47 protein-coding genes and 2 pseudogenes (1 of these 49 only partly in view) are annotated in these 57,671 nt (G+C 45.9%); 29 read left to right on the forward strand and 20 right to left on the reverse strand.

Going from position 1 to position 57,671, the window contains the following annotated elements; all coding sequences use genetic code 11:
- From DYH27_RS10935 to DYH27_RS10945, 3 genes are all read right to left on the reverse strand, one after another.
- Window positions 1-84, reverse strand: partial view of a ligand-binding sensor domain-containing protein gene (locus tag DYH27_RS10935; protein ID WP_036860773.1) — the 5' end (the start) only. 3,171 nt of this gene lie to the left of the window's left edge; 84 of the gene's 3,255 nt are visible here — the first part of the coding sequence; its start codon is at window positions 82-84; its stop codon lies off the left edge, out of view.
- A gap of 667 nt (window positions 85-751) precedes the next feature.
- Window positions 752-1,339, reverse strand: a complete 588-nt coding sequence (locus DYH27_RS10940; protein ID WP_025067920.1) for a DUF417 family protein — start codon at window positions 1,337-1,339, stop codon at window positions 752-754.
- Between the two features lie 295 nt (window positions 1,340-1,634).
- Window positions 1,635-3,209 carry an NAD(P)/FAD-dependent oxidoreductase gene (locus tag DYH27_RS10945; protein ID WP_029216662.1) on the reverse strand — a complete coding sequence of 525 codons (1,575 nt, stop codon included), beginning with the start codon at window positions 3,207-3,209 and terminating at the stop codon, window positions 1,635-1,637.
- A gap of 153 nt (window positions 3,210-3,362) precedes the next feature.
- On the opposite strand from DYH27_RS10945, the gene thrA reads away from it, so the two are divergent.
- Complete coding sequence (gene thrA, locus DYH27_RS10950; protein WP_029216663.1) at window positions 3,363-5,798, forward strand: bifunctional aspartate kinase/homoserine dehydrogenase I; 2,436 nt, start codon at window positions 3,363-3,365, stop codon at window positions 5,796-5,798.
- A 404-nt stretch (window positions 5,799-6,202) separates the two neighbouring features.
- Here the strand turns inward: thrA and DYH27_RS10955 are convergent, their stop codons facing one another.
- From DYH27_RS10955 to mazG, 3 genes are all read right to left on the reverse strand, one after another.
- Window positions 6,203-7,129 (reverse strand): ribonuclease Z, encoded by a 927-nt coding sequence (locus DYH27_RS10955; RefSeq protein ID WP_025067921.1) that lies wholly within the window; start codon window positions 7,127-7,129, stop codon window positions 6,203-6,205.
- Between the two features lie 147 nt (window positions 7,130-7,276).
- Window positions 7,277-7,834, reverse strand: coding sequence for a lipocalin-like domain-containing protein (locus DYH27_RS10960; RefSeq protein ID WP_013672189.1), 558 nt, complete (start codon window positions 7,832-7,834; stop codon window positions 7,277-7,279).
- 51 nt (window positions 7,835-7,885) lie between these two features.
- On the reverse strand, window positions 7,886-8,767 hold the full coding sequence (gene mazG / locus DYH27_RS10965) for a nucleoside triphosphate pyrophosphohydrolase (protein WP_013672188.1): 882 nt from the start codon (window positions 8,765-8,767) through the stop codon (window positions 7,886-7,888).
- A gap of 146 nt (window positions 8,768-8,913) precedes the next feature.
- Here mazG and DYH27_RS10970 point away from each other — a divergent pair, with 146 nt between their 5' ends.
- A complete protein-coding gene (locus DYH27_RS10970; protein ID WP_025067922.1) occupies window positions 8,914-11,607 on the forward strand; it encodes a valine--tRNA ligase in 2,694 nt (897 codons plus the stop codon).
- 98 nt (window positions 11,608-11,705) lie between these two features.
- Here DYH27_RS10970 and DYH27_RS10975 read toward each other — a convergent pair whose 3' ends face one another.
- The 5 genes and pseudogenes from DYH27_RS10975 to DYH27_RS13615 all read right to left on the reverse strand — a co-directional run.
- Complete coding sequence (locus tag DYH27_RS10975; protein WP_025067923.1) at window positions 11,706-12,416, reverse strand: DUF2461 domain-containing protein; 711 nt, start codon at window positions 12,414-12,416, stop codon at window positions 11,706-11,708.
- Window positions 12,417-12,446: 30 nt separating this feature from the next.
- Window positions 12,447-13,094: an endonuclease III gene (nth, locus tag DYH27_RS10980; RefSeq protein WP_013672185.1), complete on the reverse strand. Its 648-nt coding sequence runs from the start codon at window positions 13,092-13,094 to the stop codon at window positions 12,447-12,449.
- Between the two features lie 55 nt (window positions 13,095-13,149).
- Window positions 13,150-13,698 (reverse strand): annotated as a pseudogene (locus tag DYH27_RS10985) (Type 1 glutamine amidotransferase-like domain-containing protein); the annotation flags it as partial.
- Between the two features lie 9 nt (window positions 13,699-13,707).
- Complete coding sequence (locus DYH27_RS10990) at window positions 13,708-14,688, reverse strand: IS982 family transposase (RefSeq protein WP_036876464.1); 981 nt, start codon at window positions 14,686-14,688, stop codon at window positions 13,708-13,710.
- Window positions 14,689-14,705: 17 nt separating this feature from the next.
- A pseudogene (locus DYH27_RS13615) lies at window positions 14,706-14,921 on the reverse strand (Type 1 glutamine amidotransferase-like domain-containing protein); the annotation flags it as partial.
- A 104-nt stretch (window positions 14,922-15,025) separates the two neighbouring features.
- Here DYH27_RS13615 and DYH27_RS11000 point away from each other — a divergent pair.
- The 5 genes from DYH27_RS11000 to DYH27_RS11025 all read left to right on the forward strand — a co-directional run bounded on the left by DYH27_RS11000 (window position 15,026) and on the right by DYH27_RS11025 (window position 21,511).
- A complete protein-coding gene (locus DYH27_RS11000; RefSeq protein WP_004354311.1) occupies window positions 15,026-15,247 on the forward strand; it encodes a hypothetical protein in 222 nt (73 codons plus the stop codon).
- A gap of 438 nt (window positions 15,248-15,685) precedes the next feature.
- Window positions 15,686-17,791: a GDSL-type esterase/lipase family protein gene (locus tag DYH27_RS11005; protein WP_025068225.1), complete on the forward strand. Its 2,106-nt coding sequence runs from the start codon at window positions 15,686-15,688 to the stop codon at window positions 17,789-17,791.
- A 338-nt stretch (window positions 17,792-18,129) separates the two neighbouring features.
- On the forward strand, window positions 18,130-19,206 hold the full coding sequence (locus DYH27_RS11015; RefSeq protein ID WP_025068226.1) for a cyclically-permuted mutarotase family protein: 1,077 nt from the start codon (window positions 18,130-18,132) through the stop codon (window positions 19,204-19,206).
- 88 nt (window positions 19,207-19,294) lie between these two features.
- The gene (locus tag DYH27_RS11020; protein WP_029216633.1) at window positions 19,295-20,521 is read left to right on the forward strand and encodes an MFS transporter; all 1,227 of its coding nucleotides are present in this window, start codon (window positions 19,295-19,297) and stop codon (window positions 20,519-20,521) included.
- A 72-nt stretch (window positions 20,522-20,593) separates the two neighbouring features.
- Window positions 20,594-21,511, forward strand: coding sequence for a dihydrodipicolinate synthase family protein (locus tag DYH27_RS11025; RefSeq protein ID WP_004354298.1), 918 nt, complete (start codon window positions 20,594-20,596; stop codon window positions 21,509-21,511).
- A 211-nt stretch (window positions 21,512-21,722) separates the two neighbouring features.
- On the opposite strand, the gene DYH27_RS11030 is transcribed toward DYH27_RS11025, so the two are convergent.
- Entirely contained in the window at window positions 21,723-22,763 is a 1,041-nt protein-coding gene (locus DYH27_RS11030; RefSeq protein ID WP_025068227.1) for an asparaginase, read from the reverse strand.
- Between the two features lie 1,558 nt (window positions 22,764-24,321).
- On the opposite strand from DYH27_RS11030, the gene DYH27_RS11035 reads away from it, so the two are divergent.
- From DYH27_RS11035 to DYH27_RS11120, 20 genes are all read left to right on the forward strand, one after another.
- Entirely contained in the window at window positions 24,322-25,212 is an 891-nt protein-coding gene (locus DYH27_RS11035; RefSeq protein ID WP_100070028.1) for an ATP-binding protein, read from the forward strand.
- Between the two features lie 9 nt (window positions 25,213-25,221).
- Window positions 25,222-25,389 (forward strand): hypothetical protein, encoded by a 168-nt coding sequence (locus DYH27_RS13440; protein ID WP_004354285.1) that lies wholly within the window; start codon window positions 25,222-25,224, stop codon window positions 25,387-25,389.
- A gap of 34 nt (window positions 25,390-25,423) precedes the next feature.
- Entirely contained in the window at window positions 25,424-27,013 is a 1,590-nt protein-coding gene (locus tag DYH27_RS11040) for an MATE family efflux transporter (protein WP_244595177.1), read from the forward strand.
- A gap of 153 nt (window positions 27,014-27,166) precedes the next feature.
- Window positions 27,167-28,351, forward strand: coding sequence for a glycosyltransferase (locus DYH27_RS11045; protein ID WP_025068229.1), 1,185 nt, complete (start codon window positions 27,167-27,169; stop codon window positions 28,349-28,351).
- A 193-nt stretch (window positions 28,352-28,544) separates the two neighbouring features.
- A complete protein-coding gene (locus tag DYH27_RS11050) occupies window positions 28,545-29,522 on the forward strand; it encodes a glycosyltransferase (RefSeq protein ID WP_025068230.1) in 978 nt (325 codons plus the stop codon).
- Complete coding sequence (locus DYH27_RS11055; protein ID WP_004352495.1) at window positions 29,519-30,262, forward strand: glycosyltransferase family 32 protein; 744 nt, start codon at window positions 29,519-29,521, stop codon at window positions 30,260-30,262. Before DYH27_RS11050 ends, DYH27_RS11055 begins: the two co-directional genes overlap by 4 nt.
- Entirely contained in the window at window positions 30,259-31,332 is a 1,074-nt protein-coding gene (locus DYH27_RS11060; RefSeq protein ID WP_081640802.1) for an EpsG family protein, read from the forward strand. The genes DYH27_RS11055 and DYH27_RS11060 overlap by 4 nt, the downstream gene beginning before the upstream one ends.
- Entirely contained in the window at window positions 31,329-32,312 is a 984-nt protein-coding gene (locus DYH27_RS11065; protein ID WP_025068233.1) for a glycosyltransferase family 2 protein, read from the forward strand. Before DYH27_RS11060 ends, DYH27_RS11065 begins: the two co-directional genes overlap by 4 nt.
- Window positions 32,313-32,349: 37 nt before the next feature.
- The gene (locus DYH27_RS13685; RefSeq protein ID WP_262510592.1) at window positions 32,350-32,934 is read left to right on the forward strand and encodes an acyltransferase; all 585 of its coding nucleotides are present in this window, start codon (window positions 32,350-32,352) and stop codon (window positions 32,932-32,934) included.
- A 25-nt stretch (window positions 32,935-32,959) separates the two neighbouring features.
- The gene (locus DYH27_RS13690; RefSeq protein WP_262510593.1) at window positions 32,960-33,436 is read left to right on the forward strand and encodes an acyltransferase family protein; all 477 of its coding nucleotides are present in this window, start codon (window positions 32,960-32,962) and stop codon (window positions 33,434-33,436) included.
- A 9-nt stretch (window positions 33,437-33,445) separates the two neighbouring features.
- Window positions 33,446-34,405, forward strand: a complete 960-nt coding sequence (locus DYH27_RS11075; protein WP_025068234.1) for a capsular polysaccharide synthesis protein — start codon at window positions 33,446-33,448, stop codon at window positions 34,403-34,405.
- 13 nt (window positions 34,406-34,418) lie between these two features.
- The gene (locus DYH27_RS11080; RefSeq protein WP_025068235.1) at window positions 34,419-35,765 is read left to right on the forward strand and encodes a Gfo/Idh/MocA family oxidoreductase; all 1,347 of its coding nucleotides are present in this window, start codon (window positions 34,419-34,421) and stop codon (window positions 35,763-35,765) included.
- Window positions 35,762-36,499 carry an SDR family NAD(P)-dependent oxidoreductase gene (locus DYH27_RS11085; RefSeq protein ID WP_004354490.1) on the forward strand — a complete coding sequence of 246 codons (738 nt, stop codon included), beginning with the start codon at window positions 35,762-35,764 and terminating at the stop codon, window positions 36,497-36,499. Before DYH27_RS11080 ends, DYH27_RS11085 begins: the two co-directional genes overlap by 4 nt.
- A 1-nt stretch (window position 36,500) precedes the next feature.
- Window positions 36,501-37,337, forward strand: coding sequence for a LicD family protein (locus DYH27_RS11090; RefSeq protein ID WP_029216631.1), 837 nt, complete (start codon window positions 36,501-36,503; stop codon window positions 37,335-37,337).
- A 19-nt stretch (window positions 37,338-37,356) separates the two neighbouring features.
- Window positions 37,357-38,526 (forward strand): DUF1972 domain-containing protein, encoded by a 1,170-nt coding sequence (locus tag DYH27_RS11095; RefSeq protein WP_004354496.1) that lies wholly within the window; start codon window positions 37,357-37,359, stop codon window positions 38,524-38,526.
- A 91-nt stretch (window positions 38,527-38,617) separates the two neighbouring features.
- Window positions 38,618-40,789, forward strand: coding sequence for a GH92 family glycosyl hydrolase (locus DYH27_RS11100; protein ID WP_244595178.1), 2,172 nt, complete (start codon window positions 38,618-38,620; stop codon window positions 40,787-40,789).
- Between the two features lie 196 nt (window positions 40,790-40,985).
- The gene (locus DYH27_RS11105) at window positions 40,986-41,861 is read left to right on the forward strand and encodes a hypothetical protein (protein ID WP_025068237.1); all 876 of its coding nucleotides are present in this window, start codon (window positions 40,986-40,988) and stop codon (window positions 41,859-41,861) included.
- Between the two features lie 286 nt (window positions 41,862-42,147).
- Complete coding sequence (locus DYH27_RS11110) at window positions 42,148-43,911, forward strand: DUF262 domain-containing protein (protein WP_025068238.1); 1,764 nt, start codon at window positions 42,148-42,150, stop codon at window positions 43,909-43,911.
- Window positions 43,912-44,131: 220 nt separating this feature from the next.
- A complete protein-coding gene (locus tag DYH27_RS11115) occupies window positions 44,132-45,103 on the forward strand; it encodes a transporter (protein WP_025068239.1) in 972 nt (323 codons plus the stop codon).
- 6 nt (window positions 45,104-45,109) lie between these two features.
- Complete coding sequence (locus DYH27_RS11120; protein WP_025068240.1) at window positions 45,110-45,928, forward strand: SGNH/GDSL hydrolase family protein; 819 nt, start codon at window positions 45,110-45,112, stop codon at window positions 45,926-45,928.
- 576 nt (window positions 45,929-46,504) lie between these two features.
- Here DYH27_RS11120 and DYH27_RS11125 read toward each other — a convergent pair.
- The 3 genes from DYH27_RS11125 to aspS all read right to left on the reverse strand — a co-directional run bounded on the left by DYH27_RS11125 (window position 46,505) and on the right by aspS (window position 49,112).
- On the reverse strand, window positions 46,505-46,828 hold the full coding sequence (locus DYH27_RS11125; protein ID WP_025068241.1) for a hypothetical protein: 324 nt from the start codon (window positions 46,826-46,828) through the stop codon (window positions 46,505-46,507).
- Window positions 46,829-46,891: 63 nt separating this feature from the next.
- Window positions 46,892-47,179 (reverse strand): winged helix-turn-helix domain-containing protein, encoded by a 288-nt coding sequence (locus tag DYH27_RS11130; RefSeq protein WP_004354493.1) that lies wholly within the window; start codon window positions 47,177-47,179, stop codon window positions 46,892-46,894.
- Between the two features lie 175 nt (window positions 47,180-47,354).
- Window positions 47,355-49,112: an aspartate--tRNA ligase gene (gene aspS / locus DYH27_RS11135; RefSeq protein WP_025068242.1), complete on the reverse strand. Its 1,758-nt coding sequence runs from the start codon at window positions 49,110-49,112 to the stop codon at window positions 47,355-47,357.
- 373 nt (window positions 49,113-49,485) lie between these two features.
- Here aspS and DYH27_RS11140 point away from each other — a divergent pair, with 373 nt between their 5' ends.
- The gene (locus DYH27_RS11140; RefSeq protein ID WP_004354482.1) at window positions 49,486-49,872 is read left to right on the forward strand and encodes a DUF1573 domain-containing protein; all 387 of its coding nucleotides are present in this window, start codon (window positions 49,486-49,488) and stop codon (window positions 49,870-49,872) included.
- A gap of 158 nt (window positions 49,873-50,030) precedes the next feature.
- Here the strand turns inward: DYH27_RS11140 and DYH27_RS11145 are convergent, their stop codons facing one another.
- Entirely contained in the window at window positions 50,031-50,381 is a 351-nt protein-coding gene (locus tag DYH27_RS11145) for a DUF4491 family protein (protein ID WP_025068243.1), read from the reverse strand.
- Window positions 50,382-50,568: 187 nt separating this feature from the next.
- On the opposite strand from DYH27_RS11145, the gene DYH27_RS11150 reads away from it, so the two are divergent.
- A complete protein-coding gene (locus DYH27_RS11150) occupies window positions 50,569-52,314 on the forward strand; it encodes a phospho-sugar mutase (protein ID WP_025068244.1) in 1,746 nt (581 codons plus the stop codon).
- Window positions 52,315-52,470: 156 nt separating this feature from the next.
- On the opposite strand, the gene DYH27_RS11155 is transcribed toward DYH27_RS11150, so the two are convergent.
- The 4 genes from DYH27_RS11155 to DYH27_RS11170 all read right to left on the reverse strand — a co-directional run bounded on the left by DYH27_RS11155 (window position 52,471) and on the right by DYH27_RS11170 (window position 57,648).
- Window positions 52,471-55,044 (reverse strand): ATP-dependent Clp protease ATP-binding subunit, encoded by a 2,574-nt coding sequence (locus DYH27_RS11155; protein ID WP_025068245.1) that lies wholly within the window; start codon window positions 55,042-55,044, stop codon window positions 52,471-52,473.
- 142 nt (window positions 55,045-55,186) lie between these two features.
- Complete coding sequence (locus DYH27_RS11160) at window positions 55,187-55,318, reverse strand: hypothetical protein (RefSeq protein ID WP_004354722.1); 132 nt, start codon at window positions 55,316-55,318, stop codon at window positions 55,187-55,189.
- Entirely contained in the window at window positions 55,308-56,753 is a 1,446-nt protein-coding gene (locus tag DYH27_RS11165; RefSeq protein WP_025068246.1) for a DUF4270 domain-containing protein, read from the reverse strand. The genes DYH27_RS11160 and DYH27_RS11165 overlap by 11 nt, the downstream gene beginning before the upstream one ends.
- 85 nt (window positions 56,754-56,838) lie before the next feature.
- Window positions 56,839-57,648, reverse strand: a complete 810-nt coding sequence (locus DYH27_RS11170; protein ID WP_025068247.1) for a glycogen/starch synthase — start codon at window positions 57,646-57,648, stop codon at window positions 56,839-56,841.
- Window positions 57,649-57,671: the final 23 nt, after the last annotated feature.

A 57,671-nucleotide genomic window follows, 5' to 3' on the forward strand; every position in this document is an offset into this window, starting at 1 on the left:
TGGCATCTCACTTTGTCTGCAAAGATAGCTATTTCCTTGATTATATCTTCTAAACTTCTGGAGATACTTTACTTTGAGCAACATTCTCTCTTGTGTTGTCAGGCATTGCCTGAACCGTTCTTTGATGTGTCCGCAAGGTTCCTCTAAAGAAGGAGTACAGTGTCCCTTTTGTCAAGATGATTTACTATCCTCTTCGGTATGGAGCATTCCGGTTGTCTGCACTCCCTGCGGATTTCGGAAAGGCGGGCTACAGGCAAAGTCGTGAAAGATTTGAGGAACTGTAAGTCGCTTATAGGCAGGTATATGGAAAACTGTATGCAAAAGGTGCTTAGTTGCGTCTCTGTTAGGCATCAGTAAGCGCGCAAGTAAGCGTTACTTGGGACGCAGACAGGCCTCTGTTGGAATGCAGTTGATCGGTGGTCAGGATACGGGCAGCGGTTCTGCCCTTGGCCGAATGTGTATGGAGCGGGACAGAACAGGTGATTCGACGGTTGGTATGTAAAACATTTTCATTTCCGTATGCGCATGGTATTTTCTGTTTCCCGCTGCATTGGCCGGCCGTTCCTGCCTGCTTATGTATGCAAAAGGGCGTATCACCTGGAAATGATACGCCCTCTCTTATGTTCCGTAGACCGTTTTATTTACGGCCAGTCCTGAAAATACTACGTTGAACTTTTGCCTATATGGCCATTGTCAGCTCCTTGTGTCTTTTGCATTTATGCGGCATATACTGCATTCCCTTTCGGGGGCGTCAGCCTTGTTTCTTCCTGAGAATCCGCTGGGCACAGTCGGCCAGTACGACCACTGCCGAAGCAAGAATGCACACGTCTTTGATGACAAGGCGTCCGGCACCTGTCAGTAACGGGAAACCGTGTTCGCCGCTGCCCAGGTCAGGCACCCACACCTCCGGCGTAGTGACCAGGAAGGACAGTGTGCCGAGAGTCATCAGTATGACAAGCCCGGTGCCGACGAATCCCACCTTCGGAAACCATATTCCCAGCAGTGTCAGGATACCGAATGACATGATGGCTATTCCCAGTCCGTGGGAGAAAGTGTAGGTGTTGTTGGCTTCATGCCACTCATGTTTTGCCTTGTCGAATTCTCCTTCCTTGAGTTTGTAGTCCTTGTATTCCGGTGCGTTTTTCGTATAAAAGAAATTCATGAACGGACTGTTGGCAACGAAAGGTACGATGCCTTCCGCTTCATAGTTCCAGAACTTCAGACCACCGATCCATACAAAAATGATGAAGATGGCGATGCGTACCAGATGGATGCCGGCACCCTTCAGGGATGCGGCAACATTGAGAATGTAATCTATAAACGATGTGATTCTGCTCATAAAATGTTTCGTTATTGAGGGCACTGTGCCCTGACATTAATATTAAAATAACAGGTCCGGATTATCCGGCAACCGTAGGGCAGGGGAGACAGCGTCCTTATGGCGTTTCTCCTTGCCCTGTTTGCATTGGGCTGCAAAGATATGTCTTTTTCTTCAAATGGCAAAGAATTGCATCGTAATTTTTACAAATTGACAATCTTTCCTTGTCTTGTCCATTCCTTTCGGCCGTTGTCCATGACGGTTCATGGCCGGTAACGTAACCGGCTTTTACAGAAAGGGAGATGCCGTGGAGAATCTACAGCTGCCCGAGATAAGCCGAAACCATCTCGGCACATCGTTCTCCGTCGATACCTGCACTGACGATACCGCCGGCATAGCCAGCCCCTTCAGCACAGGGGAAGAGGCCCTCAAGGCGTATGTGCATGAGGGTATCCCGGTTGCGGAGAATACGGACCGGCGAACTCGTACGTGTTTCGGAGGCAATCATCACGGCTTCGTTCGTAAGGAAGCCATGTGCCTGTTTTCCGAAGGTTTTGAAAGCCTCCTGAAGCCGTTCTGTGATAAAGGAGGGCATCCAGAAATGGAGCGGACTGGAAATAAGACCGGGTGCATAGCTCGACTTTGGGAGGTCGTACGACAGCCGGTTGTTCACGAAGTCCGCCATGCGCTGTGCAGGAGCTGTCTGGCTCCGGTTGCCCTGTTGCCATGTGTCATGCTCCAGCTGTTCCTGATAGTACATGACGCGCAGCAGGTCATCCCCTTCTACATCTTCTGGGTTAAGCTGGACAACCATTCCCGAGTTCGACCATTGCGTGCCGCGGTTGGCAGGGCTCATTCCGTTGGTTACCGTCTGTTCCGGACCGGTAGCCGAGGGGATGACGAATCCGCCGGGACACATACAGAACGAGTAGACGCCACGTCCCTGTACCTGTGTCACGAACGAGTATTCGGCCGTCGGGAGATACTTTCCCTTTCCGTTCTTGTTGTGATACTGTATCTGGTCGATCAGGTGAGACGGATGTTCCAGACGAACGCCTACGGCAATTCCTTTTGCTTCCATCTCAATGCCGGTTCTGGCAAGATAGCGGTAAACATCGCGTGCGGAGTGACCGGTAGCAAGAATCACCGGGCCGCGGAACGTACGCTTTATGCCTGTTGCGTCACGGTTGTCGACAGCTTCCACACCGACAACTTTGTTGCCTTCAAGCAGCAGGCTGGTCATCTTTGTCTGGAAATGCACCTCGCCTCCGCAGGCAAGAATCGTGTTGCGCATATTCTCGATCACACGAGGAAGCCTGTCTGTCCCGATGTGGGGATGGGCATCGGCGAGGATGGAGGCCGGTGCACCATGCTGGCAGAAGACATTGAGAATCTTGTCGACAGGTCCGCGTTTCTTGCTGCGTGTATAGAGCTTCCCGTCCGAATAAGCACCGGCTCCGCCCTCTCCGAAGCAGTAATTCGACTCCGGGTCTACCGTCTGCGTTTTCTTTATCGAGGCTATGTCCGTCTTTCGGTCGCGTACGTTTTTCCCACGTTCGAGGACTACGGGACGCAACCCCAGCTCTATGATTTTCAGGGAGGAGAACAGTCCGGCAGGGCCTTCACCTACCACGATGACAGCAGGGCGGTTGCTCACATCCTGGTATTCGGTCTTCACGAAAGCGTCATCCTGTGGAAACTCATTGATGTAGATGCGGACTTTCAGGTTTACATAGATGTCACGGTGACGTGCGTCAATAGACCGTTTCAGGGTACGTACACGGTAAATCGTACGCTCGTCAAGTCCCTTTTCTCTGGCGAGATATGATTTTATATTATCTTCGTTGTATGCCACCTGCGGCAAAACACGCAGCTGATATTCCTCTGTCATAAATCGTGCAATTTCTTCTTCCAGCCACAAAATTAGTCAAATATATCGAGAAAAACGTTGGCAATTGGAATATTTCTTGTTATTTTTGCGCCTAAGTCTGGCATTTTCTCCATCATAAAGGGGAGTCGGATAATAACCCAAAAGACATCAGCAATGAAGGTATTGAAATTTGGAGGAACATCCGTTGGTTCTGTTTCGAGTATTCTAAGTCTGAAGAAGATTGTAGAGAAAGAGGCCCGGCACCAGCCTGTCATCGTGGTGGTCAGTGCCTTGGGCGGCATCACCGACCAGCTTCTTTCCACGTCGCGGATGGCATTGAAAGGCGACGAGGACTGGCGGACGGAGTTCGACCGGATGGTAGACCGCCATCACCGGATGATAGATGCCGTCATTACCGATCCGCAGGACCGTGAAGAACTGTCCGGCAAGGTAGACGGTCTTTTTGAGCAGCTCCGGTCTATCTATTACGGTGTGTATCTCATCCATGACCTCAGTCACAAGACCCAGGATACAATCGTAAGCTATGGCGAACGCCTCAGCTCTAACATTGTGGCAGTGCTCATCCGTGGCTCCAAGTGGTTGGATGCACGCACGTTTATCAAGACGGAAGAGAAGCAGGGCAAACGAAGTCTCGACACGGAACTTACCAACAGGCTCGTGGCCGCTGCCTTCTCCGACCTTCCCCGCATCTCCCTTGTCCCCGGCTTCATTGCACAGGACCGTGACTCGGGCGACATCACTAATTTGGGACGTGGCGGAAGCGATTACACCGCTTCTATCCTTGCCGCAGCCCTCAATGCCGAGGTGCTGGAGATATGGACGGATGTCGACGGATTCATGACCGCCGACCCCAAGGTCATCAAGGAGGCATACACCATCAATGAACTGTCGTACAAGGAGGCCATGGAGCTCTGCAACTTCGGAGCAAAAGTCGTCTATCCGCCGACGATATACCCTGTGTGCGTGAAGAATATCCCCATCAGGGTAAAGAATACCTTTCACCCGGAAGGAAAAGGGACTGTCATCAAGTCGCACATAGAGAACAATGGGAAACCTATCAAGGGCATATCGTCCATCAAAGACACGACGCTCATCACTGTGACCGGTTTGTCCATGGTGGGTGTCGTGGGGGTCAACCGGCGTATTTTCAGTTCGCTTGCCGACAACGGCATCAGTGTCTTCCTCGTTTCTCAGGCTGCATCAGAGAACAACACCTCTATCGGCGTGAAGGATGAAGATGCCGTGAAAGCCGTGAATGTACTGAACGAGGAGTTCCGGCTTGAGATAGAGGACGGACGGATGTTCCCCATGTATGCTGAGAGCGGTCTTGCCACCGTGGCCATTGTGGGAGAGAACATGAAGCGCACGCCGGGTATCAGCGGAAAGCTCTTCGGCACGCTCGGACGTTCGGGAATCAGCATCATTGCACTGGCACAGGGTGCGACGGAAATGAACATCTCGTTCGTTGTAAGGGGGTCGGACCTGCGGAAATCCCTGAATGTACTGCACGATTCGTTCTTCCTGTCTGAGTATAAGGTGCTGAACCTGTTTGTATGCGGTGTCGGTACGGTGGGCGGAAAACTCATCGAGCAGATCAAGAACCAGTACGAAGAACTGAAGCGGCATTCCCATCTGAAACTGAATGTAGTGGGAATCGCCTCATCGCACAATGCCATCTTCAACCGTGACGGGCTGAACCTTGACAACTGTCTGGAAGATCTCCGGGCAAGCGAACCGTCCAATCCAGAACATCTGCGTGATGCGATTCTCGGGATGAACATTTTCAACTCAGTGTTCGTCGACTGCACTGCCTCCAGGGAGATTGCAGCTCTTTATCAGTCGCTCCTTGAAAACAACATATCAGTCATTGCGGCCAACAAGATAGCAGCTTCCAGTGCATACGAGAACTATTGCCGGCTGAAGCAGACTGCTCTCCAGCGTGGGGTGAAGTTCCGTTTTGAAACGAACGTAGGTGCCGGTCTGCCGATCATAGGGACTATCAACGACCTGCGCAATTCAGGGGACAGGATATTGAAGATAGAGGCCGTCCTGTCCGGAACACTCAATTTCATCTTCAATGAAATCAGTGCCGATGTCCCCTTCTCGGAGACCGTAAGACGGGCGAAGGGGCAGGGCTACAGCGAGCCGGACCCACGCATCGACCTCAGCGGAACGGATGTGATCCGCAAACTGGTCATTCTTACACGCGAGGCTGGCTATAAGGTGGAACAGGAAGATGTGGAGAGACACCTCTTTGTCCCTGATGAATATTTCAAGGGATCGGTGGACGACTTCTGGAAACATCTGCCCGAACTTGACGCAGACTTTGAACGGCGTCGCCGGAAACTTTCTGACGAAGGCAGACGCTGGCGATTTGTGGCGACGATGGAACACGGCAGGACAAGTGTGGCACTGAAGGCCGTAGGATCACTCCATCCTTTCTACAACCTCGAAGGATCCAACAACATTGTCCTCCTCACCACAGAACGTTACAAGGAATACCCCATGCAGATACAGGGCTACGGAGCCGGTGCTTCCGTGACGGCTGCCGGTGTGTTCGCCAATGTCATGAGCATTGCCAACATATAGAGACTTACAGATACAGAAAACACCCTGGAAGCAGATGTCCGCATCTTTTTCCAGGGTGTTTTCGTAAAAAACAGCATATACTTATATATCGAATTATTGGTGTCCGATAAAACTTTAACAGCATGATTTCCCCTGCGTAATCTCTTTTAAGCAGGCAGCTCCTCATTGTCTTCGGAAATATGGGCCTCCCTGACGGAATAAGTTGTGCCGGCACAGTTTCTTCTCCAGCTACAATCTGCTGCCGTCACGGCAATATTATTGCAAGGAGCGGGCCGTCAACACGACTGGTGTCTGCCGTCAGCACAATCTGTGACGGGCATCAGCACATTTGCAGGAAAAGCCTGCTCAATCCTGTCGCTATCATATACAGTAAGGCACTGACAACCGACTTACACGGTAAAAGTTTACCGTGCAGCACTAATATCAAATATCTTTCCTTCCTGTGAAAGATAGGTGTTGGGGAAGATTTCCCTGGCTTCTTCCAACAGTTTTTCCTCGTTTCCATATCGGGCAGAATAATGCCCTAAGAGGAGCTTGCCCGCAGCTGCGTCACGGGCCACCTGTGCAGCCTGCCTGGACGTACTGTGCCAATAGAGGCGGGCACGTTTGGCGTCTTCGGACGTATAGGTGCTTTCGTGATAAAGTGTATCGACACCTTTGACCAGCTTATAAAGGCTTTTGATATATCGTGTGTCAGAGCAGTAAGCATAGCTTCGGGGTGGGGCGGCCGGAGTTGTCAGACGCTCGTGCGGAACAACATTGCCGTCAGGAGTAATCCAGTCGGCGCCCGCCTTGATGTTGTTGATCTGGCTGATGGGGATGTGATAGAAGTCAATCATGTCACGGCGAATATGCGGCAGCGTCGGCTTTTCACGGAAGAGGTAGCCGCAGCATTCTATGCGGTGCTGCAGGGGAATGGTCTCTACCGTCAGGCTTCTGTCCTCGTAGACGACCTTGTTCCGTGTCGTGTCGACAGCATGGAAAATCACTTCAAATCCCAGTCCCTGACAGAAGAATTCGAGTGTCTGGCAGAGAAGCGGCCCAAAGGCTGCCGGTGCATAGATATGCAGAGGAGCTGTCCGCCCCGTCATGCCGAAAGTCGACAGCATACCCGGCAGGCCGAAACAATGGTCGCCGTGCAGGTGACTGATGAATACGGCAATGATTTTCGAGAAGTGTATGCGCAGACGGCGGAGCTGGATTTGTGTCCCTTCTCCACAGTCGATCATAAACAGTTTCTCCCTAAGCTCTACGACCTGGGAGGATGGGAAATGCTGTAAAGTCGGCAGGGCACTGCCGCAGCCAAGAATCCGTACTTTGAATGGTTCCATACGACACTTCAAATGAAGATGCGTCAAATATTCCGATGAGAGAAAAAGCAGAGACACAGCTACTCTCGTCTGTCCGATAAACCGTCTATGTTGCGGACAGACGCGGAGGTAAATGTCCCCGCAGGCAGGAATCTGCCCCATCTTCATTTACTTTTCTCTTGTATATATGAAGATTCCGTCCTTGTTCTCCAATGAAAGCGAGTCTGCACCGAGATTGTCTACATCAAAGGTGTCTTTCGACAGAATCAGCTTGCCGTTCCATATCTTCCAGGATGTCCAGGGATTCTTCTCTGATTGAAGACTTGATGTTACGGTGCCTCCCTCCTTGATTTCAAAGTTACGGTCAAGGCTTGTCCAGTGGCCTAACAGTGAGGTGAGGTTGATGGCCGAACGCATGAAGCGGTCGCCGTATTCCGTGTACCCGATGATGGCGAAGCGGTCGCCGTTGAGTTTTCCGCCCTTGACAACATCGATCGTATCGTCAGGATTGACGAGATACACAACGGTGTCGCCGTTGTCGGTAAGCAGGACAAGGGAGTTCATACCGCCGTCAATCATAGTTCCATAGACCGTACTGTCGCCGGCGGCAAGTGTGTCGGTCTCCCCGTCTGTCTGTGCTGTTACAGCCTTGGGCTTGCTGTCCTTGCAGGAGACTGCGACAGCGAGGATAAACAATGAAATGATTAAATAAAAAGTCTTTCTCATATTCTTTCTCTTTGAAGTCTGACTTATCGTCTTGTATATTCTGTGGGTAAATCAGCGGTCAGCTGTCTTGGCTTCTTCCCACAGCCGGTCCATCTCCGCAAGCGTCAGGTCTTTGATAGTGACACCTTTTTCCTTGGCTTTCTCTTCGATGTAACTGAACCGTCTGATAAACTTCTGGTTCGTATGTTCCAGTGCATTGTCCGGGTTGAGATGATAGAGACGTGCCGCATTGATGACCGAGAAAAGGAAGTCGCCCAGCTCCTCGGTTGAATGTTGTCTGTCGTCTTTCTTCAATTCAGCCTTCAGTTCGTCCAGCTCCTCATAGACTTTCTCCCACACCTGCTCTTTCTCTTCCCAGTCGAAGCCTACGTTGCGTGCCTTGTCCTGGATACGGTAAGCCTTGATAAGGCTGGGCAGCGAATCGGGTACGCCGGAGAGTACGGAGGTGTTGCCGTCACGTTCGCGCTGCTTGCGTTGTTCCCATGTCGATTCCACCTGCGAAGCCGTGGCGGGAGTCGCCTGCTGGCTGTCGGCAGCTTCCTTTTCAAGTTCGTCTTTGTAGACAACCTGCCCGGAAGCATTGACGGTCATATCCGGATGTGTCACGCTCCATCCTGTCCAGTCGATGAAGTCGTGGCGGAACATGAGTTTGTCTGACTGCGCATTGCAGACATCAGCCACATCGAAGTCTTCCTTTTCTTCGCCGAGCATGGAATAGAAAATGACGTGTTCCATGACATCCCCCAGTTCCTTGCAGATGTTCTTGGAGTCGTTCTTCATGAGGGCATCTGCCAGCTCGAAAGTCTCCTCTATCGTATTGGGACGCAGACTTTCATTGGTTTGTTTCCTGTCCCAAGGGCACTCTTTACGCAAACGCTCCTGAATATCCAGAAGCCGGGCAAAGGCTTCGAGTTTCTCTTCTTTTGTATGCAATGTCTTGATGTTTAATGTTGAAGATATACGTTAAAGTACTCATTCGGGTACTATTATTGTTGCAAAGATACGCTTTTTAGGTGGATTTTTTGTACTTTTGCAGCGTTATTTTAAAGATAATAAAGAAATAATAATATACGAAACAAATGGATTTAGCAAGCAAGTATGATCCACAGATTGTGGAATCGAAATGGTACCAGTACTGGCTGGACAACAAGCTTTTCAGTTCTAAGCCTGATGGCCGTGAGCCTTATACCGTGGTGATTCCGCCGCCCAACGTTACGGGGGTGCTCCACATGGGACATATGCTGAACAATACGATTCAGGACATCTTGGTCAGGCATGCCCGCATGGAGGGCAAGAATGCCTGCTGGGTGCCGGGCACTGACCACGCCAGCATTGCGACTGAGGCGAAGGTCGTGAACAAACTGGCACAGGAAGGCATCAAGAAGACCGACCTCACCCGTGAGCAGTTCCTTGAGCACGCATGGGACTGGACACGCGAGCACGGTGGCATTATCCTCAAACAGCTGCGCCGCCTGGGTTGTTCCTGCGACTGGGACCGTACGGCTTTCACCATGGACGAGACCCGCAGCCGGAGCGTCATCAAGGTGTTCTGCGACCTGTATAATAAAGGTTACATCTACCGTGGTGTGCGCATGGTCAACTGGGATCCGCAGGCACAGACAGCCCTCTCCGATGAGGAGGTAATCTATAAGGATGAACATTCAAAGCTCTATCACCTTAAATATTATGTTGCTTCGGAAGACCAGGCAAAGGTTGAACGCAAGGATGAAGACAACGTGATGCACAAGGATGGGAAGGGCTACTATGCAGTTGTTGCCACTACTCGTCCGGAGACTATCATGGGGGACACAGCCATGTGTATCAACCCAGAGGACGTTAAGAATACTTGGTTGAAGGGGCTTCATGTCATCGTTCCATTGGTAAACCGTGTGATTCCAGTTATTGAGGACTCATACGTTGACATTCAGTTCGGCACAGGTTGTTTGAAGGTAACACCTGCTCACGACGTAAACGACCACGCGCTTGGTTTGAAGCATGGACTGGAAACCATCGACATCTTCAATGATAACGGAACAATCTCTGAGGCGGCGGGCCTCTATGTTGGTCAGGACCGTATGGATGTACGTAAGCAGATTTCAAAGGACCTGGAAGCTGCGGGCTTGATGGAGAAGGTTGAGGACTATGACAACAAGGTGGGATTCTCCGAGCGTACGAACGTGCCGATCGAGCCGAAGCTCTCCACGCAGTGGTTCCTCAGGATGCAGCACTTTGCCGACATCGCCCTCTCTCCCGTCATGGACGACGAAATCGAGTTCTATCCGAAAAAGTACAAGAACACTTACCGCCACTGGCTCGAGAATATCAAGGACTGGTGCATCAGCCGCCAACTCTGGTGGGGACATCGTATACCTGCCTATTATTTCAAAGATGCGGAGGGCAAGAACGCAACCGTTGTTGCAGAGACAGAAGAAGAGGCATTGAAGTTGGCACAGGAAATCAACCCTTCAGTAACAGCTGCCGAACTTGAACAGGAGAGCGACTGCATGGACACATGGTTCTCAAGCTGGCTGTGGCCGATTTCCGTCTTCGACGGCATCAACCATCCGGACAACGAGGAAATCAGCTACTATTATCCTACCAGCGACCTCGTAACGGGTCCGGACATCATCTTCTTCTGGGTGGCACGTATGATCATGGCGGGCTACGAGTACCGTGGCAAGTTCCCATTCAAGCACGTCTACTTCACTGGTATTGTACGTGATAAGCTCGGTCGCAAGATGAGTAAGAGTCTTGGCAACTCACCAGACCCAATCATGCTTATCGAGAAGTATGGTGCTGACGGTGTCCGCATGGGCATGATGCTTTCCGCTCCGGCAGGTAATGACATCCTCTTCGACGAGACACTTTGCGAGCAGGGACGTAACTTCAACAACAAGATTTGGAATGCTTTTCGGCTGGTACAGGGCTGGCAGACAGCCGACACGGAACAGCCGCAGGCAAGCCGGATTGCCGTGGAGTGGTTCGATGCCAAGCTGAAGGCTGTGAATGCAGAGATGGACGAACAGTTCAGAAGCTACCGTATCTCCGAGGCACTGATGACTGTCTACCGCCTCTTCTGGGACGAGTTCTCAAGCTGGTACTTAGAGATGATTAAGCCTGAATACGGCAAGCCCATCAATACGGTTACCTACGAGGCGACGCTCCGCTTCTTCAATGCCCTGTTGAAGATGCTTCATCCTTTCATGCCGTTCATCACCGAGGAACTGTGGCAGCACCTCTACGACCGTAAGGACGGCGAGAGCATCATGCGTGACGAGCTGCGCCTCCCCGCTCCAGACAAGGACGAGCTGAAACTCATTGAAGACCTCGAGCAGGTAAAGGCGATTGTCAGCGGTGTAAGAACCGTACGCAACCAGAAGAATATAGCCCCGAAGGTAGAGCTGGAACTGGATGCTATCGGCCAGAACAATTACGAGGTTTATAACAGCATAATCATCAAGATGGCAAACCTCAAGGCTATCGAGGTGGTTGCGGAGAAGCCGTGTGACGCATCCGGTTTCATGGTCGGAACCGACAGTTTTGCTGTACCAGTGGGCGATTTGATTGACGTTGCAGCTGAGATTGAGAAGCAGGAGAAGGAACTCAAGCACCTTGAAGGCTTCCTCGCAGGAATCAAGAAGAAACTGTCAAACGAGAACTTCGTGGCAAATGCTCCCGCAGCTGTTATCGAGCGTGAGCGCAAGAAGCAGAGCGACTCTGAAGAGAAGATTGCAGCTTTGAAGGCAAGTCTTGAAGAATTAAGGAAAAAGTAATCTATTATCTCTTTGGCTAATACACTAATTAGCCAATGAGTTTTAGTAAGTATAAAAAAAAAGAGGAATGCGCTTGCACTCCTCTTTTTTATTTTACTCTACTCATAATCGTCTACCACATTATTAATAAAGTCCATCATAGGCTTACCCGTCTTGCAGATATGTTCTAACTGCTCAAACCAGCCATCTCCCTCGAAGAAATCATCGGGAACGGATACCCAGCAGCAGTAATCCTTCATCCGAAGATATTGAAGATGCTCATAATCCTTGGGGAATCCCTTGGGGACAGTCTTTAAGGCAGTGAGTCCAAAGCCTTTCTTACTCACTTTATCATCTGTCCATTCACCCTCGTTAGGTCGTCCGAATAGGTTGACAAAAGCATCATTCTCTACATCTTTAAGCCATTCATCAATATTCGCCATGATTTCATTGCGGCATGAGGTCAGTATGTTTGTCGGCAGCCAATAGCAGCCCACAGCTACCAAACAGTTACCCGGCTGAAGATGTATATAATAACCGCCACGCAATGCTTTCCTGCCATGTGCACAGATATATGCACCCAAATGTCGTTTATACGGACTCTTGTCGGGTGAGAAACGTACATCACGATAAAAACGGTAAGTGCAATCCTTTGCCGTCAGGTGTGAAACCTCTTCGTCAAAGGTTGCCAGACAAGATATAACTTGGTCAACACCTTTCTCGAAGTCGGCCTTCACCGCATCATATTCAGCTTTATGTTCCTGAAACCACTGCCGATTATTGTTTGCTGCAATGTCTTTCAGAAAGCGCATTATCTTCTTTGTATTCATACTATTTTAATTGTTATCTTTTTACTTTTCTTACAGTTTGCTATTCTCCAGCAGCTTGGGACATATATCATCAAAAGGGCAATGCTCGCAATCAGGCTTAGCACTCTTGCAGATATAACGGCCGTGAAGCAATATCCAGTGATGAGCATCCGACACCTCTTCGGTCGGGATATTCTTCATCAGATAATCCTCAACCTTGCGGGGTGTGTTTGCTGTTGACGGAACCAGCCCCAGACGATGACTGACACGGTAGACGTGCGTATCGACGGCCAGTGTCGGTTTGCCGAACCACACAGCTTGTATTACGTTTGCCGTCTTGCGCCCAACCCCCGGCAGCATTACGAGTGCATTGGGATCGGAAGGCACTTCGCCGCCGAACTTCTCTACCAGCATCTTCGACATCTCCACCAGATGCTTCGCCTTCGCATTCGGGTAGGACACGCTCTTCACATATTCGAGCACCTCCTCGACCGTCGCCTTAGCCATCGTCTTTGCATCAGGGTAATGGCGGAACAGTTCCGGGGTAATGGCATTGATACGCTTGTCCGTACACTGTGCGGACAGCAACGTGGCACAAAGCAGCTGGAATGCCGAACCGAACATCAGCTCGGTTGACACGTGTCCGGTGTGCTTGCGGAAATAATTTAAGACATAAGTATATCGTTCTTTCCTTGTCATCTTCTTTTTCCTTTTCCTTTTATATAGTATAGAGTTATGGGCTATGTCTCCCTGTTCAATCAACTTTTTTCCCATCTTTTATCACGACACTGTCTCCCACAACGGCAATGGCCTGCTGGTTGGTGATAATCTTCAAGGGCAGGTGGCTGTTCTTGTAGACGACTCTCCGTGCAGCCTCCTCAAAAGGAAAGCTGTCGAAATGTACGACAGGATAGAAGCTGACGATGCCAAGACCGCCGAAGTCTGTGAAGCCCGGTGTCAGCGCAAGATGGTCATCCATATCCTTGGCATATTCTATGTTGGGAGCAAGAATCATCGCTCCGGCTGATTCCCCAATGTACAGTTTTCCTTTCTCCACCTGCTCTGTGATATATCTGTTGGCACCTGTCCTCCTCAATTCCTGCATGAGGAAAAACGTGTTACCCCCTGAGACGTAGATGCAGTCACAATTTGTCAGGACCTCTTCTATTTCATTCTTACTGCATTGAGTAATTTCCAGCTCCTTGACGATAAGTCCGAGAGCGTCAAGTGCCGCCCTGCCGTCCTCCACGTATTGTGTGTATTCCTCATGGATGCTTGCGGTAGGGATGAATGCTACTACCCGTTGGCGGAATTAATTTAGTGCGTATTTAATTCTTCCGATGGGTTTGTTATTAATAAAGTTGACATATTGTAATATGGTCAGCGCACTAATTTTCCCGATTATTCGGGCAAACAGACCATTTGTTATTTTCGCATAATTCCTGATAACCAAAAATTGATCTGTGAGTTGTGAGAAGAGAGTTTCAATCCTTTTTCTGGCTTTGGCAAAAGGGATTAATTTTGGTTTCCAATTCTTTTGGTTCAGCCTATATGGACATTCCAATCTAATGTGAGCCGTTTGGAAAAGATCGAGTTGAACATCAGCCCCTATATATCCCTTGTCGCCATAGATGTTACAGTCATGATAGACCAGCTTGACATCTTTCATATAATTGAGGTCATGCACGCTGGCCTTTGACAAGTCATAGGAGTGTATCACCCCACTTAACCCACAGAGTGCATTGAGTTTATAGCCAAAGTAATACATATTTTGAGATGCACAGAAGCCGAAATCCGGTGCTTGTGAGAAATCTCCCATTCGCCCCATCTTGCAACGCTTCCCTCTGGCAACCCTGCATACGGCTATCGGCTTGGAATCTACGAAGAATTGAGTTTCCCCACCGTCCATTTGGGCAGCGATTCTCTTTCGTATGTCTTCGCATAATCCTGCGGTATTCTTTCTACGGTCGTTGAATTGCCTGCGAGATATGAGGTTAGGTATTTTGTCTTTGTACTCCTGAAGCTTATAATCAAAAAGCCATTTTTCACTATCAATGCTCTCTGATTCCGCTGTCAAGGACAAGGCAACGACCTCCAAATCTGAAAATTTTGGCATGGGACCACGACGGGGTATATTTCCCTGCTCATTGACAAGGTTGTGAGAGAATTGCTTGCATATCTCAAGGATTTTGACGAATTTTGTGTATAAGTTGCACATACGAGGATTTGTACTTAATGGTTTTGACTTCACTAAGTTACTAAAAATCAACGATATGTGCAACTTTTTGTATATCATTATAGCTACATTTTAATTCCGCCAACGGGTAATGCTACTGTCTTTCCTTTCAACGGAATGGCAACAGACTCGGACAGGACCGAAGCCACATCCGCAAAAGACGAACATAAAAAGATTCTCTTCATTGTCGTATTATGTTTTAGTGCTTCCTTGTCGTTGATGCAGCGGACAGCCTGGACAGGAGTAAAGCACAGTACCATGCACAGGAATAATATTACTTTGTACCGCATACCTTTCGCATTTGATGTTGCAAAGTTACTGAAAACCCACAGATTATTTGGTTCTTTCCGAAACTTAATGTACTTTTGCATTAGAAAATTAAAACAAATCAATTATGACAACTCCAATGATAGGACTGATTGCACTGCTTGTCATCGCATTGGCAGGCTGGGCAATCGCAGAACTGAAAAACAAAAGCGTAACATTCGTTCACTCTGATGCAGAAGCCGAAGGAGAAGAAGAGATGAAAGAAGCTTATGAGGCCAACGGCAACAAAGAGCTGAATCTCAAGGACCTGCTTGCACGCAACAGCACGAAAGGCTACAAGGCTATTTGAAATCAGGCAGTCGCAGAATATACAAGAACGGGAACCGTACAGTCGTATGATTCCCGTTCTTTTTTGTTGTCGCAATACTCCGGGTGAAAAGCGAAGAGTCCCGGATCCGGGAAGACTTCGGGGATAAAATAAAAAAGCGATGACCTTCACAGGTGATCGCTCTTTACTCAATAGGTATTAGCCATTTAAAAGGTAAAAGATTGTTTTCAGGATAACAGTTGCAAATATAGGTCTTTTTCTATATATCTGCAAATATTTTGTTAGGTTTTTTGCATAGTGCAGGAGTGTGTGCGGACACATTCTCAAACGGACAGGACTGTGACATGAAAAGCGTGCTTCCGCCCTTTAGGATTTCTTTTATTCGCAGAATATCGTTAACTTTGCAGCCCTATGGAGAATACCTTTGAAAGTAAGAACTACAGATACAATTGCTACAGAATGATGAAGAAGAAGAGAACTATCATGTTGCTCGGACTGCTCCTGACGGTGCTGACGGCAGTTGCCGGCGGTACCGTCAAGGTGGCTTGTGTGGGAAACAGTGTCACATGGGGCATGACGATATCCGACCGGGAGGAAAACTGTTATCCAGCCCAGTTGCAGCGGATGTTGGGCAGCGGCTACGAGGTAAGGAATTTCGGGCATTCCGGTGCTACACTTCTCCGTCACGGACACCGACCTTATTTGGAGCAGAAAGAATATCAGGAAGCATTGGACTTCAAGGCCGACCTCGTCGTTATCCATCTCGGCCTCAACGATACCGATCCGCGTAACTGGCCGGAACACAGTGAAGAATTCAATGCGGATTACATCCGGCTCATAGACAGCTTCTTCCGGGTCAATCCCAAGGCGAAGATATGGATCTGCCTGATGACCCCCATCTTCGACCGGCATCCACGCTTTGAGAGTAGTACGAGAGACTGGTATGCTGCCATTCAGCGGCACATCAGACAGATTGCATCCACCGGAAAGACTTCGCTGATCGACCTGCATACCCCCCTGTACGGCCGTCCCGACCTCTTTGCCGATGCAATCCACCCGAATGCCGAAGGGGCAGGAATCATAGCCCGTACTGTGTATGGCGCACTGACCGGGAAGCACGGCGGACTTGCGCTTCCTCCGCTCTATACTGACGGCATGGTTTTCCAGCGCAATGAGCCTGTCGTGTTCCGAGGAAGTGCTGATGCGGGGGAAACGGTGAAGGTAGACTTTAACGGACGTGTCCGGTCTGCTGTGACTGATGGGGCTGGGAAGTGGAGTGTCACGTTCCCGGCAGAGACAGCCGGTGGCCCTTACCCGGCCGTGATAAGTAATGGGAGAAAGACGGTTACGATAAGTGAGATATATGTCGGCGAGGTATGGCTCTGCTCGGGACAGTCCAACATGGAACTGCCTGTCTGTGCTGTCCAGAGCGGAGAACGCGACCTGGAGGAGGCTGACAGGCAGAAACGTCTGCACCTGTTCAATATGTCGGCCATTTCTCCGACGGATGCCGTCACGTGGTCTGCCGCGACCTGCGATTCCGTCAACCGCCATCAGTTCCTTCATGTCGGGCCGTGGCGCAGCTGCTCCCGTGCGTCATTGTCTGGATTCTCTGCCGTGGCTTATCATTTCGGCAGGATGCTGGCAGACAGCCTGCAGGTTCCTGTAGGCATCATCTGCAATGCCGTCGGCGGTACTACCACAGAGGCGTGGATTGACCGGCAGACACTGGAGTGGCAGTTTCCTGCCATCCTGCACGACTGGTATCACGGTGATTACGGCATGAAGTGGGCACGTGAACGGGCCTTGCTGAATATCGGTGCCAGCCGGAACCGGCTGCAGCGTCATCCATACACACCGGCTTATATGTTCGAGACGGCCCTTCTCCCCCTGGAAGGGTATGGCATCAGGGGTGTTGTATGGTATCAGGGCGAATCGAATGCACACAACATGGAACTGCACGAGCGGCTCTTCCCCCTGTTGCTGAAAAGCTGGCGCAGCTTTTTCCATCATCCTGACCTTCCCTTTCTCTTCGCCCAGCTCTCCAGCCTGAACCGCCCCTCATGGCCTCGCTTCCGTGACTCCCAGTGCAGGATGGCATCCGCCTTGCACAATACATGGATGGCCGTGACGAGCGACCTCGGCGACTCCCTGGAAGTGCATTACCGGAACAAGAAACCGGTCGGAGAACGTCTTGCCATGCAGGCTTTGCATCATTGCTACGGGTACGACCTCGTATCCGAAGGCCCTGTCTGCCTCTCTGTCTCCGAGAAGGGCAATGGTCTCTGCCTGAAGTTCTCCCATGCACGGTCATTGTCTGTACGCTCGCCGTCGGGAAGTGACAGCCGTCTGCTGGGGTTTGAAGTGGCTGGTGCTGACGGCATCTACTATCCCGCCGATGCTCGTATTCTGCAGCCTGACACCGTTACCGTCTTCTCGCCGTCTGTCGCCCATCCGCTTTCCGTCCGTTACGGATGGCAGCCTTTCACCCGTGCCAATCTCGTGAACGAGGCCGGACTGCCCTGCAGTACATTTCAGCAGCAGGCCGATGGACTCTCTGACTGATACGTATGCTTATGTTTCCAACCGTTTGGGAAAGGATGTCCCAGTGCCTGGGAACAGCATTCCCGACCGGTCGGGAATGCTGTTCCCAAACGGTCGGGAATATTGGATTCTGCGGTCTAATGGCTTTGGTCGACGGCTTTTCGTTTTATTTTTAAACCTGATTGACGGTCCTGAGAACTTATCTTTAATTGCTGTTGACAGTATCTCGCAGAACAATGAAAGAAAAGGTTTCGGGTATATGCTGTAAGTAAATTATCCTCTGTAGTTGTAATATCAATAGGGTGGGGAGATTCCACCCTGTTTCTTTGACCTGAAAGATGAGAATTAAAAGCCTGATAATGACAACAATGACATTACTGACGGGGCTGGGCGCACATGCCTGTGGAGCCGACAGTCTGATCATCATGCATGGATTCCCTGCCGACGAGGCGGGTATCGGACAGGGTGTTTCGGCCTGCTTTGCCGGCCGGATCGATGACAGTATCGTGATGGCAGGCGGATGCAACTTTCCTGTAAACACGCTGGAACCAGACAATAGGAAGAAGTATTACAAGGGGATATATGCAGCCAGGAGCGGACAGGCCGATCAGCTGCATTGGAAACAGATCGGGCTCTTGCCGGAACCTTTGGCCTATGGGGTGTCGGTGGTCTGCGATAACAGCATGATCATCGTGGGAGGCATGAACGGTGAAGGAAGCCGGAAGGCCGCCTACCGCATCAGGATCGCTGATGGAAAAGCACAAGTCTCTCTCCTTCCGCCGCTGCCCTGTACGGCCGACAATATGGCTGGTGCCATGGTGGGGAGACATCTCTATGTCGCAGGAGGAATGATGGACGGTAAGGCTTCCTGCCGCGTCCTGTGCCTCGATATTGACCTTCCTGATGACGGATGGAAAGACATAAAGCCTTTCCCGGGAATCATGCGTGTGCAGCCTGTAGCCGGGAGTATGGGTGGAAAACGCTTCTGTCTCTTTGGCGGTTTCGCACCGGCAGGCTGCGGTGAAGAAGCCCGGCTGGCGATGGACGGCTGTGCGTATGATGAGACGACGGGTGAATGGGTGTTGCTGGACGGACCAGAAGACGACAAGGGCAATCCGCTTTTCGTAGGCGGTGGTGCCTCCGTCAATCTGGGAGAAGACAGTCTGCTGGTAATGGGCGGCGTCAACAAGGAGGTGTTTCTCGCAGCCGTCAATCATCCACAGCCGGACTATCTGACGCATCCTGTCGAGTGGTATCACTTTAATCCCTACACCTTATTATATAGCAAAGAGGGCTGGAGGGTTATCGGCAAAAGTGCTGCAACAGCCCGTGCGGGAGCTGCACTGGTGTTGACAAAACAAGGGTTGTATGTGATAGGCGGCGAACTGAAACCAAGGGTGAGAAGCAGCAGCGTCGTGAAATGCACCGTCTACTGATACCGTTTCTACTGCCCGTCACCGTTTACGCTCTACTCTTTCAGAGAAGTCGGGAGGAGTCTTCTTTCATCGACAATCAATATCTATTATGAAGAAATATTATCCCTGGGTACTTGTTGCCCTCCTTTGGTTTGTGGCACTTCTCAACTATATGGACCGGCAGATGCTGTCGACTATGCAGGAAGCCATGAAGGCAGACATTGCCGAATTGAACCACGCAGAAGCCTTTGGCGCACTGATGGCCGTCTTTCTTTGGATCTACGGAATCGTAAGTCCCTTCGCCGGCATCGTCGCCGACCGCATCAACCGCAAGTGGCTTGTCGTGGGCAGTATCTTCGTGTGGTCTGCCGTGACTTTTCTCATGGGGTATGCCCGCAGCTTCGAGCAGCTCTACTGGCTTCGTGCCTTTATGGGTATCAGCGAAGCACTTTATATCCCGTCTGCCCTGTCACTCATTGCCGACTGGCACGAGGGGAAGTCACGCTCGCTGGCGATTGGCATCCACATGACCGGGCTCTACATCGGTCAGGCTGTCGGCGGTTTCGGTGCGACACTCGCTGCCCTGCTTTCCTGGCATGCCGCCTTCCAATGGTTCGGAATCGTCGGCATAGGCTATTCCCTCGTGCTGATTCTGCTTCTAAAAGAAAATCCCAGACACGGACAGCAGAAGAGCCAGCCGGACGGAACCGGGCAGGGCCGGAATCCCTTCCGGGGGCTTTCTGTGGTATTCTCGACATGGGCTTTCTGGGTGATACTCTTTTACTTTGCCGTACCAAGTCTGCCAGGCTGGGCGACGAAGAACTGGCTTCCGACGCTTTTTGCCGGCAGCCTGCACATCCCGATGTCAAGTGCCGGGCCGCTGTCTACCATTACCATTGCCGTTTCATCGTTCATCGGCGTCATTGTGGGAGGTCTCGTTTCCGACCGCTGGGTGCAGCGTAATCTCCGCGGACGAATCTATACCAGTGCCATCGGACTTGGTCTTACCGTACCGTCACTGTTGTTCCTGGGTTTCGGGCACAGTCTTGTTTCCGTGGTGGGTGCCGGCCTGTGTTTCGGGATGGGATATGGCATCTTTGATGCCAATAATATGCCGATTCTCTGCCAGTTCATCTCTTCAAAATACAGAAGTACGGCATACGGCATCATGAACATGACAGGGGTGTTTGCCGGTGCCGCTGTCACGCAGGTGTTAGGGAAATGGACTGATGGGGGAAATCTGGGGCTTGGCTTTGCCATCTTAGGTGGAGTGGTCGTCCTGGCATTGGTTCTTCAGCTATCCTGTCTGAAGCCGACAACGGATAATGTGGAATGAGAAAGACAGTTCAGCACGTCTCCTCTTTCAGGTAAACCCTGGGGGAGCTGCTTGGCAAAACATATTAAACTTATGGAAAAAATAATCGGATTGATCGACGCACCGTTCACGCCGTTCCATGCGAATGGCGATGTCAATCTTGAGCCTGTAGAGGCTTATGCAGCAATGCTGAAGAAGAACGGATTGAAAGGAGTTTTCATCAACGGATCGTCTGGTGAGGGTTATATGCTCACCACTGAAGAACGTATGCAGCTGGCCGAACGGTGGATACAGGCTGCACCGGAAGGTTTCAAGGTCATTGTGCATGTAGGCAGCTGCTGTCTGCGTGAGAGCGTACGGCTGGCCGTGCATGCAGCGGAGATAGGAGCCTGGGGAATCGGTGCCATGGCACCTCCTTTCCCCAGAATCGGCAGGATTGAAGAGCTGGTGAAATACTGTGAAACCATAGCCGCTGCAGCTCCGTCGCTACCCTTCTATTACTATCATATCCCTGCATTCAACGGTGCTTTCCTTCCGATGCTCGACCTGCTGAAAGCTGTTGATGGACGTATTCCGAACTTCGCAGGCATCAAGTACACCTTTGAGAGTCTCTACGAGTACAACCAATGCCGCCTTTACAAGAACGGGAAGTACGATATGCTGCACGGTCAGGATGAGACGATTCTGCCAAGTCTGGCACAGGGTGGTGCCCGGGGCGGCATCGGCGGTACGACCAATTACAACGGCCGGGAACTGACAGGCATCCTGGAAGCATGGGACAGGGGCGACCTTGAGACTGCACGTGAAAAGCAGAACTTCTCACAGGAGGTCATCAATGTCATCTGTCACTTTCGGGGAAATATCGTCGGCGGAAAACGCATCATGAAACTCCTGGGATTCGATCTGGGACCTAATCGTGTGCCGTTCCAGAACATGACGGACGACGAGGAGAAACGCATGAAGAAAGAGCTGGAAGCGATAGGGTTCTTTGAACGCTGCAACAGATTCTGATTCGGTTCCCGAAAAGAGTATGACGTAACCGTACCACAGGAATTTGGGCTGGTACGTTTTTGATTCCGAAAAGAAATCCGACGGTAGGGTATTTGCTTCTTGATTGACGGTACATACTTTTAGGGGGGCTGTATCAAAAGCACTTCACGCTTTTGATACAGCCCCCTAAAGGTACCGAAAAGGAAACTATCCGTCTGAGATTGCAGGCCAGTCAGACCGTAACAGTTATTTCACCGGCAATGGACTGGCTCATTTTCCTCCGGATATAATCCGCATCGTCAGACTTAGCCTGCAGGTGCATCAGTTTCGTTACGGCCGCCTCAACCGTACTGTCATAACCGCTGATGACGCCGGCATCCTTCAGCTGATAGCCCGTGTCGTAACGGTTCATCTCTACCTGTCCGCTGATACACTGGCTGATATTCACCACGACAACATTGCGTTCGGATGCCTTGCGGAGCAGATTCATAAGCCAGGGCTGCTGAGGGGCATTGCCGCTCCCATAGGAGCGCATCACAATACTCCGCAGTTCCGGCGCATCAAGCACATGGCGGATTAGGTGCTCCTCAATTCCGGGGAAGAGCGAAAAGATAATCACGTTGTTGTCCAGCTCAAGATGGGGGGTCATCGGCTGGGTGAGGTCGGGTTTCAGAATACGGTGCTCGTCGAAAGTGAAATTGACACCGGCTTCGCACAGATGGGGATAATTGAAAGAGTCAAAGGCATTGAACTCGTCCGCATTCTGTTTCGTCGAGCGGTTGCCCCTGAGCAGATGGCCGCTGAAATAGATACATACCTCGGGGACCATCGGCGTGCCGTCCTTGTGGTGTGCCGAAGCCAGTTCGATGCTCGTCATCAGATTCTCTTTCCCGTCTGTACGAAGCTGTCCGATAGGAAGCTGGGAGCCTGTCAGGATGATGGGTTTCGTAAGGTTGCCAAACATGAACGACAAGGCAGAGGCCGTGTACGACATCGTGTCTGTACCATGTAGAATAACAAAGCCGTCATAGTCGTCATAACGGTCCGAGACAATCCTTACCAGCTGCTTCCAGCGCAGAGGAGTCATGTCGGAAGAGTCGATAGGAGGGTCGAACTGATAGGTGTCAACCTCCGTCGGAATTAATTTGAACTCTGGAACGTTGTCAACAAGATGACTGAAATCTAAAGGCTCCAAAGCGCCAGTACGCCGGTTGTGTCCCATTCCGATGGTGCCGCCAGTGTAAATGAGCAATACTTTGTTGGTTCTGTTCATTGTGCATTAGTTTGTTGATTCTTCATAAATAATAACAGGCGATAGCAAAGGATATTCGCTCCTGTTTTGCCGGGCGCAGCTTATTTTCTGCAAAGGTAGCAAAAACATCTAACACTATCATTAGATTACGGGAATTAATTTTCAAGGAAACGCCAACCATGCCAATAAACATCTGGAATCTATCAACAGCCTATGCCTGGTTCGTTCCGTTTTCTGACAGGTCAGTAAAACACTTTGATAGATTTCACATTTTAGATGGACTGACTCCGTTTCCCTCTTGGCAGGTCATGGAAGTTTATACGACTGAAAGAGAAAACAATAGATTCCGCAGGAAGGTAAACTGGCACAAAGAACTGTCGCTCTGTGCAGTTTGGGGAGGTCGATGTAGAATTTTCAGAGTATGCCTTCTGCTTGTTTCTTCAATATCAAATATTTCTTTCTTGTTTTTCGCATTTTATTTTGGACTCACCCTTTCTGATAACTGGGTGTAACCATACAACACAGCACTCTTGTCAAGGCCTTCACCGATCAATCTAATTTTGCTGTCATTCCTGTCATATCCTGCATCTCTATAATATGTTGAATATCAATAATATACTTTAAATGTTAAAAATGACAGCAAAAGGTTTTAAAACTCATTGCAGTTTATAAGCATATTCTGAAAGTCCAGCATTAGTATGCCTGTACTATAACGGTCTCATACCGTTGTCTGGTAAAGATGTTGTTCTAAAGTTGTTCTGATGTTATTCTAAAGTTGTTCTGATGTTATTCTAAAGTTGTTCTGATGTTATTCTAATGTTATTCTGATATTGTTCTGATTTTCCTCATTCTATTTTCCCATTACGAAATATCTTCTTTTTTCTTTTCCATTCTGCATACTATTTCGTAACTTTGTACGCAATTATAAATCATCAATTATATTGTGTTGGTAACTTTAGAATCGTATTAGACTTACATCGTTACATGAATGAGCTAAAGATTTCATTATCAGTCCAATGTGTCTGTGTGGACCTTATACTGATTCTGTGTTTGTTGGTCATGTACCTTTCTTCCGAGATGGATTATGAATACTGCGGACAGCCCGTAAATATCTGTCCTGTCCCGAAGCGGTAGCCTCCTCCTCCCTCGTCCCCTTGCTTGGCATTCCCTTGTCAGGGAGAGGGTGTTGTCTGGCTACTGGTATTCAGACCTTATTCCATTTTTCCCTTATCTTTTTTCATTGGCTTTCGGCAAGAGCTGAAACATAGACAAATCAAGTTTTATGAGAAAACTCATGATTCGGAATGTTGGTCCAATCCCCATGCATTATCTACTGGCTCCCAATATCTTTCGCGGATATTGAACTGAAGCGCATAAATGTAGTTATCGGCCCGCAGTCCCAAGGGAAAATACGCTGTTGAAGATTGCTTGCTTTTGTGTATGGGAGAAGCGCATAGAGCTCGGATAGTCTACAGAATATTTTTTGACCGAAAGCGGATTTAACAATCATTTATGGGCCTTTCACAAACTGGAGGAATACATACGTCCGGACTCTTTCATATCTTACGAAAGTGACTATATGATGTTCTCCTACCAGCGCGCATCCAAGAAGTTTTCATTCGCATGGAAGAAAGGGAGATGGGATTACAGGAGGTCGAAGATAAGCTATATTCCATCAGAGCGTAACATGGTGGCGGCTATTCCAAACTGGTTTGAGGTGACACTTCCGCAGAACAACATCCGCAACTTCATGGCTGACTGGGAATTTGCACGCAGAAACTCGAAGGCCTCGTCAGATATACTGAACCTTGGCATAACTTATCACTATGACTCATTGTCCAGACAGGATTTGATACAGATAGCAGCAGATACGTCTTTGAACTTCACCAACACTTCCAGTGGCTTGCAGTCGTTGGTCCCTATGTTTGTTGTTCTTAGTTATATTTATTCCTCAGTCTATAAGGATGAAAAAGGTATGAGACTTTCTGATTCGGCAGAGAATGAGAGTCTGTTGCGACTTATTTACCAGGAACTGTTTGTGAAGAAAAATCGTACTGATGGGAACGTACAGACTTTTCGTGGTATAGGTGATATAAAACTTCGTTTTGATGATGATAAAGCTGCAGATGAATGCGAAGCGATTTATAAGAGATACGTCAAGACCGATCATTGCGACATCTTTTTGGAAGAACCAGAGAACAATCTTTTCCCTCCGACACAGAAGGATGTTGCCAAATGGCTCATAGAGAGTACTCTTAGAGAGCATGAGAATACACTGTCAATTACCACCCACAGTCCCTATATGTTGGGGGCTTTCCTGGAGGATAATATTGAATTGGGACTTTTCTATTGTCTGAAAAGAGATGAGGGTGTTATCATCCATACTGCTACGGAAGAAGAGTTACAGACCATTTACAGTGACGGTATAGATGCTTTCTTCAACTTAGAAAACCTGTCAGAGCTGAATTGACCCGGTATTATGAAAGGAAGACATTCTAACATCATACCGGAGTGCTATGTAGATACTGTACTTGTACAGGTCATTTCCGGTTTGAAAGGCATCAATCATCAGTCTACTTGTTCGCAGGTGGCATCGACTGTGGAAAAGAAATTCAATGGGATTATGAGTACTTACAGGCAAGACTAAAAAGACAAAAAGAGTTGGATGGTGTCTTTAGAATATGCCTATATTTTTATTGGGAGGTATAACAAATACTATAGAGAACAGAATTATGCATCAGATGTCTGAGAACAACAGACGTATTGCCAAAAACACATTGATGTTATACTTTCGTATGATACTGATGATGCTGATAGGGCTTTACACTTCAAGAGTTGTTTTACAAACCTTAGGTGTAGTGGATTATGGGGTCAATAATGTGGTCGGTGGTGTTGTTACTATGCTTAGTTTTCTTACGGGTTCTTTGGGTGGGGCCACTTCACGCTATATTACATTTGGACTTGGAAAAGGAAATCTTGAGAAGCTTGAGTTCACGTTTGGAAATATTCTTACAATTCACTATATACTGGCATTTGTTGTACTTTTATTTGGAGAAACTATTGGACTTTGGTTTTTTAACACCCAACTTCAAATACCGGAAGCAAGACAGACTGCAGCATTTTGGGTATACCAGTTTTCTATTATGTCTTCAATAATGGCAGTATTGAGTGTACCATACAATGCTGCGGTAGTGGCACATGAAAAGATGTCCGCATTTGCTTATATGTCATTATTGGATGGTACACTAAAGCTTCTGATAGTTTTTCTTTTGATAGTTCTTCCTTATGACAAGCTCATTATTTATGCTGGATTGTTCTTGGGAGTACAAACTTTAGATAGAATAATTTATTATGTGTATTGTAGGAGAAGATTTGAGGAGACCCGGGCAATGTGCCGCTATGATAAAAAAATGTTCAAAGAGATATTTGCATATGCTGGTTGGACTATGAATGGTGCTTTGGCTGACATGGGATATACACAAGGTTTAAATATTCTTTTGAATATGTTTTTTGGTCCTGCAGTTAATGCAGCACGTGGAATAGCTGTTCATGTTCAAGGTATCAGTCAGCAATTCTGCACGAATTTTCAGATGGCGTTAAATCCACAGATAACCAAGAGCTACGCTCAAGGTAACTTAGACTATATGCACCAACTTTTGATTAGAAGTTCCAAGTTTTCCTTCTTTATCATGTTGTTCATTGCTCTACCTTTAATGCTGGAAGCTAAATATGTCCTACAGGTTTGGTTGGGTATCGTACCTGGCAACACTGTTACTTTTGTGCGTCTGACGCTGATAATCAGTTTGCTTTTTACCCTTCGCAACCCTATTATTGTTTCAGTCCATGCTACAGGGAATTTAAGGAGGTTTCAACTTGTTGAAGGTACAATGCTCTTGAGTATCGTCCCCATTGCATATTTGCTTTTAAAGTTTCTTGGTGTCAGTCCTTGGTGGGTTTTTTGTGTCCATATTACTGTCGAAGTCATGACGCAGTTGGCAAGATTGTTTATTGTATTACCAATGATAGGTATGCGTTTCAAGGAATATTTGCAATTAGTGCTTAAGCCTGTGCTAATAGTTTCCTTTATAACACCGATAATACCGATTTATATGACTTATAGAGACAACAACTCTTTTTTTTCATTCATACTGACTTGTAGCGTATGTGTAGCGTGTTGTACGTTAACCATGTTTTATCTTGGATGTAACAATGGAGAAAAAATGTTTATAAAAAGCAAGGTTGGTCATATAGTACAGAGACTGAAAAGATGACTCCTAAAGTCGTCGTATTGATGTTACTGTTTTATAACACGGGAAATATCTTGAAAGTATTAATATAAATTGTCTGTTTATAAAGCATCCAGACGATTCACCACAAGTGTAATAATCATCATAAAATTTCTATACATTGGGAAATCTTACAGCATGAATATTTGTTTTTATACAGCATTTGAGATTTCTCCTATTCAGGGAGGTACAGAGCGAATCACCTATACTATTGCAAAAAATCTCAAAGACATTTATGGCTGGAAATGTTATAGTGTGTTTTCTGCCAAATCTCGTACAGGGAAAGTCTCTGATATTTTTGATGGTTCTGTGTTGATTGCTAATCCGAGCAGAGACAAGAACCAATTAAAAAGTATACTGTTGCAATGGGAAATTAACGTTTTTATCAATCAAGGTGCTTTTTATTTGTCAAAGATGCTTGCTGAGATTTTACAGTCTGTAGGAAGCAAATATGTCTTCTGTCATCACTTTGAACCTGGTTGGGAAGTTAATTTCCTTTCTTTTCTTTCGTCCATCACAAAATGGAGAGAGAATAAAAGTTTGAATAATTTTGTTAAGATATGGTTGTATCCATATTATAAGTTTAGGAATAGGAGAATACTTCCCAAGCAATATGAACAGACTTATCAAGTAGCAGATAAGGTGGTTTTGCTCTCGAGGAGATTTATACCACAATTTGTAAAATATGGAAGTATTAAAGATAATCAAAATTTTATCGTGATACATAATAGTCTTTCCTTTGAATCTTTTTATAATGTGACAAAATTAAATGAAAAGGAGAAGATGGTCTTAATAGTATCACGTATGGATGAAACTCAAAAAAGGATTTCTTATGCACTTAAAATATGGAGAGAGGTAGAAAAAAGTGGTGACTTTCCTGATTGGTCCCTTCACATAGTTGGTACAGGGAATGATTTGGACAAGTATATACACTATGTTAATTACAAGCACTTGAAACATGTTTTCTTTGAGGGTTCACATCCCTCTGAAAGCTTCTACAAAAGAGCATCTTTATTTATGATGACCAGCCAAAGTGAAGGGTGGGGACTCACGTTGACGGAAGCACAGCAAAATGGATGTGTTCCTTTGGCTTTTGACACTTATGCTTCACTTCATGAGATTATTACAGATGGCTATAATGGTTACATTATCCCTAAAGACGATTTGAAAGGATATGTAGAACGGTTGAAGGAAATTATGAGAGATGATAGTTTGAGAAAGCAATTAGCATTGACTGCCATTAATAGTTCCCACCGCTTTGAGCAGAATAGGATTATTAAGCAATGGTACAATTTATTGCAGAATGTCTTTGACAAAAGATAATGTTCCTTTTCTCTATTGTATCTTTATTTACAAATTGTTGTTTTGAGTAGTATCTATTTGTTAATAATCTATCTTTATCAGGCTAAGCTGTAGCTACATAAAGATATTCGAAATATAATCATTTTCTATACAAAATGTTATTTTCATAGCAGAATTAATTTTACTCGATATTGTGGGTTCTAATTTATAAGAAATGAAGAATTATTGTGCTGTTATACGAACATTAGGTAGGGGAGGAGAGAAATATCAGCAGTTGTTAAATTCTCTAGTAAGTCAATCCATACCACCACATAAGATTTTGGTTTATATAGCAGATGGATACCCTCTTCCAAAAGAAACTGTTGGGTATGAAACTTATATTCGTTGTCCTAAAGGGAGGGTGGCACAACGTTCTTTATCTTTTAAAGAAGTTGATAGTGATTATATTCTCTTTTGTGATGATGATATAAAATTAGAAGAAAGTGCAGTGGAGAAGCTGTTTGCAGAAATGCAAATTACTGGGACTGATTGTATTAGTCCCAATACTTTCCCTAATCATAAGATGAGTTTACAGGACAAAGTTAAAACTTGTTTTTATGGTGTTTATCCAAGGTTTCCTGATGGGTATGCTTTTAGAATAAATCAGTATACAGGAAAATATTCTTATAACAATTCTCCTATAGGGGGAGTTCTTCCCTCAGACAGTGCTGCTGGTCCATGCGCCCTACTTCGTAAATCGACTTATAAGGCTATCCATTTTGATGACGAAAGATGGTTGGATAGTTTTTCTTACGCACTGTGGGACGATCAACTTTTTTATTATAAAATGACATTAATGGGATTTAAGGTAGCTGTTTCATTTGATATTGACATTAAACATTTGGATGGAAAAACAGCAAAGCATGGTGACACTTTGAAAGAGGCAGATTTAAATGTTCGTATTTTAGATTTTATGATTTGGTATCGTATGTGTTTCAACCTGCAGAAGAACTCTCCTATAAAGAAAGCTTTATGCGCTTGTGCTTGGACAGGTAAAACATTCATTACTTTCTTATATTTGGTTTTACGTGGATTTAAGCAGAGGAAATGGTTTTACCCATGCAATGTCATAGTTGGCATATGGTATGGAATACGGCTTGTTAATACTTCTAAATTTAAAAGAATACCACTCTTTGATGCATACTTAAAATGATTCCGAAGATTATACATTATTGTTGGCTCAGCGATGATCCCGTCCCTTCTGATTTACAGAAGTATATGCGGACGTGGAAAGAGAAACTCCCTGATTATGAATTTATGAAATGGGACTTTAACCGTTTTGACAAACAATCTTCCAAATGGGTTGCACAGGCTTTTGATAACAAGAAATATGCTTTTGCTGCCGATTATATCCGGTTATACGCTCTGTATAACTATGGTGGAATTTATCTGGATATGGATGTTGAGGTGTTGAAAAGTTATAATCCTTTTTTATGTCTAAATACGATGTTAGGATGGCAAAATGGTAATGACGGTTTTGAAGTTGCTGCATTTGGTGTGGAGCAGGGAACGTGCTGGGTGGCTAAGGCCTTAGCATATTATAAGGATAGGGATTTTGTTAGACCTGATGGATCCTTTGATACGACAACTCTTCCTAAGATAATAGAGGCTCAATTTAAATATCAGAATCTAAGTTTAATGGATGTGAAGTCGGTAGAGGAGGCTTTACGGGCGGAGGAGAACGGTTTTATACCTATTTTTCCTTCATATGTATTTAGTCCTAAAGAATTCTATGATAATAAAGTTAATTGTACAAAGGAAACGGTTTCTATTCATCAATTTGCAGCATCATGGATGCCGATGTCTTACAGGATAAAACGTAGAATAGAACATCTTATGGGGGATAAACTAATAACTTGTTATCGTCTCATAAAACAGTATATTAAAAGATGAATTTATCAATTGAATATTTTCTTTTACTTTTACTTGGTTTTTTAGCATGTGTATTCTCTAAGAATAGGATACTATGTTGTATGTTTATTACAAGCATTGTGGTCTTGGCTGTTTTTCGAGATGTAAATGTTGGAACAGACACGTTAGGATATGAAGATGATTTCAATTTAATACATGAAATTGATACTGCAAAAAAAATTATATATCATTCTTTTGAGTTAGGCTTTTTGTGGCTTATTGTTTTCTATAAATCAATATTTGGTAATCATTATTTGTCTTTTGTTTCCTTAATTTGGATTCTTTTTTTTCTATCAATATATAAATTTGCCAAAGATAACCATGTTAATAAGTCTCTCTTTTTCTTTCTATTTGTGCTTTATGGATATTTCTTTTATTCTATGAATGCCATAAGACAAACGATGGCGATTGCATTTATTTATTTGATGGTCCCCCTATTACATAAAAAAAAATATATAAAATTTGGTGTTGCTGTAATTATTATTTCATATCTATTTCATAGAAGTGAATTACTTGCCTTGTCATTCATACCAATCCATTATTTCACTAAGAAATATAAAAATAGTAGAAAAAAATATATATTATTTTTTGTTGTTGTTTCTTTGATTACTTCTTTTTTTTGCGGAACTTTGTTGTCATCTTTAGCACTCAAACTAATTGATCTAATTCCGAATGTATCTATATACGAAAATTATGTGGTTGGAACCATGGATAAAGGTTTTTTTATGGTCTTGTTATATAATATTTTTGCCATATATATATATTATTCTAAGCCGTCAAAGAAATATTCTTTCGAGTGGAATATTTTTTTATTCTCAATTATTATCTATAATGTTGTAACGGCTTTCTCCGTTTATGCGTTTAGATTATATTATGTATGTAATTTCATGCAAATTCTTTTGTTGGCTCAAATGGTTTCAGATAAGGAGACGAGGCATTACAGGCTTTTTGTTTTTGTTGTGTTTATACTTGGTTTAGTATTATTCGTTTGGCGGTATGGCGTCAATAATATAGAAGGAGTTAACCCCTATCAATTTAGAACATTATTATGAAGATTTCAATTTGTGTACCAATATATGGTGTGGAGAAGTATATTAGAAGATGTGCGATAAGTCTATTTGAACAAACCTATGATAATATAGAGTATGTATTTGTTAATGATTGCTCACCTGATAATAGTATATATGTGCTTACAGAGACTCTTAAAAATTATCCCTATCGCCAAGAACAGGTGAAAATTGTTGAACAACAAAAAAATAGAGGACTGGCTTGTGCGAGGAATAAGGCTTTAGAGTCTTCTACGGGTGATTTTGTGCTACACGTTGATTCTGACGACTATCTTGAAAAGAACACTGTTGAGGTTCTATGTAGAATCTTGCATAACAATGATGTTGATATATTGTCGTATGGCCTTTTTATTGAACATCGTAATTATACTAAAGTCATAAAGAAACCGGAAGGTCTAGATAAGAAACGGATAATTATTGGGTTGCTTGATGGAAGTTTTTTTCACTCCATCTGTGGAAATTTGATCCGAAGAAGTTTATATACTGATAATGCAGTTAAAGCTATTGAAGGATTGAATATGGCAGAGGACTATCAGGTTATTCCTCGGCTAGCATATTGGGCTAATAAAATAGCTGTCGTTAATATACCTCTTTACCATTATGACTATACGAATGAAAAATCATACATGCATGTCTTTTCTGTGAAGAGTGCAGAGCAGGCATGGCAAGTTAGTGATTTTCTACATAGCTGGTTTAAAGACAAAGATTATATTTTCCAAAGGGCGATTAGCCATGCAGACTTGGAGAGGATTATAAATAACATTATGGCTTCTGCTGTATGCAAGAATTACGGTTATTTTCTTAGAAGTAGAAAAAGACTTGAGCAATTTCCGAGACAACAATATAAGGATGTTGTTTTTTTTAGGCGTATAATTCTTTATTTCTCTTCATTAACATTCATACGTTATTACGTTTCATTTTCGCGTATGCTAAAACATTTTATTCTTTTTTTTAGCAGTTTGTAGAATTGCTTATTATAATATATAATCTTTATCACGATATATGATAGGAAGATACAACAGTTTTGATGGCTTACGGGCAATAGGTGCTTTCGGTATCGCCATGATGCATTATATGGCAAATATGAGGAAGGCTGACATTGTTTTTTTAGAAGAGAGTAGCATTCTGTATAAGGATGTGATACCTTTCTTTACAATGTTCGTTTTCCTTTTCTTTCTTTTGAGTGCGTTCTCTATGTGTTGTGGATACTACCATAACTTTGCATCGGGTGAAGAAGGGACTTCATTTGATGTCGAACGTTTTTTTAATAAACGTTACAAGCGTATCTTTCCTTTCTTTGCCCTGCTTGTCATTATAGATATGTTGATGAATCCTTCTATAGAGGAACTCGTCCAAGGTTTTTCCGATTTAACATTAGCATTCAATTTTCTTCCCAATCCAGATATTCATGTTATCGGTGTAGGTTGGTTTATTGGAGTTATTTTTGTCTTTTATATGCTGTTTCCTTGGTTTGTCTATCTTTTGAAAAGCAAAAGGAGGGTATGGTTTGCATGGGGAGTAGCATTGCTTATGCACCTTTTGGTCGTCAAATATTATCTGACAGAACAGTTTGTGCTTCCCGTCTGAGATCGCTAATAGCCGGCATAATATTGTGTTTAGTTTTCCTTTCTTTATTACTGGCGGTCTGCTATATGTATACAGGAAGGAACTTGGCAATAAAAGATATAAGTTTGTATACCTGACGTTGGGTGCTATCTGTACAATACTGCAAATTATAATTAAACCAACGATCTTTGGAGAAAATATCATATTTCTGTTATTGACTTTTACATTTTGGGTTCTTTATGCCATGACAGGTGGTATCTGTTGGAAAAACCGAAGATTTTTAGACAATAGGATCATGAGGTTTTTCAGTTCTTTATCTATGGAAATATATCTATGCCACATGATGATGTTTAGAGTACTGGAGCAATTGCATCTGGACAAGTTGGTTGGCGACTCCATCGTACTTTATTGGGCTTATTTTATATTAGGAATCACGATGACTGTTTTGTTCAGCTATTTTGTTAAGAAGGTGCTATTTCCATTCGCTGGCAATCGTATTCCTATTTTGGCTTTCCTGAAATAACTTTATTCAATGAACCGTATTATTACTTTGTATAAAAGATTTGGAGGAGTTAATCTTTTTAGAGAGTATATGCAGACAGGATTCCTCTTTAAGGCTCCTTTTCTTCTTCTTTATACCGGCTTTTCCAATAAGGGATTGGAGCTTTTCAGGGAGGCTGCATCCTTTACGACTTACAAGTATCTACGTAGAAAATACAAGAAAATCCTTGTTTCCAATGAACAATCCATGCAGTCAAATTTACAATGTATTAGGAAAGTTTGGATCTTCTGGTGGCAGGGAATGGATTGTGCTCCTTATTTGGTGCAGAAGTGTTATCAGTCTATATGTAACCAGCTTTATGATTGGGAGATTATAGTTATCAGCCGAGATAACTATAAGGACTTTGTTTCCTTTCCCCAGTTCATCTTGGACAAGTTAGAAGCGGGGAAAATTACGCTTACACATTTCTCCGATCTTCTCCGTGTAGAGTTACTTATCCGATATGGCGGGTTATGGCTGGATGCCACAGTTTTGTGTACAGATAGAAATATTCCCAAGGTTATTCTTGAGTCAGATCTTTTTGTCTATCAGACCCAGAAACCTGGGGCAAACGGGCATGCTACGGTAATGTCCAGTTGGTGTATTTGGGCAAAGCCACAGAACCGAATTCTTTGCACTACACGTAGCCTGCTTTATGAGTATTGGCAGAAGCATGACAGGCTTCTGGACTATTTCCTTCTTCATCATTTCTTTACGCTTGCATGCGAGTATCATGCAGATGAAGCAGATAGAATACCACCTTATACGAACGAAACTCCTCATCTACTCCTTTTGCATTTCTTCAATACATATCAAGAAAGGTTGTGGGAAGACTGGAGACGACAGTCATGTTTCCATAAACTCAGCTATAAACTGCCACAGGCAGATACAATAAGGAAAGGAACATTCTATGATAAGATCATAAATGATGGAAATGGAAATCCATTATAATACACGTTTAAATATGAAGAAAGTCATTACATACGGCACATATGATCTGCTGCATCAGGGCCATATCAACTTGTTAAAGCGTGCAAAATCTTTAGGCGATTATCTGATTGTCGGGGTGACAAATGATAATTTCGATAGGGAACGAGGTAAGCTCAATGTTAAAAGTAATGTTCTTGAGCGAGTCGAGGCTGTACGGAAAACAGGTCTGGCAGATAAAATAATCATTGAAGACTATGTCGGACAAAAAATAGACGACATACAGAAATACAACGTAGATATCTTTACTGTTGGTTCTGATTGGAAGGGACATTTCGACTATTTGAAGGAGTTTTGTGATGTTGTTTATTTACCTCGAACAGAAGGTATATCCTCTACAATGTTGCGCAAGGAACAGGAGGACAATATCAAGATTGGAATTGTTGGCTGTGGTCGGATAGCACGTAAATTTCCCAAGGAGGCTGAATATGTAAGTCAGGTAGATGTAACTTGTGTTTATGATATCGATTACAAAAAGGCAGAGAGGCTGGCTACTGATGATAATCTTAAAAATATTTGCGAATCATTCGAACAACTTGTGGATAGTGTTGATGCAGTTTACATAGCCACGCCTCATCTCTTGCACTATCAACAGGTAAAGTATGCGATAGGACAACATAAACACGTCCTTTGTGAGACCCCCTTGGTGTTGCAGGGAAAGCAAGCCAGAGAACTCTATCAGCTGGCAGAGGCCAATGGGGTCATACTTATGGAAGCTAATAAAACTGCTCATTGTCCTGCCTTTAACCATCTTATAACTATGATAAAGTCAGGTCTGATAGGAGAGGTGGTTGATATAGATGCTTCTGAATCGAAAGTCTGGGGGGATTCTTCTCTTCGTGAACTGGATTTCAGACAGGCTGGTGGTTCTTTCTATGAAATGGGGTCCTATCCTTTACTTCCGATTGTGCGGTTATTGGGGACGAATTACGAAAACTTAAACCTGTATTCCCGGATGAGGAATAGTGTGGATGTTTATACTAAGGGAGTAATGAAATTCAAGAATGCTGTGGCTTCTTTCAAATTAGGTTTAGGTGTAAAGACCGAAGGTAATTTGGTAATATCCGGGACAAAAGGTTACGCTTATGTGCCTGCTCCTTGGTGGAAAACAGATTATTACGAACTACGCTATGAAGATCAGAATCAGAATAAAAAATTCTTTTATAAGTGGGATGGTGATGGTCTGCGTTATGAGATACAGGAATTTATTTCTTGTATAGTCAATCACCGTTTCAGTACGGCAAGACTTAGAAGAAAGGAGAGCATAGCTATGGCTGAAATTATGGAGAGTTTCACAAATAGAATAAACTTTAAGGAAATATGATGAAAAAAATATTGATTGTGGGAGGAGCGAACGGAATAGGTTTGTCTATGGCCAAGATCCTTTCAGAAAGAGCTGAGACAGAAAGGGTATATATAGTTGATAAAAAGACCGTTCCCAGTGGACTTCTTTCTTCCAAAGTGGAATACCATCAATTTGATTTGACGAACGAGGACTACGGAATCTTTGATGGTTTCAATAGTATTGATGGACTTATTATTACTGCTGGGTTTGGCAGACTCTCGCTTTTCGAAAATATTGATGAGAAGATAATTCCAACATACTTCAAAGTAAATACTATTTCTGTTATTCGTATCATCAAGCACTTTTATCATAAGTTGAATTCGAAGGAAGATTTTTATTGTGGAGTCATGGTGAGCATAGCTGGCTTTATGTCTTCTCCTTTCTTCTCACTTTACGGTGCTACAAAGGCAGCTCTCAAAATCTTTATAGAAAGTGTCAATGTGGAACTTGAAAAGGGAGGAAGTTTGAATCGCATACTAAATATAAGTCCCGGTTCCATCAAGGGAACAAGTTTTAATCAAGGTGAAACGGATTTGGCTGCTATCGCACCACTTGCCAATGAGATTCTTTCACATATAGAAGCCAAAGATGACCTTTTCATTCTGCAATATGATGAAATTTTCCATGAAGTATTAGAACGTTATCATAGCGACTTCCGGAGAGAAGGACTTCATAGCTATGATTATAAGGTGGCTTCAAATAGAGTTAAGTAGAATGACAAACATAGAAAAGCTTCACAGGGCAGATATGGCCATTTTAAAAGAAGTCATCAAGATCTGCGATGAGCATGGCCTCAAATACTATGCTCTTGGTGGCACTATGCTTGGTGCCATCAGGCACAAAGGTTTTATCCCATGGGATGATGATATTGATCTCGGCATGCCGAGGGAAGATTATGAGTTTTTTTTAAAGATAGCTCCATCTGCACTTAGCAAGACGTTAAAATTAATTAACTACAAAACGGATAAAGACTACCATTATTATATCACGAGAATACAAGATGTGGAAACGAAGGTGATGGAGAACAGATATGAATCCGAGGGAAAGTATACACACGTTTCCATTGATATTTTCCCTCTGGATGGTTCGCCTGATAATAGTCTGCTTAGAAAACTCTACTTTCTCAGGCTGATGATTCATAGGGCTATGATGGCATTGCATTACAAGAATGGCATAGACAAGGAACGGAAAAGAGGCATTGTCGAAAAGATTTTCCTACGAGTGATAACTTTACTCCCAACAGACAAGATGTTTAATGCCTATCGGCAAAAAGAAAAGATTGATAAAATCTTGAAGAAATACGATATGTGGACATCTGTTGTTTCTGGCAACATCATGGGAGCATATAGGACGGTGGAGATGATTCCGACAGCTTGGTATGGAAAGGAAGCCTTTTATCAATTTGAAGATATAAAGATACGGGGTATAAAAGAGTATGATAAGTATCTGCATCACCTTTATGGAGATTATATGCAACTTCCTTCCGTAAATGCGCGGAAAATACATTTTCGCATAGTGGAAATTCATGGACAAAAGATAGAAGAAAGTTAACTCATTTATTATCAGAACTATGAAGATTGCATTTATTAGTACACGTGGTATCCCCAATAACTATGGAGGTTTTGAACAATTTGCTGAATATATTTCTGTAGGACTGGCAGAACGTGGTCATGATATAACGGTCTATTCACCACATTATCATTCTTATCAAAAGAATGAATATAATGGTGTTCATATCAAACATATTTATTCGCCGGAGAAATGGATGGGCGGATCAGTCGGGAGTTTCTTTTATGATTATGCGTGCATCAAAGATGCACTGTACAATGAGGATTTCGATATTATCTATGAAGCTGGATATACAAGCATTATCCCTGCATACATTCGATTTAATGTCAAGAATATCAAACGACCTTTGTTTACGACAAATATGGATGGGCTGGAGTTCAAACGATCGAAATTCAATAAATGGGTGCAGAAGTTCATTCATTGGGAAGAGCGTAAGGCGGTAGAACATAGTCATTATCTCATTTCTGATAATATGGGTATCCATGATTATTATAAAGAAATGTATGGAAAGGAGAGTAAGTTTCTTGCCTATGGTGCCAATATATACGACAACTATGATGTCCGACATTTGGAAAGTCTGAATTTGTTGCCCAATAATTATTATCTACTTGTTGCCAGAATGGAACCAGAGAACAATGTTCTGTTGGCAATAGAAGGGTACAAAAAATCTAAAGAGTATGGTCGGAAACCTTTGATCATTGTGGGTAAGACAACCACGAAGCATGGGAAACAATTAGTAAAAATTTATGGTAATGACAAGAACATCAGATTTGTAGGTGGTATCTATGATTTTGATAAGCTGAACAGCATCCGCCACCTTTCTTTTGCCTATTTTCATGGACATAGTGTTGGAGGTACCAATCCTTCCCTCTTGGAAGCAATGGCATCAGGTTGCTTTATCCTTGCACATGCCAACATCTTCAACAAGACTGTATTGGGTGATAATGCTGAATATTATGATTCGACTGACAGTGTGATGCATTTGCTTAATGATATAGATTCGATAGTTCAGAAAAAGAAAGATAAATTTATTGTAGCTAATGTTGACGTCATCCGGACAGAATACTCTTGGAAGCATTTGGTAGATCAACACGAAGATTATTTCAGATGGATGCTTGAAGACGCAAAAAATAAATTTTATTTTGTGGATGCTTCAGATGGAAACAGGTAAAAGCAAGATGACACATTACTCAAAATATGTCGTGAAAAAACATTTTCAATTCATACTTTTATTGCTACTGCTGTCTTTTAGCGTCAATGCGATGACACAGAATTGTCCCGTAGATTATGTGAACCCACTGGTGGGGACAGAGTCAAAATCGGAACTGTCGACAGGGAATACCTATCCTGTTGTTGCCCTGCCCTGGGGCATGAACTTCTGGACGGCGCAGACCGGGAAGATGGGAGACGGATGGGTCTATACCTATGATGCTGACAAGATACGTGGGTTGAAGCAGACCCACCAGCCCAGTCCGTGGATAAACGACTACGGACAGTTTTCCATCATGCCAGTGACGGGGCACAAGGTGTTTGACGAGGAGGGACGTGCAAGCTGGTTCTCACACAAAGCCGAGACGGCTACACCTTATTATTATAAAGTGTATCTGGCCGACCATGATGCCACGGCAGAGATTGCTCCGACCAGCAGAGCCGCCGCCGTACGCATTACCTATCCCGAGAGGGATACGGCCTATTTCGTAGTGGACGCTTTTGATAAGGGATCATCGGTGACGATTCTGCCAGACCAGCGTACGGTCATTGGCTATACGACGAAGAACAGCGGGGGAGTCCCTGATGGATTTAAGAACTACTTTATCCTTCGTTTCGATCATGCCTTCACCTATACCGGTACGCTGGAAGACGGCATGCTGAAAGATGGCAGACTCTCTTCAACCTGCGATCATGCCATGGCGGTAGTGGGTTTCCACACCCGACGGGGCGAACAGGTCAACGTACAGATAGCTTCATCCTTTATTAGTGACGAGCAGGCACTGCGTAATCTTAAGGAAGTCGAGGGCAGGTCGTTTGATGAAGTGAAAGAAGCAGGCAGGACTGAGTGGAATAGGGTGCTCGGTCGTATAGAGGTGGAGGACGACAATATCGACCATCTCCGTACTTTTTACAGCTGCCTCTACCGTTCCGTCCTCTTCCCCCGGTCATTCTACGAGATTGATGCGGAGGGCAGCGTCATTCACTACAGTCCGTACAACGGTAAGGTGCTTCCCGGCTATCTGTTCACCGATACAGGCTTCTGGGACACTTTCCGGTCGCTCTTCCCACTGCTTAACCTTGTCTATCCGTCGACGAACGAGAAGATGCAGGCCGGGCTTGTCAATGCTTACAAGGAGAGCGGCTTCCTGCCTGAATGGGCAAGTCCGGGGCACAGAGACTGCATGGTAGGCAACAATTCCGCTTCGGTAGTTGCTGATGCTTACATCAAGGGGCTGCGTGGCTATGACATAGAGACGCTCTGGAAGGCTGTAGTACATGGTGCCAATTCCGTCCACCCAGGCATCAGTTCAACCGGTCGCAAGGGCTTTGAATACTATAACCGGCTGGGATATGTCCCCTATGATGTCGGGATAAACGAGAGCGTAGCCCGTACCCTGGAATATGCTTATGACGACTGGTGTATCTACCAGTTGGGGTTGAAACTTGGAAAGAGTGCCAAAGAACTGCGTCCGTTCAAGGAGCGTGCGATGAATTATCGGAAGGTGTTCGACAAAGAGACAGGCCTGATGCGTGGGCGCAACAAGGACGGCACTTTCCAGTCACCGTTCAATCCTTTCAAGTGGGGTGATGCTTTCACTGAAGGGAACAGCTGGCATTACACCTGGAGCGTCTTCCACGACCCTGAAGGGCTGGCCCGCCTGATGGGCGGGAACGACAGGTTCAATGTCATGCTGGACAGTGTGTTCAACCTCCCTCCCGTCTTCGACGACAGCTATTACGGCTTCACCATCCACGAGATACGTGAGATGCAGATTATGAACATGGGCAACTATGCGCATGGCAACCAACCTATCCAGCACATGATTTACCTTTACGACTACAGCGGACAGCCCTGGAAGACTCAGTACTGGGTGCGTGAGGTGATGAACCGCCTCTATACGGCCCAGCCCGACGGATATTGTGGCGACGAGGACAATGGGCAGACTTCTGCCTGGTATGTTTTTTCTGCACTCGGCTTCTATCCTGTCTGTCCGGGTAGTACACGGTATATGATCGGTACGCCTTATTTCCGTACGGCCAAGGTACATCTGGAAAACGGAAAGACTCTTACTATCCATGCTGACACGGACAATCCTGCGAACCGTTACATCCAGCGCATCATGATGAACGGGCAGCCCTATCCACATTATTATCTTGAACATGAGCAGTTGAAAGCCGGTGCCATGATAGATTTCACGATGAGCGACAGACCGGTAAAATAAGTTTATCCTGTCTGATTCTTCCACCCAGTCAGCAGCATCTAACCTTTATCTGGTATGCTGATGACTGGATTTTTCGTTGTAAATAGGGATTTCCCTACTTTCAAATAGTGTATTTACATATTTCTCGTCATCATGTTTGTGTAATTTTGCATCAGATAAGATAAGAAACGGTAAATACTTACAAAAGAATACGGATATGAAACGAGTCACTAAGTTTTTCCTGGCACTTGCTGTAGTTGCAAGTCCCATGGTGTTTACGAGCTGCGATGATGACGATCCTTGGAACAACGGATATTATTACGACGACTTGGTAACGAATGCCGTGCGCAATTACAACTATCAGTTTCCTAACGGTTCTGACTATTACACGGCTTATAACTGGTTCTATTACAATTACCCTGATGCTTACACAGAGGAGTTCTATCAGTTCATGGACGCGATAGGGAGCGGACGCTCTGCCTACTGGAACTACTACAACCAAGGCGGTTACAACTGGAACAACAACTACAACGGACAGCAGAATTCACAGAACAGCCGGCTGGTAGCAGAGGCTCAGACGCTGACCGGAGAGTGGGAAGGTGACGTGACCTATGAGTACACGGACGACAAGACAAAGCAGCGCAAGCGTGACAGGTTCACAGCAAACATGAAGTTCTTCCAGTACAACTCTTCTGCCAATTCCTTGAGCGGGAATGGTGTCGAGGTAGATACGGATGCACAGGGCAACCAGCAGACACTTGCCTTCTCATGGTATGTCAACAATGATGGAAACATCTACCTCAAATACAGCAGGTCGGGTACCGTTTTCGTGTTAGACAGCAAGGATAAAAAAGAGGGCTTTCACTTAGGCTATGAGTCGGCAAAAGGGTATGACACCTTCTATGGTACAGCCTACAGTACCAATACAACTGATGTGATGAAGTTCGACCTTGTCCGTCAGCGTCCTGCAAGTGCCAAGGCAGCTCCAGGTGTACAGACAAGGGCTGCCAGTCAAGTCTCCTTCGGTTCAGCCAGGCAGAACGACTATGCTAACTTTGGCACAGGGGCTGTAAGCCGCCTGCACGTAAGATAGGAAGAATCGCTTTTCTATAGCTTCATATAAACTTGAATGGGGTCCCGCCAGCTGAGAAGTTGGCGGGACTTTTCCTTCAGTATAGATTTTTTTTTTCAAATTTACATTACTTTACGTATTAAATTTGTACCTTTGTCAGGGATGTAGAGGAGATTCTTGATGTTGGTTGCAGTGCTACTTCAAAGTTTTCTTTACAGGAACATTCCTGAATGGTTTTACAATTTAGGATGTCTCGGAATAATTTAAATCTATAAATACTGCATCTTTTTTCTACTATTTACAAGTTATGTCCAAACTTAATATTGATCAGAAGACGGTCAAAGGGTTGTTTCAAGACAGCAAGTCTGATTTTTTAATACCTGATTATCAACGTCCCTATGCATGGGGCGATGAAGAGTGTAAAACACTTTGGGAAGATTTGTTCAGTTTTTCATTTCCCAATGATGATTCAGACCAGTTTAATGATAGTGATGAGTATTTCCTCGGACCAATCGTTACTTTCAAGAACAATGAGGGGAAAATGGAAATTATCGATGGACAGCAGCGACTTACTACATTGATGCTGCTGCTCCGTGCATTTTACAATAAACTGGGGCATATGCAGGATTCTCGTTCGGTAAAGATGAAAGAGGACATTGAAAAATGTATCTGGCGTGCCAATGGGTTTGGTGAATATAACAAGAACGATTTAAAGATTGATTCTGAAGTTGCTACCGACAAAGACAAAGAAGAGTTTCTTGATATTCTGCGAAACGGAGATACAAAAGGCAAGATGAGTAAATATGCTTCTAATTTTCGTTATTTTGAGAGAGAGATAGAAGAGTTTCTGTCTCATTATCCCAGCTATTTTGCTTATTTCCCGCTTCGTATTTTGAATAATTGCGTTCTTCTGCCTATTGAGGCAGAATCACAGGATACGGCATTGCGAATCTTCTCCACACTCAACGACAGGGGAAAGCCATTGTCAGATGCCGATATTTTCAAGGCACAATTCTATAAATACTATTCTTCCCTTGGCAAAAAAGATAATTTTATTGACACTTGGAAGGAACTTGAAGTCATAGCGGCAGAGGTATTCCATCCGATTAGCGGTACACCATTAGATGAGCTGTTTACACGTTATATGTATTATGAACGTGCGCAACAGGGAAACAAGTCGTCTACAACAGAGTCTCTTCGAAAATTTTATGAAAAAAACAATTATGAGTTGTTCAAGAAAGATACAACTCTTGAAAACCTTGTCCGTTTAGCTCGTTTTTGGCAGGATATCAATAATCAGGATGAAGAACGTTTTTCTATTCGCATCCTCAAACGTCTGTTTGTGTTGAACTACGCACCGAACGGGATGTGGACTTATTTTGTATCTGTTTACTTTATGCACAATCACGACTCTGATGATAATCTTGATGAAGAGGCATTTTTCCACTTTCTGAATCGTATCATCGGTTTCATATGGGCGTATGCCATAACCAATCCCGGTGTCAATTCCCTGCGTACTCCAGTGTATGCAGAAATGCTGAACATAGTGAATAATGTTGATGTTTCTTTTGTTAATTTCTTATTTGATGAAACTCGTTTTAGGGCACAATTCTCTAACTATGTATTTTCAAACAACCGCGCCATCACAAAAGCTATGATTACCTGGTGGGCGTTCTCTTTTGACAATCAGTCTCTCCTTTCATTAGAGAGCACATTTGATATTGAGCATATTTTCCCGCGTAACCGGCAGCAGAAAGAAAATAGTTTAAGAAATGAATCTTCATTAGAGATGCTTGGTAACAAGTCTTTGTTAGAGCGTCGCATCAATATTCGTGCTTCAGATTATCGATTTGTAGATAAGATCAAATACTACAATGGATTCCAAACTGCCAAAGGTAGAAAAGAGGGTACGAATATAAATGAGCTTAAATGTCTGGCTGCAGGCAGAACAGACTATACAGAGCAGGATATTGAAGAACGTTCAGAACGTATTCTGGACGGGTTCGTCGAGTATTTGAGGAAAAACGAATTAATCAAAAGTGTGCAGCCAACGGCTGTGTTAAATTCATAATTTCTTTTGATAAAGTATATTCATATTTCGTTCATACCTTTATCTCAAAAAAGGTATGGACGTTTTTTGTTTATAGGCTGATTTTCAGTTATTGTGTTGTATGTTCGGTCGGTTGAGTGAATGATTCGTGATTTCATTTTGATTTTCAGTCTTTTTTCGTACCTTTGCAGCCGTGTGTCCGAATCACAGGAGGAGAGACACGGCCTGTTTCGGCGAGAAGATGGGTAGAATTATTCGGTTCATAAAGGATTGGACGTTGCCGGTGTCGATAGGTACCGGTGCTTTGGTGTACCTTGTCTTTGCCTTTATCCCGGCCTTGGACGGTGCTGCGATGTTCTTTGCTCCGCTGTTCGACGAGGTACTGCCGCTGTTTATGTTCCTCATCCTGTACGTCACTTTCTGCAAGGTGGACTTCCGCAGGCTCTTTCCTGTAGGCTGGCATTTCTGGATAGGAGTCTTTCAGGTGGTATTCGTCGCTGCTGTTGTCGGCATTATCCTGACTTTCCATGCTACCGGCAGAATGCTCATATTGCTTGAGGCCATTCTCACCTGCATCATCGGTCCCTGCGCCTCTGCTGCGACAGTAGTGACACAGAAGTTAGGCGGCAACCTTGAGGAAATGACGACCTATATGTTCCTTTCCAACTTCATCTGTGCGCTGCTCATCCCGGTCTGCTTCCCCCTGATAGAGCCAGATGCCGGGATGTCGTTCTGGAGTGCTTTCCTGTTGATTCTCTACAAAGTATGCCTGGTGCTGGTTGTCCCCATGTTCCTGGCGTATATAACAAAGCACTGGAATGTCCTGTGCAGGTTCTACCGTTGGATAATCGGTGTGAACGACCTCAGTTACTATCTCTGGGGATGTTCGCTGCTCATCGTCTCCGGAACGACTGTAAAGAATATTGTCCACGCCGATGTCTCTGCCGGTTTTCTACTGCTGATAGCCATATTGGCTCTCCTGCTCTGCCTGATGCAGTTCGCTACAGGACGGTATATCGGACATTTCTTCCATAGCACGGTCAATGCCGGGCAGGCACTGGGACAGAAAAATACGGCTTTCGCCATCTGGATAGCTTATACCTATCTGAATCCCCTCTCGTCCGTAGGACCGGGATGCTACATTTTGTGGCAGAATATCATTAACAGTGTTGAGATATGGCAGCATGAACGTGCCGTCCGACACAGAAAATAAGCAATTGTGAAAACAGTAAAGTATTTTATAGCATTATTGTTCATCCTTTCAGTACAGAAAATATGGGCGCAGGATGCCGGCAGCATGACCTTTCCTGACTTTCTGCCCGCCGCCCATCCGGCGGAAACGGCAGTACCGGACGCAATGCCGGTCCAGTCTGCACCGCAGCAGCCCTTGGCAGAGGCAGAAGAAATGACGATGCAGCCTCTTCCGGCATCATCTACTCGTGTGGCACACGTTGCCGAAAGCCGTAACCAGGTCGTCCTGCTTGTCGGCGATTCGATGGCCGATGGACTGGGTGTACGGTTCAATGATTATGCGGTGAAGAACGGTTTTGAATTTCATTCTGTCGTATGGTATGGAAGTACGACGCGCGACTGGGCGATTGCTTCCGACCTCCAATACCAGATTGAACGGGTTCATCCTACCTACATAATCATCAGTTTGGGAACCAATGACTTAGGCTACAAGGATTACAGCAGACGTGAAACGGCGATACACACTATACTGAGCCGTATAGGCAACATCCCCTACGTGTGGGTCGGACCGCTTCCCTGGCACAGGGTGAAGGACCGTACAATCGTCAATGTCATTCGCGACTGTACAGGTACAGGACGTTTCTTTGACAGCAGTTCGGTCATCGCCTCACGTGCAGACGGCGTTCATCCGACACGACAGGGAGCTGCACTGTGGGTGGACAAGATTGTAGAATGGATGGGAGAGCCTGACAAGAATGCGAACCCCATCGAGATGGACAGGCCTGACTTCACCACACGGTTTTCCCACGACGAGAAACACGGCATGGGGTATCACGGACGCAGGTGACAGGACAGGAGTTCTTTACGCCGCAGGCGGCAGACCGTTCAACGGACACTGATACAACCTGGTCTTCCCCATCTGCTAATGAAAGTTTTTTACAACTTTACCTCTGGTAACGTCTGTCGTCTATTGTTATAAAACCGTACTGTGCCGTGTCTTCTTACAGACAGCCACAGACCGGATGGCAACAGAGGCCCGACAGCATCCCAAGTAGTGCTTACTTGCGTCCCAACAGGTGCTTACTTGCAGTGTTACCAGGCACCTGTTGCTCTCTGCATGATTGCATAGCTGATTATCAATGAGTTATATCCCTCATTCGCAGCTGGGGAATTCATTTTCTGCCTTCCGGTGTGCGACGGACGGACATCAGGGTCTCACGCGGATGACAAGTCTGTCCGGAAGTAAATAATCAGGACATAAGGCAGTCTTTCATGAAGATTCCCGATCCGCATCCGGCCGCAGAATCCATGCAAACAGGATAAATTCCCCTGAACAAAAAAGAGCCTGCAATCAATGTAATGATGCAGGCTTTTACTGTTTATCTTGCTGAAAGCAAAAATCAATGTGAACCGGGCCGGAAACTTAAAAGAGGCTTAGGCTGTGGTCGACAGCCGTTTTTTCTTCAATATTCTTTTCCTCACAGTGGAACTGCAGAATGAGCTGCTGTGTCATTTTGTTGGACAGGTCAAGGCGGTAGATGCCTTTCTTTTTCCTCTCCACGACAGATCCGGTTGCTCTGCTGTTCTTCAGAAGGAACCACTGTACATACTTATGGACCTCTTCCTGTGTAATCGGATCGAAAAGAGAATTGCAGGCATTGAAGACATGGCGGGAGATTTTCCTAACAGAAATTCCCCCTGAACCAGCTTCGGTCAGGACACGTAAAATCTCTTTGTCGTATTCCATGATAAAAGGGAGCCTATACGCTTGTCATACAGACTCCCTCCTGTTTCATATTAAATTTCGTGCTCAGGCAAGTGTCACCTTGCCGTCTTCGTCTTTCACCTTGCCCTCCTTGAAGAGCCAGCCGATACCAAGATAGACCTCTTCGGAAGTAATCTTCGCTGCCTTGGCAATCTCGTCTACGCTGAGAGCCTTGGCTTCTGCCGCAAGCGCGTTATAAACATCGCCAGCCTTGAAGCCGACATTCTCTGCATTGATAGCTACCGCTGCAACAGCCTTCTTTGCTGAAGCCTTCTTTGTCGTGGACTTCTTTGCTGCCTTTGGAGCAGACTTAACTTCTTTCTTTTCTGTCATAATCTTATAAAATTAAAGTCTCATTCAAGCAATCCAATTACGATCTGTTAATATTCTATGCAAAAGTACATCAAATATTCCGAAGTATCAAATACTTACAGCAGAAAGTAAAGGAAAAAGAATGTTTTTAATTCTTTCGGATGTATTTTGTTGATATAAGTCAATATAGACTGGGCTAATCTTTCAGATCGAGCTTGATCTCCAGCTCGTCCAACTGCTTCTGGTCGATGGCGGAAGGAGCATCCAGCATGATGTCGCGTCCACTGTTGTTCTTCGGGAACGCAATACAGTCGCGGATAGAGTCGAGACCGGCAAGAATGCTTACGAAACGGTCGAGACCGAAGGCAAGACCGGCATGCGGCGGCGCACCATACTTGAACGCATTCATCAGGAAGCCGAACTGCGCCTCGGCACGCTCCGGTGTGAATCCGAGCACCTCGAACATCTTTTCCTGCAACTGCGTATCATGGATACGGAGTGAACCGCCGCCTACCTCAATACCGTTGCAGACGAAGTCGTAGGCTTTTGCGCGGACCTGTTCCGGATGTTTATCCAGCAGGGGGATGTCATCGGGATTGGGCATTGTAAACGGATGGTGGGTAGCCATCAGCCGCTGTTCCTCATCGCTCCATTCGAACAGTGGGAAATCGATGATCCACAGACACTTGAAAACATTTTTGTCGCGCAGTCCGAGACGGCTGCCCATCTCAAGGCGGAGCGAGCATAGCTGGATGCGGGTTTTGTTGGCATTGTCGCCGGAAAGAATCAGTACGAGGTCACCGTCTCTGGCACCTGTCGTTTCCTTCACCTTCTGCAGCTGTTCCGGTGTGTAGAATTTGTCGATGGAACTCTTGACTGTACCGTCAGCATTGTACTTGATGAACACCAGTCCATGCGCACCGATCTGCGGACGCTTGACGAAGTCGGTCAGCTCGTTGAGCTGCTTGCGGCTGTAGTCGGCACAGCCAGGCACGACGATACCGCCGATGTAGGCTGCCTCATCGAAGACAGAGAAGGAACCGGTACCCTTCAGGTCGCTCATCAGCTCGACGAACTCCATGCCGAAACGCAGATCGGGTTTGTCGGAACCGAAACGCTTCATGGCCTCATGCCAGGTCATCTGCTCGAGCTTGGGGAGCTCGATGCCACGTATTTCACGGAACAGATGACGTGCCATCTCCTCAAACAGGTTGATGACATCTTCCTGGTCGACAAACGACATCTCACAGTCGATCTGCGTGAATTCCGGCTGCCGGTCGGCACGCAGGTCTTCGTCGCGGAAGCACTTGGCTATCTGGAAGTACCGGTCGAATCCCGCTACCATCAGCAGCTGCTTGAGGGTCTGCGGGCTCTGCGGCAGGGCGTAGAACTGTCCTGGATTCATGCGTGACGGTACCACGAAGTCGCGTGCGCCTTCCGGTGTAGAACCGATGAGGACAGGTGTCTCCACTTCCATGAATTGCTGGGCATCGAGGAAGTTGCGGATGAGGATTGTCATGCGGTGGCGCAGCTCCAGATTCTTCCGTACGGCTTCCCGGCGGAGGTCCAGATAACGGTATTTCATACGGAGGTCATCGCCGCCGTCGGTGTTGTCCTCAATGGTGAAAGGCGGTGTCCGTGACGGGCTGAGGACATTCAGTTCCTTGGCGATGATTTCGATGTCGCCTGTCGGAATCTTACTGTTCCTGCTCTGCCGTTCGCTGACGATTCCCTTTACTTGAATACAGTATTCGCGTCCCAGCTTGTTGGCTTCGCTACAGAGGGCAGCATCATCAGCCTCATTGAAGACCAGCTGTGTAATGCCATAGCGGTCGCGGAGGTCGAGGAATGTCATGCCTCCCATTTTACGTGAGCGCTGTACCCAGCCCGCAAGAGTCACTTCCTTGCCGGCATCTGAAATGCGCAGCTCTCCACAAGTATTCGTTCTATACATATTTAGTATGTTGTTTGTATTTCTGAAAGGACAATGCAGACCACAGGCGCAGAGAATTGTTTCCTCTTTTGCCGCGTGCAGCTTGTTTTTCTGTCTGCCTGCTCTGTGCCGCAGTACCATTGTGCATGGGCCTTGAGCACGTATAAAAGTCTGGTGCAAAGGTACGAACTTTAAATGAGAAATGTGAGTCACCTTTATGAAAATATAAGGCCCTGTCGGAAGGTTTCTGTCAATAAAGGCGGCAAAGAGAACAATATCCGATGATTTCTGCTTAATAATTGTGAAAATTTCGTGTAACTATAAACTTTCTGATTAATTTTGCATCATACTTGACAACGGAGATATGTTAAACGAACAAACATAAACAGAGGATATGAAAAAGTTTCTATTAATGACGCTTCTGTCAGTTTTCGGACTGACATTTGCTGTCGCACAGAATCAGGCAGAAATCAAATTCGACAAGGTTTCTTATGACTTCGGTACTTTTCAGGAAAGCAATCCTGTCCACAAGACAACCTTTACGTTTACCAATGTAGGCAAGGCGCCGCTGGTCATCAACCAGGTCATTGCAAGCTGCGGCTGCACCATTCCCAAGTATGACAAACGCCCCATTGCTCCTGGCCAGAAAGGCAGCATTGACGTGACCTATAATGGGACGGGGAAATTCCCGGGACATTTCAAGAAGAGCATCACGGTACGTACAAACGGAAAGGTGGAAATGACCCGGCTGTATATAGAAGGGGTAATGGAGGGAAAGTGACACACACCTTCTCCTAACAACATTCTTGGTACATACCTAACGGGCAAATCCCCGGGTGTTTTCCATCCGGGGATTTGTTCGTATGTGCTGCAAAAGAGGCTGACTTCGACTTAACAGCTGGTAAGGCATCAAGTCGTTGTATTTTGTCGTACTGTCATTCATTTATCCTCCTTGCATACCGGGCACAGAGAACCGTCCTTGCCGAATTTTTCGTAATGTTTCCTGCGTTTGGGATTCATAGGGAACCAGCCTTTCGCCACCCGCTTCTCCTGGGCCAGCAACTCGCCGATACCCCATAGAAACGAGGCTCCCAGCACCCCGAGGAGGGCTGACCAGAATATACTCTCGACAAACAAGGCACCGGCACAGCACGAGAGACCTGACACAAGCCATATCCACCAGGGCTTCGTACCGAAATAATACTCCGTTTTGATGACCAGCGGATGACAGAGACCGATAATCAGAAATGTAGATACAGCAAGGAGAATTCCCTCAAAATTCAGTACCATTATAGTCTAAGTTTTAAAATTATATCTGATGACTTCTTCGAGAAATGCTCAGGGTATCTCATTCTCCGGAGGGTGCTTCGAAAGATGTCGGATGCAAAAATACAAAAAAATATCTATTTGCAAGTGACTTTCTCAGAATAATTGATTACATTTGCAGATAGATACAGTATAAGAAAAAACTTAAATTATGGACAATAACCAGACTCTTATCGCCCAGTGCGAGGGTAAAGCAAAGCAGTGGTTGTCTCCCGCTTTCGACAAGGAGACCCGTTCAGCCGTAGAGGCTATGATCAGCAATGAGGACAAGACCGAACTCATTGAAAGTTTTTACAAGGACCTGGAATTTGGTACAGGCGGCCTCAGAGGCATCATGGGAGCCGGGTCCAACCGCATGAACATCTATACGGTCGGCATGGCTACGCAGGGGTTTGCCAATTACCTGAAGATCAATTTCAGAGGAAAGAAGCAAATCAGTGTGGTTGTCTGTCATGACTGCCGCAACAATTCCCGCCTCTTTGCCGAGACGGTAGCCAATATCTTCTCTGCCAACGGTATCAAGGTCTTTCTCTTCGAGGATCTCCGTCCGACACCGGAATGCTCTTTTGCCATCCGTTATCTGAAGGCACAGGCAGGCGTGAACATCACGGCAAGCCACAATCCACGCGAATACAACGGATACAAGGCTTACTGGGAAGACGGTGCGCAGGTGCTTGCTCCACACGACAAGGGCATCATCGACGAGGTGGCTAAGGTAAAGGTTGAAGATGTAAAGTTCGAGGGGGACAAGAAGTTGATACAGATTATCGGTGAGGATATAGACAAGCCGTATCTTGACCAGGTGAAGACCGTCAGTATCGACCCGGAGGTCATCAAGCACCAGCACGATCTGAAAATCGTCTATACACCGCTGCATGGTGCCGGGCGTGTAATGATTCCACGTTCATTGGCGTTATGGGGTTTTGACAATGTCCACTGTGTGAAGGAGCAGATGGTGAAGGATGGAAACTTCCCGACCGTCGACCGTCCTAATCCGGAGATTGCGGAGGCACTGACCCTCGGACTGCGTGATGCGAAGGCACTTGACGCTGATATTCTGATGGCTTCCGACCCGGATGCAGACCGTGTCGGCATGGCCTGCAAGAACAGCAAGGGCGAATGGGTGCTGATCAACGGCAACCAGACCTGTCTGATCTTCTTGTGGTATATCATCACCAACCGTCAGGCTGTGGGGAAGATGAAGCCGACCGACTTCATCGTCAAGACGATAGTTACGACGGAGGTTATCCGGAAGATTGCTGAAAAACAGCATGTGGAGATGCGCGACTGCTATACGGGCTTCAAGTGGATTGCCCGTGAGATTGCACTCTCGGAAGGCAAACAGCAGTACATCGGAGGTGGAGAGGAAAGCTACGGCTTCCTTGCAGAAGACTTCGTACGCGACAAGGATGCTGTCAGCGCATGCTCTCTGTTGGCTGAAATCTGTGCCTACGCCAAGGATCATGGCAAGACTTTGTACGATATTCTTATGGACATCTATCTGGAGTACGGTTATAGCCATGAGTTCACAATCAACGTGGAACGACCGGGCAAGAGCGGTGCTGATGAGATCCAACAGATGATGAAGAATTTCCGATCCAATCCTCCAAAGGATATTGGCGGAAGCGTGATAGATACTTACAAGGACTTCCAGAGTCTGGAGATTACCAAGACTGACGGTTCCAAGAAGAAGATGGATATGCCGGACACAAGCAATGTTCTCCAGTGGTTCTGTACGGATGGTACCAAGGTGAGTGTTCGTCCATCGGGCACTGAGCCGAAGATCAAGTTCTACCTGGAAATCAAAGACACCATGAAATCGGCTTCCGACTTCCCTGCATGTGAGAAACGTGCCGGCGAAAAGATCGAGGCAATCAAGAAAAGCCTGGGGCTGTAAGAGATAGAATGCAGTCGGTCTTGTTCCATTCCATGAGATTGGGACAAGGTATAAAACAAAAAGAAAACAGGAGTTTCCATAAAACTTGATTATGGAAACTCCTGTTTTCTTTTTGTATGTGTCCCTCCTCACATATAGAGGCTCGGGGGGTGGAACTTACTCTGCAATATGATGAAGGCCTTGTTCTTCAGATTGCGAGACAGTGTCAAACGTCAGCCTGTTACGGTCTTTCTCTTTGGATATGACGATGGTGTCGGCGGTCTTGATGTTGCCCGAGAGAATCAGCTCACATAATCCATCCTCGATATAGTTCTGGATGGCTCGCTTCAACGGCCGGGCGCCGAACTGAACATCGTATCCCTTGATCGCTACAAACTCTTTGGCCTCATCTGTTATCTCCATCTTATAGCCCAGTTCATGTACACGTCTGAACAGGCCTTTCAGCTCGATGTTGATAATTTTCTTTATCGCGTCGAGATCCAATTGATCGAAAGTGACGATTTCGTCCAGACGATTCAGAAACTCGGGAGCAAACTGTTTGCTCAGGCTCTTCTGGATGATGGAACGAGCACGCTGCTTGTCGCCTTCACTCTGCGAAAGACCGTTCAGGCCTGTTGCCTTGAAGCCGATACCCTGTCCGAACTCCTTCAACTGTCGTGTTCCGGCATTTGAGGTCATGATGATGACCGTATTGCGGAAATCTATCAGCCGGCCGTTTCCATCTGTCAGTCTGCCTTCATCAAGAACCTGCAGAAGCATATTGAATACATTGCCGTGTGCTTTCTCTATTTCGTCCAGCAGAACAATGGAGTAGGGATGGCGACGTACTTTCTCCGTCAGCTGTCCGCCTTCTTCATAGCCGACATAGCCCGGAGGTGCTCCGACAAGACGGGAAGTGTTGAAACTCTCGGTATACTCACTCATATCTATTCGGATCAGGGCATCCGAAGAACCGAACATCATTTCAGCCAGTCGTTTGGCAAGATAAGTCTTTCCGACACCAGTAGGACCCAGAAACATGAAAGCGCCGATCGGGTGGTTAGGGTCTTTCAATCCCACACGGTTACGCTGGATGGCTTTCACCATCTTGTCAATGGCAGCATCCTGGGCAATGACAACCCTCTTCAGCTCGGCATCCATGTTCTTCAAGCGGACTCCCTCTGCTTCCTGCATACGCTGTACCGGGACACCTGTCATCATGGAGACAACACCGGCAATGTCCTCCTCGCTGATTTCAAGCTTTTCGTCAGCATCTCCTTTCTGCCATTTCTCCTGTTCATTCTTCAGGGTCTGCTCAAGCTCCGTCTGTCTGTCACGGAAGCTGGCGGCCAGTTCAAAGTTCTGGTTCTTCACCGCAGCCTGCTTCTTCTCCTGCGTCGTCTCAATCTCCTTCTGAATATCCAGAATCGCCTGTGGAATCTTCACATGCTGCAAATGTACACGTGAACCTGCTTCGTCAATTATATCGATTGCCTTATCGGGAAAGAACCTGTCTGTGATGTATCTGTCAGCATACTTTACACAGGCTTTCAGCGCATCATCTGTGTAGACAACATGATGGTGGGCTTCATAGCGGTCCTTTATATTCTCGAGAATCTGGAGGGTCTCGTCAACTGTCGTCGGTTCGACCTGCACCTTTTGAAACCGGCGTTCCAAAGCCCCGTCCTTCTCTATGGAATTGCGGTATTCGTCCAGAGTCGTAGCACCGATACACTGTATTGTCCCCCTTGCCAAAGCTGGTTTGAGGATGTTGGCAGCATCCATTGACCCCGGAGAGGACCCGGCACCGATCAATGTATGGATTTCATCGATGAAGATGATGATGTCAGGATTCTGCTCTATCTCTTTGATCAATGCACGGATACGCTCTTCAAACTGTCCGCGGTATTTCGTTCCGGCGACAACTGCCGTCAGGTCAAGTGTAATAACGCGCTTGTCGAAGAGGATAGGAGAGGTGAGATGCTTTACGATAAGCTGAGCCAGCCCCTCCACAATTGCACTCTTCCCGACCCCTGGTTCACCGATCAGAATAGGGTTGTTCTTCTTCCTGCGTCCAAGGATTTCGCAAACACGCATGATTTCCTTTTCTCTGCCTACGACCGGATCAAGTTTGCCTTCAGCAGCAGCCACGGTCAAATCGGTGCCGAAACTGTCGATTACCGGGGTCTTGGACTTTGTACGGGAAGCCTGTGTCGTCTTGGTACTCCCGCTTCCGGACGAAGGCGATGAAGAAACCATGTCCTCATCCATTTCGTCTTCGTCTGCCATGCCGATGCCGTTCTTTGTCTGGCTCGTGCATTGCTGTAACATGGAAACAGTGTTGTTGTAATTGATTCCACTGTCTTCCAGTACCTTTTTCGCTCCATTGTCCGACGAATCGTGCAGGATGGCAAGGAGGAGATGGGGGGTGTCTACTGTCTGGGCATGCTGCAGCCGAGCTTCCAGCACAGCCAATTTCAAGATGTTATTGGCCTGTTCGTTCAACAGCATATCGGGTACAGGCACAGCAGTGTCTGTAGTCTGTTCCTGTATTTTCTTTTCTATCTCTTTCTTAAGACTGTCAATATCTACTTTCCATTGGTTGAACAGTTCCCATACAGGTCCCGTTTTCTCTCTCAAGAGGGCAAGCATGATATGCTCGGGAGTCACTGACCTGCTTGTCAGCCGCTCCGCCTCCTCTCTGCTGAATGAAAGAATTTCCGAAACTTTTGGGGAAAATTGATTCATCATATCCTAACCTTTCTTTATTTTACTCATATATATGTGGTATATAGCCACTTTTTAGCAGACTTTTATGGACAAAAGTTATGCCAAAAGCAAAGAATCGGACGTACAAGCCTGTTGTAAGTCCGATTCTACATTGTCTACCTTCTCACAGTGCCTCGTCTGCAGGTTTCTGTAGTCTTCCTTTAGACAGCTTCCGAAGATGTTTCCTCTTGCGAAGCCAGACAGCTTTCCGCTGTTCATAGTCTTCACGATGACGTTCCAGATAATTATCTGCCATTGAATCTGCTGTATATAACAGAAATCAGAATGTTCTTTCCACCTGCCGTATTACCCAGGAGTTTCGTGCTGGAGAGCCGCATTTCATGGGAGACCTTGGTCACTTTTTTCTGCTGGCTGCTCCCGACGCCCTGTGTTACAGTCTGCAGTTCAACCGGCACTATCACTACTTTTCCCCATTCCGGCATACTGCGGTTGTGTGAGAAAAGGTTGACAATTCCCGAAATGTTATTGAAGACATAGGCGTTCTTAGTACTGTTATAAGTTGCGAGGAACGAAGTCTTATTGTCCGGCAGACGGTTGTTTCCAAAAAATGATTGCAGACTGTCTGCCGGTACCATTACAACATTCTTCGGAATCTCGAACTGGTAGCTGGATGATGAACTGTTGTTCTCCCGATAGAGGACAATCTTGGCCGCGTTTATGGAGTCCGTCTCATGTCCTGCCATAATGTCAGCTACAGGGAGGGTAAGTTGGGTGAACAGGCCAGCCGGTGTCTTGAGATAAGTATGTCCGGATTCATTTGCCAGCTGTTGCAGACGGGTATTGTCATTGTCGAAATGGGTTATCTGCAGCACCTCTTCCGTACTCACGAAGTTGGTGGAAATCTCTTTTATCTTTCCCTTTTCCTTGTGTTTGAAATAGATATTCAACTGTGCCATCTGGATATGCGCCATCGATCCTGTCCCGCCATCTATCTTAAAATAGAAGCCCGGACAGATTTCATGCAGGAACCGGTAGGCATCGCGGAAGGCCGAAGGATCTTTCTGATATTTACGAAGCAGATATGTACCATAATTATTGTACAGCACGCCTTCCTTGTCCGTATATTGTCTGTTCAATCGGATGTTGATGTTGCGTGCATACCCCTTTTTCTTCCGGAGACTGTCAGTTTCTGTATAATCCATCAGCGTGAAAGACCTCTTTTCAGCAATGCCTCCTTGAGCTGCCGGCCGGATATACCCCTGTGTTTCCGGGTTGAAGTCGGAATAGAATGTCTGTCCCTCTTCTACAGGTCTGTCAAGTTCGTATGCCGTCAGTTTCATCTGACTGAGAGAGTCGCCGTAGTATGAACTGTAATACAGTCGTATGTCACACGAATCGGCTATAATCTCGTTGTTCGCATCACGGCTCATAATAGAGTCTTTCTGGGGCAATTCAAAATTGCTCAGCACATGGAACTGCGACATCAGATTCCCGGTGACGGTCGTCATCGTTTCCGGATCCTCCATTCTGCCCAGGTAACCCGTTGCCGATCTCGCAATGACCTTTCCGGCGAGCACCGTCTCCGATGCCACGCTGAAAGTGTCTGTCTTTATGGAAAGCCTGTCGCCGTTGTCTATCAGCGAACCTCCGAGCGTGTCGGTCGTATCGTCACACGACACCATGCCCAGACAAGCCGCAAGCATACAGGCTGCAATGATATTTCTTCTCATTTAGAATCTATAGTTGTGGAAATACTTAGCGTATCAGTAATTACAAGATACCGGACGCATCGGGAACTGCAAGATGTGGAGCGTGTCAGAGCAGTCTGCTGTAAAACTCCGAATACTTCTCTTTCAATCCGGCATCATCGATGGAATGTTCCAAGAGGGGCTTCGCATTATCTCTGGCATAATCAACGAGGGCGGTACTTGCCTTGTCGCTGGTCCTGATTATACCGTCCGAATAGTCGATTGCCAGTTTGCCCAATTCCATGAAATCGAAATTGTCACCATACTTCTTCAGGCATTTTTCCTTTGCCTCACGGAACTCCAGGCAGTGCTTGAAATTCGTGCCCAGGCTGCCCTGCGGCTGTTCTGCAAAGAGCGAGGTGACCACTTTCGACCCGGCAAACTGCGGCTCGTCCTTATAGGCGGTCTTCACATAGAACGGAATAACGGCCGACATCCACCCTTGACAGTGGATGATATCCGGTGTCCATCTGAGCTTCTTGACCGTTTCCAACACACCTCTTGCAAAGAAGATGGCACGTTCGCCGTTGTCAGGATAATCGTTGCCCAGCTCATCCTTTGTCATGGCAGGCCGCTTCTGGAAATAGTCTTCATTGTCAATGAAATAAACCTGTATACGTGTCTGGGGAATACTCGCCACCTTGATGATCAGCGGGTGGTCGGTATCGTCAATGATCAGGTTCATGCCCGAGAGCCGGATCACTTCGTGCAACTGTCCTCTGCGCTCGTTGATGTTTCCCCATCTTGGCATGAATGTGCGGATTTCATATCCGGCTTCCTGCATGACATGGGGCATTTCAGAGCCATAGACCGACATCTCTGTCTCAGGCACATACGGCATGATTTCTTGATTGACAAATAATACTTTCTTTCCCATTATTATATTAGAAATTTTATTTT

The organism is Prevotella denticola (genome assembly GCF_900454835.1).
Classification (GTDB): domain Bacteria; phylum Bacteroidota; class Bacteroidia; order Bacteroidales; family Bacteroidaceae; genus Prevotella; species Prevotella denticola.

Excerpts from the sequence above, each read along its gene's own strand:
- DYH27_RS13440 (WP_004354285.1), top strand. The coding sequence starts at position 25,222 with ATGAAAGGAAGACATTCTAACATCATACCGGAGTGCTATGTAGATACT.
- DYH27_RS10970 (WP_025067922.1), top strand. The coding sequence starts at position 8,914 with ATGGATTTAGCAAGCAAGTATGATCCACAGATTGTGGAATCGAAATGG.
- aspS (WP_025068242.1), bottom strand. The coding sequence starts at position 49,112 with ATGTATAGAACGAATACTTGTGGAGAGCTGCGCATTTCAGATGCCGGC.
- DYH27_RS10945 (WP_029216662.1), bottom strand. The coding sequence starts at position 3,209 with ATGACAGAGGAATATCAGCTGCGTGTTTTGCCGCAGGTGGCATACAAC.
- DYH27_RS13685 (WP_262510592.1), top strand. The coding sequence starts at position 32,350 with ATGATAGGAAGATACAACAGTTTTGATGGCTTACGGGCAATAGGTGCT.
- DYH27_RS11100 (WP_244595178.1), top strand. The coding sequence starts at position 38,618 with ATGACACAGAATTGTCCCGTAGATTATGTGAACCCACTGGTGGGGACA.
- DYH27_RS11170 (WP_025068247.1), bottom strand. The coding sequence starts at position 57,648 with ATGGGAAAGAAAGTATTATTTGTCAATCAAGAAATCATGCCGTATGTG.
- DYH27_RS11115 (WP_025068239.1), top strand. The coding sequence starts at position 44,132 with ATGGGTAGAATTATTCGGTTCATAAAGGATTGGACGTTGCCGGTGTCG.
- DYH27_RS11125 (WP_025068241.1), bottom strand. The coding sequence starts at position 46,828 with ATGGAATACGACAAAGAGATTTTACGTGTCCTGACCGAAGCTGGTTCA.
- thrA (WP_029216663.1), top strand. The coding sequence starts at position 3,363 with ATGAAGGTATTGAAATTTGGAGGAACATCCGTTGGTTCTGTTTCGAGT.
- DYH27_RS11050 (WP_025068230.1), top strand. The coding sequence starts at position 28,545 with ATGAAGAATTATTGTGCTGTTATACGAACATTAGGTAGGGGAGGAGAG.
- DYH27_RS11040 (WP_244595177.1), top strand. The coding sequence starts at position 25,424 with ATGCCTATATTTTTATTGGGAGGTATAACAAATACTATAGAGAACAGA.
- DYH27_RS11005 (WP_025068225.1), top strand. The coding sequence starts at position 15,686 with ATGATGAAGAAGAAGAGAACTATCATGTTGCTCGGACTGCTCCTGACG.
- DYH27_RS11055 (WP_004352495.1), top strand. The coding sequence starts at position 29,519 with ATGATTCCGAAGATTATACATTATTGTTGGCTCAGCGATGATCCCGTC.
- DYH27_RS11130 (WP_004354493.1), bottom strand. The coding sequence starts at position 47,179 with ATGACAGAAAAGAAAGAAGTTAAGTCTGCTCCAAAGGCAGCAAAGAAG.
- DYH27_RS11075 (WP_025068234.1), top strand. The coding sequence starts at position 33,446 with ATGAACCGTATTATTACTTTGTATAAAAGATTTGGAGGAGTTAATCTT.
- DYH27_RS11035 (WP_100070028.1), top strand. The coding sequence starts at position 24,322 with ATGATGTTCTCCTACCAGCGCGCATCCAAGAAGTTTTCATTCGCATGG.
- DYH27_RS11165 (WP_025068246.1), bottom strand. The coding sequence starts at position 56,753 with ATGAGAAGAAATATCATTGCAGCCTGTATGCTTGCGGCTTGTCTGGGC.
- DYH27_RS11140 (WP_004354482.1), top strand. The coding sequence starts at position 49,486 with ATGAAAAAGTTTCTATTAATGACGCTTCTGTCAGTTTTCGGACTGACA.
- nth (WP_013672185.1), bottom strand. The coding sequence starts at position 13,094 with ATGACAAGGAAAGAACGATATACTTATGTCTTAAATTATTTCCGCAAG.
- DYH27_RS11060 (WP_081640802.1), top strand. The coding sequence starts at position 30,259 with ATGAATTTATCAATTGAATATTTTCTTTTACTTTTACTTGGTTTTTTA.
- DYH27_RS11085 (WP_004354490.1), top strand. The coding sequence starts at position 35,762 with ATGATGAAAAAAATATTGATTGTGGGAGGAGCGAACGGAATAGGTTTG.
- DYH27_RS11020 (WP_029216633.1), top strand. The coding sequence starts at position 19,295 with ATGAAGAAATATTATCCCTGGGTACTTGTTGCCCTCCTTTGGTTTGTG.
- DYH27_RS11030 (WP_025068227.1), bottom strand. The coding sequence starts at position 22,763 with ATGAACAGAACCAACAAAGTATTGCTCATTTACACTGGCGGCACCATC.
- DYH27_RS11160 (WP_004354722.1), bottom strand. The coding sequence starts at position 55,318 with ATGGCAGATAATTATCTGGAACGTCATCGTGAAGACTATGAACAGCGG.
- DYH27_RS11145 (WP_025068243.1), bottom strand. The coding sequence starts at position 50,381 with ATGGTACTGAATTTTGAGGGAATTCTCCTTGCTGTATCTACATTTCTG.
- DYH27_RS11150 (WP_025068244.1), top strand. The coding sequence starts at position 50,569 with ATGGACAATAACCAGACTCTTATCGCCCAGTGCGAGGGTAAAGCAAAG.
- DYH27_RS10940 (WP_025067920.1), bottom strand. The coding sequence starts at position 1,339 with ATGAGCAGAATCACATCGTTTATAGATTACATTCTCAATGTTGCCGCA.
- DYH27_RS11090 (WP_029216631.1), top strand. The coding sequence starts at position 36,501 with ATGACAAACATAGAAAAGCTTCACAGGGCAGATATGGCCATTTTAAAA.
- DYH27_RS10955 (WP_025067921.1), bottom strand. The coding sequence starts at position 7,129 with ATGGAACCATTCAAAGTACGGATTCTTGGCTGCGGCAGTGCCCTGCCG.
- DYH27_RS11015 (WP_025068226.1), top strand. The coding sequence starts at position 18,130 with ATGACAACAATGACATTACTGACGGGGCTGGGCGCACATGCCTGTGGA.
- DYH27_RS11045 (WP_025068229.1), top strand. The coding sequence starts at position 27,167 with ATGAATATTTGTTTTTATACAGCATTTGAGATTTCTCCTATTCAGGGA.
- DYH27_RS11110 (WP_025068238.1), top strand. The coding sequence starts at position 42,148 with ATGTCCAAACTTAATATTGATCAGAAGACGGTCAAAGGGTTGTTTCAA.
- DYH27_RS11025 (WP_004354298.1), top strand. The coding sequence starts at position 20,594 with ATGGAAAAAATAATCGGATTGATCGACGCACCGTTCACGCCGTTCCAT.
- DYH27_RS11000 (WP_004354311.1), top strand. The coding sequence starts at position 15,026 with ATGACAACTCCAATGATAGGACTGATTGCACTGCTTGTCATCGCATTG.
- DYH27_RS11065 (WP_025068233.1), top strand. The coding sequence starts at position 31,329 with ATGAAGATTTCAATTTGTGTACCAATATATGGTGTGGAGAAGTATATT.
- DYH27_RS11155 (WP_025068245.1), bottom strand. The coding sequence starts at position 55,044 with ATGATGAATCAATTTTCCCCAAAAGTTTCGGAAATTCTTTCATTCAGC.
- DYH27_RS11080 (WP_025068235.1), top strand. The coding sequence starts at position 34,419 with ATGAAGAAAGTCATTACATACGGCACATATGATCTGCTGCATCAGGGC.
- DYH27_RS11095 (WP_004354496.1), top strand. The coding sequence starts at position 37,357 with ATGAAGATTGCATTTATTAGTACACGTGGTATCCCCAATAACTATGGA.
- DYH27_RS10960 (WP_013672189.1), bottom strand. The coding sequence starts at position 7,834 with ATGAGAAAGACTTTTTATTTAATCATTTCATTGTTTATCCTCGCTGTC.
- DYH27_RS11105 (WP_025068237.1), top strand. The coding sequence starts at position 40,986 with ATGAAACGAGTCACTAAGTTTTTCCTGGCACTTGCTGTAGTTGCAAGT.
- DYH27_RS10975 (WP_025067923.1), bottom strand. The coding sequence starts at position 12,416 with ATGAATACAAAGAAGATAATGCGCTTTCTGAAAGACATTGCAGCAAAC.